Origin of the sequence: Streptomyces sp. NPDC005483, assembly GCF_040606035.1 — a bacterium.
Lineage (GTDB): Bacteria > Actinomycetota > Actinomycetes > Streptomycetales > Streptomycetaceae > Streptomyces.
The window spans coordinates 1-57,671 of sequence record NZ_JBEXEA010000043.1; the positions used below are offsets into that span (position 1 = coordinate 1).

The following is a 57,671-nucleotide window of genomic DNA, read 5'->3' on the forward strand; positions in this document are numbered from 1 at the left end:
TTGAGGCCTGTTGTTAGGGGCGGGGCGGGCCGGGGGCCGGGCACCCTCGGCTGGCGGGGGGGGTGGGGAGCGCTCCGCAGCCACGGCGCCTGCCGTTCCCTATGGGGTTGTATGTGCCCGAGCCGTCTCCCCGAGTGGACGGCGCCGGGCGGCTCTGTGCGTTGTCGCCCCTAACTTTCCGCCAGGATGTGGGAGAGCTCCTGATCCAGATCGAAGTGACGGTGTTCCGTGCCCGGCGGCACGGCGGCGTCCGTCCGCTTCAGGAAGGACTCCAGGGCCCGCGCCGGGGCCTCGAGCAGTGCCTCGCCCTCAGGGGAGCTCAGGGCGATGCAGACGACGCCCTGACCGTGACTGCGCGACGGCCAGACTCGGACGTCGCCGGTTCCGGTGGGCCGGTGGAGGCCCTCCGCGAGGAGGTCGCGGGCGAACACCCACTCGACGGTTTCCTCGGCTCCGGTGTGGAAGGTGGCGTGCACGGCGTAGGGGTCGGCCGTGTCGTACCGCAGGCCTGCGGGGACAGGCAGGGAGGACTCGCTCGACACAACGAGGCGCAGGTGCAGCTCGCAGCTGACCGTGGTGTTCATAAGCGCCAGGGCCTTTCGCTCAGTGTGCGCTCGGGGATTCGCACGTCGGCGAAATCGACATGCCACCTACGGTGCCGTTGTAAACCCCTCTGAGTGTTTTGCGTGCCTTTACGTAACTCATCCGGCCGAGAACCCCTTGGGGAGGTACGACCATTCCGGTGACCGGTTTCTCTCCGGTAGGGTTGGGCTGTATGAATACGGGGAGTGACGAGCCGCGCGAGGTCGCCGTGGCACCTGACGAGCAGGCCGGCGAGAAGTCGGACGAGGCGCGGGACGAGCAGGGGCTCGGCTCCAGGGCGCCGGAATTCATCAGGTCGCGGCGGCTGCTGCACCTGAGCTGGCAGGTCCTGGTCTTCGTCATCGGCCTGGCGGTCGTGGTGGCCGGCATCATCATGCTGCCGCTGCCCGGGCCCGGCTGGGTCGTGATCTTCGGCGGCATGGCGATCTGGGCGACCGAGTTCGTCTGGGCCCAGCTCGTGCTGCGCTGGACCAAACGCAAGGTGACCGAGGCGGCCCACCGCGCCCTCGATCCCCGGGTGCGCCGACGCAACATCATCCTGACCTCGATCGGCCTGGTGGTCATCGGCGCGATCCTCGGGGTCTACCTGTGGAAGTTCGGCTTCGAGATGCCCTGGAACATCAAGGACCAGTGAGCCGCGCGGGGGGTGCCGAGGCTGTCACCGCTGGTCACGGGCACCCCCTGACATGGGGTAATGTTCTTCCTGCGTCCGGGCGATTAGCTCAGTGGGAGAGCGCTTCGTTCACACCGAAGAGGTCACTGGTTCGAACCCAGTATCGCCCACCCGGACCGACGGCCCGTCTGCGAGATCGCGGACGGGCCGTCGGCGTGTGTGCGGCCCGGAGTGTGGGCCGAGGGCTGCCGACTCCGCTCGGCGTGAGGGGCCGCGGTGACCCTTACCGCCGCCCGGCCTTTTTCGGCCGCCCGACGACCTCCGCGTCGCCCTGCGTGCTGTTCGACCGGTCGATCCCGCGTCTCTCACCTGGGGCATCGTCAGCTTGCCCGTGCTGTACGCCGGTTGAAGGCGCTCCGGTCTCTCACCACACTCGCAAGAAATTCCTGTCCTAATCATTGACGCACCTCCGGGGTCTCCGTAGCTTGTGCCAGCAAGCGCTTACTTGAAACGATTCATGCAGGCGGCGACGCTGCGGGGAGGGGCTCGACTGTGGGAACCAGCAGGAATGTTGAGAGGCGAACGATCCTGAAGGCGGCCGGGGCTACGGCGGCGACGCTGGGGCTGGCCGCGACGACGGGTTGCGGTGGTGACAGTGACAGTTCCGCCGACGGAACGGTGACACTGCGTTACGCGTGGTGGGGTGGCGAGCCGCGTGCCATCGCCATCAAGAAGACGATCGCGCTCTTCGAGAAGAAGTATCCGAAGATCAAGATCAAGCCTGAATTCACTGACTACCAGGCGTTCTGGGAGAAGTTCCAGACCCAGGCCTCGGGCGGGAATCCGCCGGACGTTTTTCAGAATGCGGTCGGTTTCCTGCGCAAGTACGACAAGCGCGGTGTTCTGCTGGATCTCAAGTCGCAGGCGGACGCCGGGAATCTGAGCCTGGACAACTTCCGCAATGGCGTTCTGGCGAACGGTCAGGTCGGCGGCAAGCAGCTCGGTATCCCCGTCGGCGCCAACACCATGGCGCTCGTCATCGACCTCAAGGCATTCAAGAAGGCGGGTGTCGAGGCGAAGTTCGGCTGGACCTGGGACGAGTACTTCGCCGCGCTCCAGACGATCCAGGACAAGCTGAAGATCGCCGGTGACACCGGCTACCACGGCATCATGTACCTGTACGACCTGTATCTGCGTCAGAACGGCAAGGCATTCTTCACCGACTCCGATCTCGGTTTCACCGAGGACGATCTGACGCAGTGGTGGACGGACGCATACAAGCGAGTGAAGTCCGGGCTCGTCGCCGACCCCAAGAAGATCGAGCAGGTCCAGCCCAAGTCCGGCCTTTCGGCGGGACTCGCAGCGTCCGAGTTCACCTGGGACAACTTCTCCATCCGCTACGAGGGCGAGGGCGAGTCGGACTACGGGCTCGCGCCGATCCCCACCACGGACGGCAAGAACACCGGCCAGTACCTCGGTTCGCTGATGCTCAGCGGCTTCTCCGGGACCAAGCACCCCAAGGAAGTCGCCCAGTTCATCAGCTTCATGGTCCATGACCCCGAGGTCGGCAAGATCATGGGCTACGACCGCGGCATCCTGGCCACGACCGAGCAGTACGACGCCTTCAAGCCGGCCGATGCCCAGAACAAGGGTGTCGCGGCCTACGAGGACGAGGTAGCCAAGGCCGGCGTGCTGGGCAAGATCACCCCGCACCCGTCCGGCGCCGATGTCGTCGAGGCGGCGTTCCTGCGTATCGGCGGTGAGGTCTCCCAGGGCAAGACCAAGCCGGCCGACGCCGCCAAGGCGCTGTTCAGCGAGGCCAAGGCCGCTTTCGCGGGCTGAGGGGACGTACCACCATGACGCTCGTCAAGGAAGCGCCCGTGCGTCCGGCGAAGAAGCGGTCCGCCGCTCCTGTCGCCGGGCGGCGCGGGCGGCGCCGCGAGAACCTCGCCGGCTATCTCTTCATGTCGCCGTGGATCGCCGGGTTCCTGGTGCTCACGGCGGGGCCGATGATCGCGTCGCTGTACTACGCGTTCACCCGGTACAACCTGTTCACGCCGCCCGAGTGGGTGGGCTTCGACAACTTCACGACGATGTTCCAGGACCCGCGCTGGCAGAAGTCGGTGGAGGTCACGCTCAAGTACGTCGTCGTGGCCACCCCGCTGAAGCTGCTGCTCGCACTCGGCGTCGCGCTGCTGCTGGCGCAGAAGCGGCGCGGGCAGGGCCTGTACCGGGCCGCGTTCTACATGCCCTCCCTCATCGGCGCCAGCGTCTCCGTCGGCTTCGTGTGGCGGGCGCTGTTCTCCGACGACGCCATCGTGGACCGTACCCAGAAGATCTTCGGCGTCGACGTGGGCGGCTGGATCGGCAACCCCGATTACGTCCTCTACTCCCTGGTGGCGCTGAGCATCTGGCAGTTCGGTGCGCCGATGGTCATCTTCCTGGCCGGACTCAAGCAGGTCCCGCAGGAGCTGTACGAGGCCGCGGAGATGGACGGGGCCGGTCCCCTCCGCAGGTTCTGGAACATCACGCTGCCGATGATCTCGCCGGTGCTGTTCTTCAACGTGCTGCTGGAGTCCATTCACGCGTTCCAGGTGTTCGGCTCCGCGTACGTGGTCTCCAACACCCAGTGCGGGCCCGCCGACGCCACCCTCGTCTACACCTGTTACCTCTACCAGAAGGGCTTCAAGGAGGCCCAGATGGGCTTCGCCTCCGCGATGGCCTGGTCGCTGGTGGTCGCGGTGGCGCTCGTCACGGCGGTCCTGTTCTGGTCGCAGAAGAAGTGGGTGCACTACGAGGAGGCCGCCAAGTGACCACTGTCAGCACCCCTGTGGTGCGCACCTCGAACGAGCGGCGGCGCACCGGATCGATCGCCTGGCACGTGGGCGCGCTCGCCGTCCTCGCGGTCGTCCTGTACCCCGTGATCTGGGTCCTCGGGGCCTCGTTCAAGCCGAGCAAGGACATCATCGCCAGCATCGACCTGCTGCCGTCCAAGCCGGTCTGGGCAAACTTCTCGGGACTCGCCGACGGCATCTCCGGCATCTCCATCAGCAGCTTCTTCGTGAACTCGCTGATGTACGCGGGCCTGGCCGTGGCCGGTGTCGTGATCTCCAGCTCGCTGACCGCGTACGCCTTCGCCAAGATCCGGTTCGCCGGGCGGAACCTGCTGTTCACCCTGATGATCGGCACGCTGCTGCTGCCGTATCACGTGCTGCTCATCCCGCAGTACGTGATGTTCCGCAAGCTGGAACTCGTCGACACGCTGGTGCCGCTCGTGGCCGGCAAGTTCCTGGCGACGGAGGCGTTCTTCGTCTTCCTGATGGTGCAGTTCATGCGCGGGCTGCCGCGCGAGCTGGACGAGGCCGCGAAGCTCGACGGCTGCGGGCACCTGAGGACCTACTGGTCGATCGTGCTGCCGCTGTGCCGGCCGGCCCTCATCACCAGCGCGATCTTCACCTTCATCAACGCGTGGAACGACTTCATGGGGCCGTTGATCTACCTCAACAGCCCTGACAAGTACACCGTCTCGCTCGGCCTGATGATGTTCCGCGACCAGGAGGGCATCTCCAACTACGGCAGCATGATCGCGATGTCGCTGGTGGCTCTGGTGCCGGTCATCGCCTTCTTCATGGCCTTCCAGCGCTACCTCATCGACGGCATGGCGACGTCCGGACTGAAGTGAGGCGGTCAGCATGGCGCAAGCGCGTGTGAAGGCCCGCAGGGCGTCCATGTTCGGCGGCGAGCGCTTCGCGCTCTTCGCCGAGGCGCTCCTGACCGGCGTGTGGATCGCGGTGGCCTGTCTCGGGCTCGTCACCTTCCCGGCGGCGTTCGCCGCCGGGGCACGGCATCTGCGCCGCCGTGCGGGCCATGAGGGCGGTGGCTGGCGGGAGTTCGTCGCGGACTTCCGTGCGGCCGTGCGCCGCGGGTGGCTCGTCGGGGTCGCCGGGTGGGTCGCGGTGGCCGCGGTCTGGGTGGACGTGCAGGCCGCGCGGGCCGGGATCCCCGGCGGTCCGCTGGTCGGGGCCGTCGGACTGTTCGCGCTGATCGCTCTCGCGGTGGCCGGGCTGCGCGCGGCGGCGGTCTGGGCTCCGGGCGCCTCCTGGCGCGCGCTGCTCGCGGACGCGGTACGCCGGACCCTGCGCGATCCCGCCGGGTCCTTCCTGATCGTCGCCGGCCTGGCCGTCGTGGCCCTGTCCGCGGGGTTCGTCGCGCCGCTGGCGGTCCCCGTCCTCGGGGCCGTCGCGGCGGCGGCCGTCGCCGTGGAGGAACGCCACCGGCGCCGCTGACGGGCGGTGCCCCCGTAACAAGGTCGGCGCCCTGGCGTCGCACCTTTCTCTGTCATGCCCCTGACCAACTTGTTCCATGGAAAGGAATGGCCATGTCCCCCATCCCCCGCAGGTCCATCCTCAAGGCGGCCGCCGTCGCCGGTGCCGCCGCGCAGTTCAGCTGGGCGCTGGGAGCAAAGGACGCGCAGGCCGCGCCCAGAGCCGCCGAGGCCGACGACTCTCCCGTGACCCTGGACTGGCTCGAGGACGGCGGCCTCGGTGCCGCACCCGGCTCCACCGTCGGTGTCCCCTGGCCGAAGGGCACCTATCAGGAGGGCCAGAAGTTCGCGGTCACGGACGCCGACGGCAAGGCCGTACCGGTCCAGTCCTGGCCGATCGCCTACTGGCCCGACGGCTCGCTCAAGTGGACTGCCCACGCGGTCAGTTCGGGCAACGGCAAGCTGTCGCTGAGCGCCGGTGACTCGGCCGTACCCGACAAGAAGGTCACCGTCGACAAGAGCGGTGGCACGATCACCGTCTCCACCGGTGTCATCACGGCGAAGATCGGCAAGTCGGGCGCCACCCTCATCAAGTCGGTCACCCGCGGGTCGACGGAGATCGCCAAGAACGGCCGGCTCGTGCTGATCCGCCAGCCCGAGATCGAGGACGAGAACCAGGGCACGGTCAAGACCGAGCGCTTCGAGGGGGCCATCTCGGCGGTGACCGTCGAGCAGGAGGGCCCGGTCCGCGCCGTCGTCAAGATCGACGGCAAGCACCGCAAGGGCAGCCGGAGTTGGCTGCCGTTCTCGATCCGCCTCTACTTCTACGCGGGCGCCGACTCCTTCCGCATGGTGCACACCATCACCTACGACGGCACCCAGGAGCCGGGCAAGGCGAGCGGCGACTTCATCCGCGGTCTCGGCGTCCGCTTCACCGTGCCGATGCGGGACCAGGCCTACGACCGTCACATCCGCATCGGTGGCGAGGGCACCGGTCTGCTGCGCGAGGCCGTCAAGGGCATCACCGGGCTGCGCCGCGACCCCGGCATCGCCGTGCAGGAGGCCCAGTACGCGGGCAAGAAGCTGCCCGACCCCGCCACCTGGGACCAGCGGGTCACCACCCGGCTCCAGTACATCCCCGAGTGGGGCGACTACACGCTCTCCCAGCTCTCCGCCGACGGCTTCACCCTGCGCAAGCGCACCAAGAAGGGGCACGGCTGGGTCGGTGCCGGCGGCGGCAAGCGGGCCTCCGGGTTCGGTTACGTCGGTGGCGCGAGCGGCGGATTCTCCTTCGGCCTGCGGGACTTCTGGGAACGGCACCCCTCCCAGCTCGACATCCGCGACGCCCAGACCGACGAGGCCGAGGTCACCCTCTGGCTCTGGTCACCCGAGGCCCAGCCCATGGACCTGCGCTTCTACCACGACGGCATGGGCCAGGACACCTTCGCCGAACAGCTCGAAGGCCTCAACATCACCTACGAGGACTACGAGCCGGAGTTCGGCACGCCCTACGGCATCGCCCGCACCTCGGAACTGCTGTTCTGGGCCAACGAGTCGACGCCGTCGCCCGAGGTTCTGGCCGAACAGGTCGAGGCCGTACGGGTGTTGCCCCAGCTCGCCGCCCCGCCCAAGCAGCTCATCAAGGCGAAGGTGTTCGGTCCTGGCCTCTACTCCGAGCCCGACCGCTCGACCCCGGCCAAGGCGAAGATCGAGGACCACCTCGACTTCCTCTTCACCTACTACAAGGACCAGGTGGAGCAACGCCGTTGGTACGGGTTCTGGGACCACGGCGACATCATGCACACCTATGACACCGTCCGGCACCAGTGGCGGTACGACATCGGCGGCTACGCCTGGGACAACTCCGAGCTCTCGCCGGACATCTGGCTGTGGTTCGCGTACATCCGCAGCGGCCGCGCGGACATCTTCCGGTTCGCCGAGGCGATGACCCGGCACACCGGCGAGGTCGACGTCTACCACCTGGGGAAGTGGGCGGGCCTCGGCACCCGGCACGGTGTGCAGCACTACGCCGACAGCGCCAAGCAGCAGCGCATCGCCAACACGACGTACCGCCGCTACTACTACTTCCTCACCGCGGACGAGCGCGTCGGCGACCTCATGCACGCCAACGTCGACTCCGACGAGACGTTCCTCGTGCTCGACCCGCTGCGCAAGGTCCGCACCGACACCTACACGCCCGACCGGCACGCCCTGTCGGTCGGCTTCGGCACGGACTGGAGCGGGCTCGTGTCGGCCTGGCTGACGGAGTGGGAGCGCAAGGGTCCGAAGTGGGAGAAGGCCAAGGCGCGCGTGCTGTCGACGATGGAGGGCATCGCCGCCCAGCCCAACGGGTTCGTGCAGGGCAGTGGCCTGTACGACCTCGACACCGGCAAGTTCGCGGTGGCCTCGGCGCCGGTCGTCGGGGTCTCGCACCTCTCCGCCGTCTTCGGGCTCAACGAACTGTGCGCCGAGCTCATCGACCTCGTCGACATGCCGAAGTTCAACGAGGCGTACTTCGACTACTGCCGCTACTTCAACGCGACCAAGGCCGAGCAGGCGGCGCGTTACGGGTCCAACTTCGGCTCGCTGCTGCTGTTCCAGGGGCACTCGCGGCTGGACGCGTACGCGGCCGTGAAGACCGGGGACGCGAAGCTCGCGGCCCGCGCGTGGGACAAGTTCTACAACTCCGACGGGTACAAGGAGTCGGCGCCCTGGAAGACGGAGAAGCTGAGCGGGCCGGTCTCGTTGGTCGCGGGTAGTGAGGCGGCGTGGGTGTCGTCGAACGACACCGCGCTGTACGGGCTGGCAGCTATTGAGAACCTTGCGCTGCTTGGGGACAAGATGCCTTCGTAGGGGGTGAGGCGGTGGGGAACCGCGGGACCGTCGTGGCTGGTCGCGCAGTTCCCCGCGCCCCTGAGGTGGGATTCAGTGCAGGTTTCCGAGAAAGTCCCGCACCTTCCGGGCGTCCCGCAAGCGCCGCTCGTAGGTCGCACCGAGTGCCAGCAGTAGCAGGCCCGCCAGAGCCGGCGGAACCCAGCGCGGGAGGGCGTCCGTCACCTGGACGAGGTACGGGGCCAGCTCGTGCAGGGCGTCCAGGAGGAGGACCGCGCCGCCCACCAGCAGCGGGGCCTGGAGGTGGTGGCGGGCGCCTGCCAGGGTGACCAGCAGGGCTGCCGCGCCGAGCAGCAGGGGGCGCGTCCAGTGCGGGTCGACCCAGGCCGCGAAGAGGCTCGGCACGAGGGTGGCCGCCAGGCCGGGGGCGTACGTCGTCCAGGACGAGGTGCGCGGATCGCGGCGGTGGCGCAGGGCACCGACCAGCAGTGCCGGGACGGTGACCGGGAGTGTGTACGCCTCCGGGGTGTCGATGTCCCAGGCCGCCAGGCGGACCCAGGTGGCCGCGAGGAACAGGGCGGCGGCCGCGTAGCCGACAGGGCGGCGGTCCGTACGGATCGCCGTGCCCGCCGCGATCACTCCGCACAGGGCCAGCACCGTGGCGAGCAGGGGCGGGTCCGTGGCCGCCAGCGCGACGGCGAGCAGTCCGGCCGCCGCTCCGGCCGCCTCGACCGGCACGGTGGCCTTCGAGTCGCCGAGTCGATGGGCCAGGAGCGCCGCGGCCGCGGGAACCACCAGGACCAGCAGGGCGGTGTGCGCGGGTGACCAGTGCGCGGCCGCGCCGGTCGCGCAGGCCAGCGCGGCGCCGTAGACCAGGGCCGTCGGGGCAGTGAAGGGGGCGCGGCGCCAGGAAGCGGCCGCGAACAGGGCGATCAGGCCGCAGAGCGCGACGAGGGTAGCCGTCTGGGAGGCGAGGGCCAGGAAGGCGAGGCTCGCGGAGGTGAGGAGGGCGAGGAGGAGCGCCGGAAGGTGCTGCCGTAGGAACATCGCTGCGGTAAGGGTCGCGGCGGTTGCCGCACCGTAGATCAACAGGCTTGCGGAGTAGGGGAGTTCCAGCACGGCCGGGAGGGTGAGGACGGTCGCCCAGCCCAGGCCCAGCGCCCCTGCCAGGGCCCGCGGGCGCCAGGCCGCGTCCCGTACCACCAGGGCGAGCACGCCCGCGACGGCGGCCAGGACCAGGGGAGCGGCCTCCGCGTGCGGTGGCCAGGTCACGTCGACGGTCACCGCGGTACGGGCGTCCGGCGGGGTGCCGGTCCACGCCCGCGATGCCCAGGCGAGCGGGCCCAGCACGACGACACCGACGAGCGGCAGGGCCCACAGCAGGGCGATGGCCTGTACGGCCCCGGAGGCGCAGACCAGGCCCCGTCGTACCGCCTGAGGCAGCCGGTCGAGCCTGAGTGCCGCCAACAGGGCGATGCCGAAGGCCAGATGGGCCGGCACGGTCCACAGCTCGGGGAGGGCGGACCGGGCCACTCCGCCGAGCGCGGCGATCGCGAGCAGTCCGGAGGTGACGGCGAGACCGACGGAGCGACCTTCCGCGGGAGTGGCACGACCGGAGCCGTGGGTCTGCCACGCGGCGGTCAGCGCGATCGCGCTCGCCAGGAGCAGGAGCGCCGCCGCACGGGCGGCGGCGCTCGGACCGGAGGCTGTCCAGGTCAGCCAGCCGGCCGCCAGCACGCCCGAGGCGCCCACGCCGTACGCGCCGATCGCGGCGACCACGCGCAGGGACCTTGACGTCACCCGGAGGGCCACGACCGTGTCGAACCCGGCCGTCACCAGGAGCGCGGCCGTGAGCCCGTACGAGCCCGCGTCGGCCGCGATCGCCCAGAAGAAGAGCGGGAGTTGGGCCGCGACCAGGGCGGCCGGGTGGGGCAGGCGCAGCTCGGAGAGGCGCGGCAGGAGACCGTACGCCGCCCAGAGCCCCGCCAGCAGGGCAGAGACGACCGCCGTGTACGGCGCGCCCAGGCTCTCCGGGAACACGGCCCCGTGCAGCGCGACCGCGTCCAGGACCGTCAGAGCCAGCCCCAGGCCCGCCACCGACTCGGCCGTCGAGCGCAGCCCGCGCTTCAGCAGCGGAAGCGGCGCGGCGAGCGTGGCCACCGTGACCGCGCCGAGCACCAGGGCCCGGCCGGCGATCCCCAGGTGGCCCCAGCTGACCAGCGTGAACACCATCGCCGCGACGGTGAGCAGGACACCGCCGAGCACCAGGAGCACGTTCTGCACGCTCGGTGCGCTCGCCTCGGGGCGAGGGGGCGAGGCGGGCGTCGGACCGGTCGGCTGCGGTGCCGGCCACTTCGGCTGGAGCGCGGCGACCAGCCAGGCCCGACGGGTCAGCAACTGCGCTCGGCGGGCGTCCAGTTGCCACAGCTCGGCGTCGAGGAGCCGCAACTCCTCGGCCGGTGGCGGAATGTGCGTCATGCCTCGAAGTGTGGGCTGGGTCACGCCGCGCGACATGAGTACAGGTACTCAAAACCTACTCGGATCCGATGCCAGACTCTCCCCATGGACTGGACCCGATACCGCTTCCGCAGCCTGTGGTCCCTGCCCGCGAAGCCCGCCGCCGTCTACGACGCGCTGGAACGCGCCGACGAGTATCCCCGCTGGTGGCCCCAGGTGCGCGAGGTGCGTCGGCTCGACGACACCAGTGCCGTCATCACGATCCGCGCCGTGCTGCCGTACGACCTGGTCTTCGCCGCGCGCGAGGTGCGGAGCGACCCTGCTGCCGGAGTGCTGGAGATCGCGATGGACGGCGATCTGGAGGGCTGGGCGCGCTGGACGATCACCGCGGAAGGCGACGGCAGCCTCGCCCGCTACGACCAGTTCACCGAGGTGAGGAAACCGCTGCTCCGGCGCTTCGCCGTGCCCGGACGGCCGGTCTTCCTGGCCAACCACCGGTGGATGATGCGCGCCGGACGGCGGGGGCTCGTCGCGCACTTGGAAGCGGTTTGAAGGAAACCCGCGGGGACCTGTATTGTTCAGTGCGTTCCCGGGCGATTAGCTCAGTGGGAGAGCGCTTCGTTCACACCGAAGAGGTCACTGGTTCGAACCCAGTATCGCCCACCCGGAAAAGACCGGTCTGCACCAGCAGGCCGGTTTTTTGCGTCCAGTTGTACGTCTTGGGGGGCGGCATGAGCGGTGGGGACGGCAGACGAAGAAGGCCGCGCAAGGCGGTTTCGGTACGACGGCGCAGGGTGCGGTCGCTGATCGTCATGCTCGTCGTCCTGGCCGTGTTCGGCGGGGTCGCCGCTCTGGCGCAGACCCTCGCGAACAAGGAGCGGGTGACCTCGATGTGGGTCGGCGCCGAGATACGCGCCGACGGCAGTGCCCGGATCACCGAGGTCATCGACTACGACTTCGGGCACGCGGGGGACTCGCACGGCATCTACCGCGATGTGCCCGGTGATCCTTTCGAGGGCGACGACGTACGGGTCGGCCTGGACGGCCACACGGTCCCCTGGGAGGACACGTACGGCGACTACTACCGGGACGTGACCGGCGAGCGGCAACTCGCCGACCGGCTCAAGATCGGTGATCCGGACCGGCTGGTCAGCGGAGTGCACCGCTACCGCATCCAGTACACGCTCCCCGAGGTCGTCAAGGGCGGCAGGCTCGCGTGGGACGCGGTGGGCACGGGCTGGAAGGTCGACCGCTCCGCCGTGGAGATCCATGTCGTGGACGCGCACGGGTTCACCGGTCTGCGGTGCCGACACGGGAGTTGGGACAAGGGGAAGCCCTGCACGGCACGGCAGAGCGAGCCGGGGCATCTCGTCGTCCGGCTCGACAAGCTCGCGGGCAGTGAGGGGCTCACCCTGTACGCCACCGCCGCGAAGACCAAGCTCACCGCTGCGGACGGCCTTCCCGCGGCGCCGTCCGGCAAGGCCCTCGGTGAGACCCTGCCGCACCCGATGCGCAACGGCGGGATCTTTCTCGCTGTGGCGCTCGCCTGCGCGGCGCTGACGGTCTGCGCGTTCCGGTTCCTCGGACGTGACCGGGTCCTGGAGGACGGCGGACGCGAGCGGCGCGTCGAGATCGAGCGACTCGCCCGCAAGATGCCCCCGTCAGCCACCCCTCCCGGCGAGCTGACACCGGCCCAGGGCGGCATCCTGCTCACCGACCACGTGGATGAACGGCACAAGGTGGCCTGGCTGCTCACCGCCGCCGCGGACGGCCATCTCACCATCCAGGGGGACGACCGGCACCCGGTGATGCGGCGGCGCAACACCGGGGAGCGCATGGACCCGGAGGCCCGGGGCGTCCTGCGTGCGATGTTCTCCGGCCGCGGCAGCCTCGCCCTCGGATCGAGCGACCTCTGGTTCCGGCAGGGGTGGAACGACCTCTCGGGGAAGCTGGAGCACTGGCGATCGACGAGCGGTCTGTGGGACGTGTCCGCCAAACAGCGTCTTTTCGCGTGGGGACCGCTGGATGTGGCCGCGCTGGCGCTGGGCTTCGTCCTCGCGATCACCGGCGGCATCCTGAACGGCCACAGGTTCGCGGCCGGAATGCCCGTGATGCTCGCGGGCGCCGTCGTCACCGGCCTCGGCATCGCCGTCGCGGCACGCTCCTGGGAACTGGACCGGCGCACCCCGCGCGGCACCGAACTCTGGCTCCAGGTAGATGCGTTCCGGCGTTACCTCGCCCACCCGAGCAGCTTGCCCGACGCACTGCCCGTCGGGGAGCAGGCGGAGCGTTATGCGGCCTGGGCGGTCTCCCTGGGAGTCGAGTCCGCCTGGGAGCAAGCGGTCAGGGCCTCGACGGCGAGACCTGCCGGGGGGCGGCGCTTCTCCCTCGACCTCACCGACGTCCTGCTCGCCGCGGTCGTGCTGTCCGCCGCAAGTCCGGCCTCCAGCTCGAGCGGATCCAGCAGCTCGAGTGGCGGCGGCTCCACCTCCGGGGACGTCGGCGGTGGCGCGGGCGGCGGGGGCGGCGGCTCCTGGTGAGCCACGGGGCGCCGGTCTCCGGTGCCCCGCCGCCTCGGGCGACCGTCCTTCCGTGCCGCCCTCTCACGCCGCAGCGGGCAGGTCCGGTCGTAGCGGCCACGCCGGGTCCACCGACTCCTCCGTGCCGCTGCGCGCGAACCAGGCCTGCAGTCCACGTGCCTGGGCCGCGTGCCACACCGCCTGGAGGTTGTGCAGCTCCGGCGGTTCCAGCCGCTCCAGCCGGGTGGCGAAACGGCGCCCGACCGCCCGTACGACGTCCAGCGCGGCCTGCGCGTCGGCCGCCGCGTCGTGCGCGCCGTCCAGGGTGACGCCGTAGTGCTCGCACAGGTCGGTGAGGGTGCGGCGGCCCTTGCGGTAGCGGTCCAGGTGCTTGTCGAGGACCCGCGGATCCAGCACCAGCAGCGGCGCGGAATCCAGCCAGCGGTCCAGCGACGAGGCGCGGTGGCGGCGCAACTCCCGGTCCAGGATCGTCAGATCGAACGGCGCGTTCATCACCACCAGCGGGCGGTTCGCCGCCGCCTGCTCCGCCAGCGCCTCGGCTATCTCGAACATCACCGGCGCCGGCCAGCGGCCGGTGCGCTGGAGATGCTCGTCCGTCAGCCCGTGCACCGCCGTCGCCCCGGCGGGCACCGGCACACCCGGATTGACCAGCCACCGGCTCACCCGTGGCCGGGTGCCCGCCGCGTCCTGCACGACGACGGCGGCCGACACGATCCGGTCGGTCTCGACGTCCACGCCGGTGGTCTCGGTGTCGAAAGCGGCCAGGGGCCCTTCGTACCAGCACGTCATAGCTACACAACCCCTCGTTCACCCACGGCAGCTGACGTACCGTCTTCTGCCTGTTTGGTGATACCCGGGCTGTTTGCGACGTACGCCGGAAGGACACAACAGGAGTGCGGGTCTTTGCAGTTCAGCGGCCCGGAGTGAAATTCCTGTGGCCCTTGTGAGGGCATGTCACTTGGCTTGGAAGGCTGTTGGTCATGGCGATAGCGCAGCCCGAGCGGGGCGGGCTGCTGCCCGAACGCACGGGCCCCCTTCGCGGCACGCTCGCCACCACCGCCTGCATGGAGACACTGCAGGTGGGCTATCTGCACGCCGTAGCGGCGGCGGCCGGCTGCTCGTTGTCGCAACCCTTTCCGGACAACGGCATCGACTGGCACGTCAGTCACGGCTCGCCCGGACACACCGTCGACGACGAGGTCACCATCAAGGTGCAGCTCAAATGCACCTACCAGGTGGCCCCGAACCCGCCCGGCCGCTCCTTCTCCTTCACGCTCGACAACGACCATCTGCGCAAACTCGCCCGCACACCGGTGTCCGTGCACAAGATCCTCGTGGTCATGCTCGTCCCGAGAACCCAGGACGACTGGCTGCGCGCCGGCCACGACCGCCTCGACCTCAGACATTGCTGCTACTGGGTCAACCTGGCCGGCCACCCCATCACCGGCCGGACCCGGACCACCGTGCGGATCCCCACCAACCGCATCTTCGACGACCGGGCGCTGTGCGAGATCATGACGCGGGTCGGGACGGGAGGCAGACCATGACGCACCGCCCGCTGGAGGAGCCACTGCGCGCGGTACGCCCTCACCCGGAGGCGCACTGGGACCGTCCCCCGACCCCCGACGAGATCGACCCCGCCGTCCTGAGCGCCCTGCTCCAACGGCACGGCTGGCAGCGGCGCGGTGGCGCCCCCGGCCGCTACGGCCGCTGGACGCCACCAGGACCGGGCGGCGGCGGAACCAGCCTGCTCGTGCCCGAGAGCCGCGCCTTCCCCGACAGCGAGGACCTCCTCGGTGAAGCCCTCGTCGCCCTCTCCCGCAGCGGCACACCCGCCGCGCGCGAGGTACTGCTCGGCCTCGCCGTGCCCAGCGACGAGATCCGCTGGTGGCGGGACGTACCGACCGGCCCCGCCGACGCCACGCCCTGGACCGTCGAGGAGCAACTGCGCGCCGCCGCCCGCCAGACCCTCCTCGCCGCTGCCCTGGCCACACGCGCGCGTGCCGGCTACTACGGCGCCCGTCACCGCCGTACGGCGGCCGCGTCCCTCGACACCGTCCTGGTCGGCTCGGCCGCCGGGGGCCGCCGGCTCACCGCCTTCGTGCCCGTCGGCACCGGCCGCCCGCTCACCGTCCGCCTCCACCAGGCGCTCTATGCCACCCGTGAGGCCATCGACTACCGGCGGGCCACCGGCGGCATGGACGCCTTCGACGGCGCCGTGGAGGCGGGCGTCAGCCGTGAGCTCACCGAGGCGCTGATCGCCCTCGTGCGCGGCACGGAGGGCGCGCGCATCGCCGTCGAGTGGGCGCCCGCGGCCGGGGTCCCCGAAGGGTGCGCGGCATCCTCCGAGACCGTCGAGTTCTCACCCGGCGACCTGCCCGTGCTGCGCGAGGCCGGCGCCCGCTTCCTGCGCGAGGAGCCCTCCGTCGCGGTGCGGATCACCGGCACCGTGGTGCGGATGCGCAGGTCGGGGCCGCGCGGGGACGGGTCGATACGGCTGCGGGTGATCGCCGGCGCCGAGATACCGCACGTCCGGCTGACCCTGGACGAGGAGGCGTACCGGATCGCCGGGCACGCCCACCTCGTCGGGCTTCCGGTCCGGGTGCACGGCAGGCTGGAGAGCCGCGGCGGCTTCCGCAGGCTCACCGGGGCCACGGGCGTGGTGCCCGTGCAGGTGGACGAGGCGGAGCGGGACCGGCTGATGAAGTCACTCCAGGAGAATCTCGACTTCTTCGAGGAGGCCTGCGAAGGGTCCTACGAGGAATCCCGCGAGGAGCCCTACGAGGAGTCCTACGAAGGGGACTGATTTCGCGGAGGGGGGTGCCGGGTCGGTACGATCCCCTATTGCGCGCGCTCCCGGTATGGCGCCGCACCCCCCTTCAGTCAGGAGAGACCGGTGTCAGACGTCCGTGTGATCATCCAACGCGATTCCGAGCGGGAAGAGCGCGTGGTGACGACGGGCACTACGGCCGCCGAGCTCTTCGCCGGCGAGCGCTCGATCGTCGCCGCGCGCGTGGGAGGCGAGCTCAGGGACCTCGCGTACGTCCTGTCCGAGGGCGACGCCGTCGAGGGCGTCGAGATCTCCTCCGAGGACGGCCTCAACATCCTGCGCCACTCCACCGCGCACGTGATGGCGCAGGCCGTCCAGGAGCTCTTTCCCGAGGCCAAGCTGGGCATCGGCCCGCCGGTCAAGGACGGCTTCTACTACGACTTCGACGTCGAGAAGCCGTTCACGCCCGAGGATCTCAAGGCCATCGAGAAGAAGATGCAGGAGATCCAGAAGCGGGGGCAGAGGTTCTCCCGCCGCGTGGTGACCGACGAGGCGGCTCGTGAGGAGCTCGCTTCCGAGCCGTACAAGCTCGAACTGATCGGTATCAAGGGCTCGGCCTCCTCGGACGACGGCGCGGACGTCGAGGTCGGCTCCGGTGAGCTGACGATCTACGACAACCTCGACGCCAAGACCGGCGACCTGTGCTGGAAGGACCTCTGCCGCGGTCCCCACCTGCCGTCGACCCGGGCGATCCCGGCCTTCAAGCTGATGCGCAACGCGGCCGCCTACTGGCGCGGCAGCGAGAAGAACCCGATGCTCCAGCGCATCTACGGCACCGCGTGGCCGACCAAGGACGAGCTGAAGGCGCACCTCGACTTCCTCGCCGAGGCCGAGAAGCGCGACCACCGCAAGCTGGGCTCCGAGCTCGACCTGTTCTCCATCCCGGAGCAGATCGGTTCCGGCCTCGCCGTCTTCCACCCCAAGGGCGGCATCATCCGCCGGGTGATGGAGGACTACTCGCGCCGCCGTCACGAGGAGGAGGGCTACGAGTTCGTCTACACCCCGCACGCGACGAAGGGAAAGCTCTTCGAGCAGTCCGGGCACCTGGACTGGTACGCCGACGGCATGTACCCGCCCATGCAGCTCGACGAGGGCGTGGACTACTACCTCAAGCCCATGAACTGCCCGATGCACAACCTGATCTTCGACGCGCGCGGCCGCTCCTACCGCGAACTGCCGCTGCGGCTCTTCGAGTTCGGGACCGTGTACCGGTACGAGAAGTCGGGCGTCGTGCACGGCCTCACGCGTGCGCGTGGCTTCACGCAGGACGACGCGCACATCTACTGCACCCGTGAGCAGATGTCCGAGGAGCTGGACAAGACGCTCACCTTCGTCCTCGGGCTGCTGCGCGACTACGGCCTGACCGACTTCTACCTGGAGCTGTCCACCAAGGACCCGGAGAAGTTCGTCGGCTCGGACGAGGTCTGGGAGGAGGCGACCGAGACGCTGCGCCAGGTCGCCGAGAAGCAGGGCCTTCCGCTGGTTCCCGACCCCGGTGGCGCCGCCTTCTACGGGCCGAAGATCTCCGTCCAGACCAAGGACGCGATCGGCCGTACCTGGCAGATGTCGACGATCCAGCTGGACTTCAACCTGCCGGAGCGCTTCGAGCTGGAGTACACCTCGCCCGACGGCACCAAGCAGCGCCCGGTCATGATCCACCGCGCGCTGTTCGGTTCGATCGAGCGGTTCTTCGCGGTGCTCCTGGAGCACTACGCGGGTGCCTTCCCGGCGTGGCTGGCCCCCGTCCAGGCGGTCGGCATCCCGATCGGCGACGCGCACGTCGAGTACCTGGAGAAGTTCGCCGCGGCCGCCAAGAAGCAGGGGCTGCGGGTGGAGGTGGACTCCTCCTCGGACCGGATGCAGAAGAAGATCCGCAACGCCCAGAAGCAGAAGGTGCCCTTCATGGTCATCGCGGGCGACGAGGACATGGCGGGCGGCTCGGTCTCCTTCCGCTACCGCGACGGCTCGCAGGAGAACGGCATCCCCTTCGACGAGGCCCTCGCGAAGATCGCGAAGGTCGTGGAGGAGCGGGCGCAGGTCTGACGCCCGTACGGCAGGCCCCCGGGGAGTTCAGATCCCCGGGGGCCTTTCGTCGTCCTCACGGGAGAACACCTGGAGCAGCCAGGAGGCGAAGCTGCCGGTCACGGCTGCGAGCAGCGCCATGCCGATCATCATCACGCCGACCGCGATCAGGCGTCCGAGCGGAGTGACCGGGACGACGTCGCCGTAGCCGACGGTGGTGAGGGTCGTACAGGTCCACCAGACGGCGTCGCCGAAGTCGGGCATGGTCGTACCAGGGGCGTCACGTTCCTGCTGGAACACGGCGAGGGCACCGGTGAAGCCCAGCAGCAGGCTCGACAGACCGGAGTACGCGATCACACGCGCGTGCAGGGCGAGGCGGGGACGTCCGTGTCGGCGCTGCACGGCCTCGTACACCTTGACCACCCGGAGGGGCCGTAGCAGCGGCAGGACGAGCACCACGGTGTCCAGCAAGTGCTTCCGTACGAAGCCCAGCCGCTGCCCGCTGAGGCGCCAGCGCACCGCGTAGTCCACGGCGAACAGCGCCCAGGCGGCCAGCGTCACCGCCAGGCAGAGGTCGAGCGCGGCTTCCGGTAGACCGGTGGCCAGGACCCGGAGCGCGTAGGCGGCGAGAAAGGCCAGGGAGGCGAAGGCGAGGGGGATCTCGGTGCGCTGCTCCCAGCGGGTCCGGCGGTGGACGGCGTCGGCGGGCTGGGGGTCGCCGGCTCGGGGGTGGGTGGCCCGGTAGCGCCTTGGGTCGTGGGTGCCGTGGGTCCGGCGGTGGGCGGTGTGGTGGGGCGGGCGGGCCGGTGTGCCGGGGATCTGGTGACCTGCGGTGCTGTGGTCTTCCTGCTCGCCAGTGACATGGGCCTCGTGACCTGCCGTGCCGGGGACCTCGTGAGCCTCGTTGCCGTGGGCATCGCGGGCGTCGGTGCCATCCGTCCCGGGCCCGTCGCTGCCACGGGGGATGCCGCTGTCGTCGTCCACCCGCCCAGCTTGGCGCGGGCCGCTTTTCCCACAACCCCACCGACACGGCGCGAACGGGCGAAGTCATATGCTGCACTGCATGACGAGTGAGCCGGAGCAGCAGTTGGGAGTGGGGACGCAGGACGCGTTCCAGCGTCTGTGGACACCCCACCGGATGGCCTACATCCAGGGTGAGAACAAGCCGACCGGCCCGGGTGCCGACGACGGCTGTCCCTTCTGCTCGATTCCGGCCAAGTCCGACGAGGACGGCCTGGTCGTCCGGCGCGGCCGGCTGGTGTACGCGGTGCTCAACCTCTACCCCTACACGGGCGGCCACCTGATGGTCGTGCCCTACCGGCACGTGGCCGACTACACCGACCTCACCGAGCCGGAGACCGCCGAGCTCGCCGCGCTGACCAAGCAGGCGATGACGGCCCTGCGGACGGCCTCCGGGGCGCACGGCTTCAACATCGGCATGAACCAGGGGACGGTCGCCGGCGCCGGCATCGCCGCCCACCTCCACCAGCACATCGTCCCGCGCTGGGGCGGCGACACCAACTTCATGCCGGTCGTCGGCCACACGAAGGTGCTGCCGCAGCTGCTGGGCGACACCCGCAAGATGCTGGCGGAGGCCTGGCCGGCATCAACCAGCCCGTCCGGCGTTTGAGGACGAGGCCGTTCAGGCCGAAGGGGGGTCTGGGGGCGCAGCCCCCGGGGCCGGCACCCAGACCCACCGCAGCATGCCTCGGCCGAACCGCCGGAGGCCTACGCGTCGTAGACGTCCGCCTTGCGCGGCGAGACATCCTGCACCTGCGTGCTCAGGAAGCCCGCCCGGGTGCCGAACTTCTCGGTGTCCACGCCGTTCTCCGACAGGACCCGGATCGCCGCGGAGTGCACGACCCGCAGCACCGGAGTCGCGGCGCGCAGCGCGTCGTCGGCCATGAAGCGGTGCCGCCACGGCCTGTCCGCCCAGGCATGCCGCAGACCGAACGGCTCGGGCAGGGCGAGCGAGCCGCCGAGCCAGTTGAGCAGCGGGGGATACCGGGTCAGGGGCGCGCGGGCGGTGAGGCGGACCACCTCGTCGGCGTCGACCAGCGGCAGCTTTATCTTCTTGGTCTCCCAGAAGCGCAGCTGCTTGGCGACCTCCTTCTCCTTGGCCGCCGGCTTCGACGTGAACAGCCCGTGCACCGGCCCCAGCGCATGGCCGGTGACCTCGATGCGCAGTGTCTCGTGCAGCACCGTCACCGTGATCAGCATGGTCAGGACCAGCTGTCCCTCCCACAGCGTCCACTGGACGCCCAGGTAGTGCCGGTCACCGCCGCCGAACTGCTGCTTGTTGCAGATGTCCTGTATCGCGTGCGTCTTGACCTGGTACGCGTCCACGTCCGTGCCGCCTGGCCGGGACACCTCCTTCGCGCCCTCCGCGATCGGGGTGACGACCCAGTGCCGTACGGACGGCTTCGGGAAGCCGCCGGTGTTGATCGTGTTGCGTTCCAGCATGCGCAGCTGGTCGTGGATGGAGCGGATGACGTCCCAGCTGCGGAAGGGGTGGATCTCCCGGGTGGGGTCGGCGGACACCAGGTCCTCGGCCAGCTGCCAGCTGCCCCACCGGGTGCCCATGCCGAGTATTCCCTTGGGACCGGCGTAGAAGACCGAGTTGGACTGCTGCTCGGCGCTGAGCGTGGCCAGGGACTGGCGCAACTGCTCGGCCGCCGTCTCGCCGGGGTTGCTCGGCACCGCCTCGGGCACCTTGGCGCCGACGCTGCTGCCCGCCAGCAGACTGGCCCAGCGCTCCCGCAGATCCCTCGCGGTGCGCTCGCAGATCTGCTTGGCCCAGAACCAGCCGACCACGGGGAGGACGACGCACGCGCGTGCGTACAGGCCCCAGAACCCGCTGAACGGCATCTTGAGGAGGAAGAGCACGGCGAGCCCCGCCATCGCGACGAGGAGCACCGTGGAGATCGCCCCGGCCTGCTTGTCCTCGCGCCTGGCGACGGTGGTGCGCAGCGTGAACACCAGCAGCCAGACCAGGAGTCCGGGCAGGAACAGCACGCCGCACAGCACCATCACGGCGGTCAGCCAGTTGTCCCGGTCCCGGCGGATGTTGTTCGCCGCGAGGCAGTGCTCGACCACGACCTGCGGCTCGGCGCCGAAGGACTGGATGAGCGGCTTGCGGCCCACGCCGAGCATGCGGGTGATCACGGCCGTGGAGAACGCCTCACCCAGGTTGGGGCGGAAGATCTTCGCCCACCTGCGGCCGCCCTTGACCGCCGACTCGTGCCACTCGTTGTTGGCCTTGAGGATCTCCTCCACCGGATTGTCCCGATAGGCCGCCGAGGCCAGGGCGAACGTCGCCGTCTGCGCCTCGTCGCCCGTGCGCGGCACCTGCGGACCGAAGATGTCCGCGTAACCGCCGTCAACGGTCATTCCCGCCCCCGATCGCCGCCGGACTCACCCACTGCGGCTTTCCCGACTTCCGTGCTTCGCACACCTGTTGATCAGGTCATCAGCGTATCCGTACGCGCTGACATTAATCGGCGGACGGCCGAAGCCGCCCGCCGATTCGGAGGAGAGCGTTCCATAAACGTCACGCGCGGGACGGCGAACGCCACTTGTGCGGCGTCCGTTTCCAACTATGAGGCGGCACGCGCCTCTTCACGGATCCTCTCGGCGATCTGCGGCGGCATGGGTTCGTGCCGCGCGTAGGAGCGGTTGAAGCGCGCGGTGCCGTGCGACAGGGACCTGAGATCCACGGCGTACCGCCCGATCTCGATCTCGGGCACCTCGGCCTTGATCAGGGTGCGTGAGCCGTTGGTCTGCTCGGTGCCGAGCACCCGGCCGCGCCGCCCGGACAGGTCGCTCATCACGGCGCCCACGTAGTCGTCGCCGACCAGCACGGACACCTCGGCGACCGGCTCCAGCAGATGGATTCTCGCGTCCGCGGCCGCCTCCCTGAGGGCCAGCGCCCCGGCCGTCTGGAACGCGGCGTCCGAGGAGTCCACGGAGTGCGCCTTGCCGTCCAGCAGCGTGATCCGGACGTCGATGAGCTGATGGCCGGTGGCGACCCCCTTGGCAGCCTGCGCCCGTACGCCCTTCTCGACGGACGGGATGAACTGCCGCGGCACCGCGCCGCCGACGACCTTGTCCACGAACTCGATGCCCGAACCGCCGGGCAGCGGCTCCACCTCGATCTCGCAGATGGCGAACTGCCCGTGCCCACCGGACTGCTTCACATGCCGCCCGCGCCCCGCCGACCTGTCGGCGAACGTCTCCCGCAGCGACACCCGGTACGGTACGAGGTCCACCTGGACGCCGTAGCGGCTGCGCAGCCGCTCCAGGGCCACGTCGGCGTGCGCCTCGCCCAGGCACCACAGGACGACCTGATGGGTGTCCTGGTTCTGTTCGAGCCGCATGGTCGGGTCCTCGGCCACCAGCCGGGCCAGGCCCTGCGAGAGCTTGTCCTCGTCCGCCTTGCTGTGCGCCTCGATGGCCAGCGGCAGCAGCGGGTCGGGCATCTCCCACGGCTCCATGAGCAGCGGGTCGTCCTTGGCCGAGAGGGTGTCGCCGGTCTCCGCGCGGCTGAGCTTGGCCACGCACGCGAGGTCGCCCGCGATGCAGTGCGACAGCGAGCGCTGCTGCTTGCCGAAGGGGGCGGACAGCGCGCCGATACGCTCGTCGACGTCATGGTCCTCGTGCCCCCGGTCGGCGAGTCCGTGCCCGGAGACATGGACCGTCTCGTCGGGGCGCAGGGTGCCGGAGAAGACCCGCACCAGCGAGATCCGGCCGACATACGGGTCGGACGCGGTCTTCACGACCTCGGCGACCAGCGGCCCCTCGGTGTCGCACGCCTTGATCTCGCGCGGCTTGCCGTCGATGGTCGTGACGCCCGGCGTGGGGTGCTCGAACGGGGTCGGGAATCCGCCCGTGACCAGCTCCAGCAATTCGACCGTGCCGAGCCCCTGCCTCGCGCCCTCGGCCGCGGGGGCGGCGGCCAGGACCGGATGGAACACCCCGCGCGCCACGGCACGCTCCAGATCCTGCACGAGCGTCTTGAAGTCGATCTCCTCGCCGCCCAGATAGCGGTCCATGAGGGTCTCGTCCTCGCTCTCCGAGATGATCCCCTCGATCAGCCGGTTGCGGGCCTCCTCGATCCCCGGCAGCAGGTCCTCGCCCGGCTCCGACTCCTTGCGCTCCCCGGAGGAGTAGTCGAACAGCTTCTGCGACAGCAGTCCGGTCAGGCCGGTCACGGGCGCGTGCCCGTCGGGCCCCTGCGGGCCGCGCAGCGGGAGGTACAGCGGGAGTACGGCGTCGGGGTCGTCGCCGCCGAAGGCCTCCCCGCAGATCCGCGTCATCTCCTCGAAGTCCGCCCGCGCGGCCTCCAGATGCGTGATCACGATCGCGCGGGGCATGCCGACCGCCGCGCACTCCTCCCACACCATGCGCGTGGAGCCGTCCACCCCGTCCGAGGCCGAGACGACGAAAAGGGCCGCGTCCGCGGCTCGCAGACCGGCCCTGAGTTCCCCGACGAAGTCGGCGTATCCGGGGGTGTCCAGCAGGTTGATCTTGTACCCGTCCCATTCGACGGGCACCAGGGAGAGCTGTACCGAGCGTTGCTGCCGGTGCTCGATCTCGTCGTAGTCCGAGACGGTGCCGCCGTCCTCCACGCGGCCCGCCCGGTTCACTGCTCCCGCGGTGAGTGCGAGAGCTTCCACCAATGTCGTCTTGCCCGATCCGGAGTGGCCGACCAGCACCACATTCCGTACGGACGCGGGGTGGTCGGCCGCTGTTGCCCTGCCGGCGGCTCCGGGGTGTGCATTCGCCTTGTCGCCCATGGCCTTGCCTCCCGTGCACGGTGAGGTCTCTGTGGGCGCGGACGTGGAGGACCCGCGTGCGGTGCGGCTCCGGTGACGCCCGCGGTCCTTCGAGCTTTCCACTCCCGTCACGGCGCGTCCATACGACGGACGTGATCGCCCCGTGACCCCGACGCCGGGAGCCCGTCGCGACCGGCACCCAGCACGGCGTCCAGCCGCCGATGAGCAGCGCCGAGTACGCGGAGGCCGCGAGGGCTGGTGGCCTGGGCGCGGGGGCCCTTGCCGATGGGCCAGCCGCGGCCGTCGCCGGCGTGCCCGTGACACGGGCTCCCGGGTGCCCGTCCGCCGCCCACGCGCGCGCGTGGCTACGATGGGCCAGCCGGTGGCCAGCAGGGGCCGAGCCGGCCACACCGACCGTCGGGAAGGCCATGCTGAACAAGTACGCGCGTGCATTCTTCACGCGTGTTCTCACTCCGTTCGCCTCGTTTCTGATCAGGAGGGGCGTCAGCCCCGACACGGTCACGCTCCTCGGCACCGCCGGAGTGGTCGCGGGCGCGCTGGTCTTCTACCCCATGGGGGAGTTCTTCTGGGGCACGGTCGTGATCACGCTGTTCGTGTTCTCCGACCTCGTCGACGGCAACATGGCCCGTCAGCTCGGCCGTTCCAGCCGCTGGGGCGCCTTCCTGGACTCCACGCTCGACCGGGTCGCCGACGGCGCCATCTTCGGCGGCTTCGCCCTCTGGTACGCGGGCGGGGGCGACGACATCGCCCTGTGCGCGGTCTCCATCTTCTGCCTGGCCAGCGGCCAGGTGGTGTCGTACACGAAGGCCCGGGGCGAGTCGATCGGGCTGCCGGTCGCCGTCAACGGGCTCGTCGAGCGCGCCGAGCGCCTGGTGATCTCCCTGGTCGCGGCCGGCCTCGCGGGCCTGCACAAGTTCGGCGTGCCCGGCATCCAGTACCTGCTGCCGGTCGCCCTGTGGATCGTCGCCGTGGGAAGCCTGGTCACGCTCATCCAGCGGGTCGTCACGGTCCGCCGGGAGTCGGCCGAGGCCGAGGAGGCCGCGGCGGAGTCGGGTGCGGGCGAGTCGGGCGCCGTCGGGTCGGGTGACATCGGGTCGGCCGCCGCCGAGAAGGAGCCCCGGGAGCCCAAGACGTCCCAGGAGCAGGGGAGCGAGGCCGCGAAGTGAGCGTCCAGGAGCGGCTGACCGACTCGCTGTACGGCCTCGGCTGGGGCGCGGTGAAGAAGCTCCCCGAGCCGGTCGCCGTGCGTCTCGGCCAGAGCATCGCCGACCTGGCCTGGAAACGGCGCGGCAAGGGAGTGCTCCGGCTGGAGAGCAACTACGCGCGCGTGGTGCCCGACGCGAGCCCCGATCGCCTCGCCGAACTCTCGCGCGCGGGCATGCGGTCGTACCTGCGCTACTGGATGGAGTCCTTCCGGCTGCCGGCCTGGAGCAAGGACCGCATCAAGGCCGGCTTCGACCCCAAGGGCCTGCACCACCTCACCGACGGGCTCGCCGCCGGCAAGGGCGTCGTCCTCGCGCTGCCGCACATGGCCAACTGGGACCTCGCCGGCGCCTGGGTCACCACCAAGCTGGAGACGCCGTTCACGACGGTCGCCGAACGGCTGAAGCCGGAGACGCTCTACGACCGTTTCGTCGCCTACCGCGAGGGCCTCGGCATGGAGGTACTCCCGCACAGCGGCGGCACCGCGTTCGGCACGCTGGCCCGGCGGCTGCGGGACGGCGGCCTGGTCTGCCTGGTCGCCGAGCGCGACCTGTCGTCGTCCGGGGTCGAGGTGCAGTTCTTCGGCGAGGCGACCCGCATCCCCGCGGGCCCGGCCCTGCTGGCCCAGCAGACGGGCGCGCTGCTGCTGCCGGTGACACTCTGGTACGACGACTCGCCCGTCATGCAGGGAAGGGTGCACCCCCCGGTCGAGGTGCCCGAGACAGGTACACGGGCCGAAAAGACGTCTGTCATGGCACAGGCGCTGGCCGATGCCTTCGCCACCGGGATCGCCGACCATCCGGAGGACTGGCACATGCTGCAGCGTTTGTGGCTGAAGGACCTCGAACCCCGGCCGTCGGACGGGGCCCGCCCGTGAGAATCGGCATCGTCTGCCCGTACTCCTGGGACGTGCCGGGTGGCGTCCAGTTCCACATCCGCGATCTCGCCGAGTACTTCATCCGCCTCGGCCACGAGGTGTCCGTCCTCGCCCCGGCCGACGACGACACCCCGCTGCCCCCGTACGTCGTCTCGGCCGGCCGCGCGGTCCCGGTGCCGTACAACGGCTCGGTGGCCCGGCTGAGCTTCGGCTTCCTGTCGGCGGCACGGGTGCGCCGCTGGTTGCACGACGGCGAGTTCGACGTGGTCCACATCCACGAGCCGTCCTCGCCGTCGCTCGGCCTGCTGACCTGCTGGGCCGCGCAGGGCCCGATCGTCGCCACCTTCCACACCTCGAACCCGCGCTCCCGGGTCATGGTCGCCGCGTACTCGATCCTCCAGGCCGCCCTGGAGAAGATCAGCGCCCGGATCGCCGTCAGCGAGTACGCCCGCCGCACACTGGTCGAGCACCTCGGCGGCGACGCGGTGGTGATCCCCAACGGCGTCGACGTCGACTTCTTCGCCAAGGCCGAACCGAAGCCCGAGTGGCAGGGCGACACGATCGGCTTCATGGGGCGCATCGACGAGCCCCGCAAGGGCCTGCCGGTGCTGATGAAGGCCCTGCCCCGGATCCTCGCCGAGCGCCCGCAGACCCGGCTGCTGGTCGCCGGGCGCGGCGACGAGGAGGAGGCGGTGGAGTCCCTTCCCGAGGAACTGCGCGCGCGCGTGGAGTTCCTCGGCATGGTCAGCGACCGGGACAAGGCCCGCTTCCTGCGCAGCGTCGACCTGTACGTCGCCCCCAACACCGGCGGCGAGAGCTTCGGGATCATCCTGGTCGAGGCCATGTCGGCAGGGGCTCCGGTACTCGCGTCGGACCTCGACGCCTTCGCCCAGGTCCTCGACCACGGCGCGGCGGGCGAGCTCTTCGCCAACGAGGACGCGGACGCGCTCGCCGAGGCGGCGGTACGGCTGCTCGGCGACCCGGCGAGACTGGCCGAACTGCGCGAGCGAGGCAGCGCACACGTCCGCCGGTTCGACTGGTCGACCGTGGGGGCGGACATCCTGTCGGTCTACGAGACGGTGACATCGGGCGCGGCGGCGGTCGCGGCGGCGGACGACGACCGGGGGCCGGGGCTGCGGGCACGGCTGGGACTCGCCCGGGACTGACCGCCGCGGCGGCGACCGGGCCGGCGTGCGGTGGGCTGGGGTGATGACGGACCGGGTGAACCCGCGGACGGGCCGGTCGGTCGCCGGAGTGAGGATTGGTCGGCTTGCGGTGACTGTCAGGGCTGGGACCGGATGTGGTGAGCGGATCACGGGCGCCGGCACGCCGGCACGGAACCGGCTGACTCGCCCCGCGCTCGGTCACCCGGCGGCGGCACCCACGCCACGAGGGCGCGCCGGGGGAGTTCGGGCCGCGCATCCATCCCCGTGTCCGGCCCTTCCCCGTGTCCGGCCCACCCCTGTGCCGACCCACCCCGCCTCGACCCGCCCCGATAGCCTTGCTGCCCGTGACTCCCACCCTCATCTGGATTCTCGTCGCGCTCGTCGCGATCGGCCTTTATCTGAGCTGGACCGCGGGCCGTCTCGACCGGCTGCACGCCAGGATCGACGCCACGCGCGCGGGCTTGGACGCGCAGTTGCTCCGCCGGGCCTCCGTGGCCCAGGAGTTGGCCACCGCGAGCGTGCTCGACCCGGCCGCGTCGATCGTCCTGTACGAGGCCGCGCACGCCGCCCGGCAGGCCGAGGAGGAGCAGCGGGAGGTCGCCGAGAGCGAGCTGAGCCAGGCGTTGCGGGCCGTCTTCGCGGAGCCGGCCCAGGTGGAGGCGGTCCGCGAGGCGCCCGGGGGAGAGGCGGCCGCCCACGAGCTCACCGAGGCGGTACGCCGGGTTCCCATGGCCCGCCGCTTCCACAACGACGCCGTCGGCGCCGCCCGCCGACTGCGCCAGCACCGCAAGGTCCGCTGGTTCCGCCTGGCCGGCCACGCCCCCTTCCCGATGGCCTTCGAGATGGACGACGAGCCGCCCGCGGCCCTGGTGGACCGGGCCGCGTAGGACGATGACCGACGCGCGACGCCGGGTCTTCCTGGACCTGGAGGGCAACGGCAACGGCACCGTTTTCGTCGTCGTGGCGGCGCCGACCGGCGTCGTCTACGAGGTGCAGGGCGGCGGCCACGGCTGCGTCCCGTACGAGCAGGAGGGCTATCTGCTGCCCGTGCCGGGACGGGCCGTCGACGAGGAGCTGAGGGAGATCTTCTTCGGCGAGCTGAAAAGGGCCGGCTCCCGTGGCCTGACCTGGTCGCCCGAGTTGCTCGACCGGCTGAGGAGCGCCGTCGCGCTGCACGTCCACGGCTCCGCGAACCGCGACGACCTGTGGCCCGCGCCCCTGGTCCTCGACGAGTCCCGCCTGGCCGAGGCCGACGAGGCATGGGTGCCGGTGCTCACACCTGACGGCCCTGGCGTTCTGACCTGGGAGAACTCCGACTGACCCGGCCCTTGGAGGAGCAGAACGATCCACCGGCTCCCCATTGGCCCTTGCTGTGGCCTGGTCCCGTGACGTTTCCTCGGTGCTGCAGTAATCCCTTTCACTTCAGCGAGGTCAACCCGTGTCCAGCACCGAGAACCAGGCTCCCGAGATCGGCACCGCGCGCGTGAAGCGCGGTATGGCGGAGCAGCTCAAGGGCGGCGTGATCATGGACGTCGTCACGCCGGAGCAGGCGAAGATCGCGGAGGACGCGGGCGCCGTCGCCGTCATGGCGCTGGAGCGGGTCCCCGCCGACATCCGCAAGGACGGCGGCGTGGCCCGTATGTCCGACCCGGACATGATCGAGGGCATCATCGAGGCCGTCTCGATCCCGGTCATGGCCAAGTCCCGCATCGGCCACTTCGTCGAGGCCCAGGTCCTGCAGTCCCTCGGCGTCGACTACATCGACGAGTCCGAGGTCCTCACCCCGGCCGACGAGGTCAACCACAGCGACAAGTTCGCCTTCACGACCCCCTTCGTCTGCGGTGCCACCAACCTGGGCGAGGCCCTGCGCCGGATCGCCGAGGGCGCCGCCATGATCCGCTCCAAGGGCGAGGCCGGCACCGGCAACGTCGTCGAGGCCGTCCGCCACCTGCGCCAGATCAAGAACGAGATCGCCCGCCTGCGCGGCTACGACAACAACGAGCTGTACGCCGCCGCCAAGGACCTGCGCGCCCCGTACGAGCTCGTCAAGGAGGTCGCCGAGCTCGGCAAGCTGCCGGTCGTGCTGTTCTCCGCCGGCGGCGTCGCCACCCCCGCCGACGCCGCGCTGATGCGCCAGCTCGGCGCCGAGGGCGTCTTCGTCGGCTCCGGCATCTTCAAGTCCGGTGACCCGGCCAAGCGTGCCGCCGCCATTGTGAAGGCAACCACCTTCTACGACGACCCGAAGATCATCGCGGACGCGTCCCGCAACCTCGGCGAGGCCATGGTCGGCATCAACTGCGACACCCTCCCCGAGACCGAGCGCTACGCCAACCGCGGCTGGTAACCACTCATGAGCACTCCTGTCATAGGCGTCCTGGCCCTCCAGGGCGACGTCCGGGAGCACCTCGTGGCCCTGGCCGCGGCTGACGCCGTGGCCAGGCCGGTGCGGCGCCCGGAGGAACTCGCCGAGGTGGACGGCCTCGTCATCCCTGGCGGCGAGTCCACCACCATCTCCAAGCTGGCGGTCCTGTTCGGCGTGATGGAGCCGCTCCGCGCGCGGGTGCGGGACGGCATGCCCGTCTACGGCACCTGCGCGGGCCTGATCATGCTGGCCGACAAGATCCTCGACCCGCGCTCGGGCCAGGAGACCGTCGGCGGCATCGACATGATCGTGCGCCGCAACGCCTTCGGACGTCAGAACGAGTCCTTCGAGGCCGCGGTCGACGTCAGGGGAGTTCCGGGCGCCCCCGTGGAGGGCGTCTTCATCCGTGCCCCCTGGGTGGAGTCCGTCGGTGCCGAGGCCGAGGTGCTCGCCGAGCACGACGGCCACATCGTCGCGGTCCGCCAGGGCAACGCCCTCGCCACGTCGTTCCACCCGGAACTGACCGGCGACCATCGCGTGCACTCTCTCTTTGTCGACATGGTGCGCGCGTACCGGACGCGGGAGTCCTTGTAGGATCTCAGGCGTTGGTTGCAGAGATGGGTTACGCGAAGGAGACAGGCAGATGTCCGGCCACTCTAAATGGGCCACGACGAAGCACAAGAAGGCCGTGATCGACGCCAAGCGCGGCAAGCTCTTCGCGAAGCTGATCAAGAACATCGAGGTCGCGGCGCGCATGGGCGGCGTGGACCTCGACGGCAATCCGACGCTTTTCGACGCCGTGCAGAAGGCGAAGAAGTCGTCTGTTCCGAACAAGAACATCGACTCCGCGATCAAGCGTGGCGGCGGTCTCGAGGCCGGCGGCGCCGACTACGAGACGATCATGTACGAGGGCTACGGCCCCAACGGCGTCGCGGTGCTCATCGAGTGCCTGACCGACAACCGCAACCGCGCCGCCTCCGACGTGCGCGTCGCCATGACCCGCAACGGCGGCAACATGGCCGACCCCGGTTCGGTGTCGTACCTCTTCAACCGCAAGGGCGTCGTCATCGTCCCCAAGGGCGAGCTCTCCGAGGACGACGTGCTCGGCGCCGTCCTGGACGCGGGCGCCGAGGAGGTCAACGACCTGGGCGAGTCCTTCGAGGTGCTCAGCGAGGCCACCGACCTGGTCGCCGTCCGCACCGCCCTCCAGGACGCCGGGATCGACTACGACTCCGCCGACGCCAACTTCGTCCCGACCATGCAGGTCGAACTGGACGAGGACGGCGCCAGGAAGATCTTCAGGCTGATCGACGCGCTCGAGGACAGCGACGACGTGCAGAACGTCTTCGCCAACTTCGACGTGAGCGACGAGGTCATGGAGAAGGTCGACGCGTAACGCTGCCGCGAACTGAGCGGATCCGGCGGGCCGGTGGGACACACCCCACCGGCCCGCCGCCGTTGTCGGTGGCAGCAGATAGCCTGCACAAACAGGAGATCGAAGGAGGGGGCGCGGTGCGCGTACTCGGGGTGGACCCCGGACTGACGCGGTGCGGTGTCGGTGTGGTCGAGGGAGTTGCCGGCCGGCCGCTCACGATGGTCGGCGTCGGTGTCGTGCGCACGCCCGTGGACGCCGAGTTGGGGCAGCGCCTCGTCGCCGTCGAGCAGGGCATCGAACAGTGGCTGGACGAGCACCGGCCCGAATTCGTGGCCGTGGAGCGGGTGTTCAGCCAGCACAACGTCCGTACGGTGATGGGCACGGCCCAGGCAAGCGCCGTCGCCATGCTGTGTGCCGCCCGCCGCGGCATCCCCGTCGCCCTGCACACCCCGAGCGAGGTCAAGGCCGCCGTCACCGGCAGCGGGCGCGCCGACAAGGCCCAGGTCGGTGCCATGGTCACCCGCCTGCTGCGACTCGACGCGCCGCCCAAGCCGGCCGACGCCGCCGACGCCCTCGCCCTCGCCATCTGCCACATCTGGCGCGCGCCCGCCCAGAACCGGCTCCAGCAGGCCGTCGCCCTGCACACAGCCACAGCACGGACCACAGCACGGAAAGGCCGTACGGCATGATCGCCTTCGTGAGCGGCACAGTCGCCGCACTCGCTCCCGACGCCGCGGTGGTCGAGGTCGGCGGTGTCGGCATGGCGGTGCAATGCACGCCGAACACGCTGTCGACCCTGCGCCTCGGTCAGCTGGCCAAGCTCGCCACCTCCCTCGTCGTCCGCGAGGACTCCCTCACCCTCTACGGCTTCGTCGACGACGACGAACGCCAGGTCTTCGAACTGCTGCAGACCGCCAGCGGAGTCGGCCCCCGGCTGGCCCAGGCCATGCTGGCCGTGCACGCGCCGGACGCGCTGCGCCGCGCGGTGGCCACGGGTGACGAGAAGGCGCTCATCGCCGTGCCCGGCATCGGCAAGAAGGGCGCCCAGAAGCTGCTCCTGGAACTCAGGGACCGGCTCGGCGAACCGATCGGCGCCCCCGCGATCGGCGCCCCGGTCACCCAGGGCTGGCGCGATCAACTGCACGCCGCTCTGATCGGCCTCGGCTACGCCACGCGCGAGGCCGACGAGGCCGTCACCGCCGTGACCCCCCAGGCGGAGGCGGCCGAGGGCACGCCCCAGGTCGGCCAGCTGCTGAAGGCCGCCCTGCAAACCCTGAACCGCGCCCGCTAGGAGAACGTCAGTGAACTGGGACGACACCACCGACGAGACCGCCGCCGAGCGGCTCGTCGGTGCGTCCGCCGACCGTGAGGACCAGGCCGTCGAGGCCGCCCTGCGCCCCAAGGACCTGGACGAGTTCATCGGCCAGGAGAAGGTCCGCGAACAGCTCGACCTGGTCCTGCGGGCCGCCCGCGCGCGCGGCGCCACCGCCGACCACGTACTGCTCTCCGGCGCCCCCGGACTCGGCAAGACCACCCTTTCGATGATCATCGCGGCCGAGATGAACGCCCCGATCCGCATCACCAGCGGTCCCGCCATCCAGCACGCCGGCGACCTCGCCGCGATCCTCTCCTCCCTCCAGGAGGGCGAGGTCCTCTTCCTCGACGAGATCCACCGCATGTCGCGGCCCGCCGAGGAGATGCTCTACATGGCGATGGAGGACTTCCGCGTCGACGTCATCGTCGGCAAGGGCCCCGGCGCCACCGCCATCCCCCTGGACCTGCCGCCGTTCACCCTGGTCGGCGCCACCACGCGCGCGGGCCTGCTGCCGCCCCCGCTGCGCGACCGCTTCGGCTTCACCGCCCACATGGAGTTCTACGAGCCCGCCGAGCTGGAGCGCGTCATCCACCGCTCGGCCGACCTGCTCGACGTCGAGATCGGCTCCGACGGCGCCGCCGAGATCGCGGGACGCTCCCGCGGCACGCCCCGTATCGCCAACCGCCTGCTGCGCCGGGTGCGCGACTACGCCCAGGTCAAGGCCGACGGGATCATCACACGCGACATCGCCGCGGCGGCCCTCAAGGTCTACGAGGTCGACGCCCGCGGCCTCGACCGCCTCGACCGCGGCGTCCTGGTGGCCCTGCTCAAGCTCTTCGGCGGCGGCCCGGTCGGCCTGTCCACGCTCGCGGTCGCGGTGGGGGAGGAGCGCGAGACCGTCGAAGAGGTGGCCGAGCCCTTCCTGGTACGGGAGGGTCTGCTCGCCCGCACCCCGCGCGGACGGGTCGCCACACCCGCCGCATGGGCCCATCTCGGCCTCACCCCGCCCCGCTCGGCGTCCACAGGAAACGGACAACAGGACCTGTTCGGGACGTGATGCCTTTGTGACGGCGAAGCATTGGCCGGGTCCGGAACCCAGGTGCGATGCTGAGCGTTGTTCCCTGCGCGCGGACTCGCTTAGACTCCGCCGATGCCGCCCTTGCCGACGGCAGACATACCCCCAACCATCAGGCCGCTCACATCGCGGTCGCGTGAAGGAAGTACCGACCCGTGAGTCTCGTGACCCTCCTCCCGTTCATCGTGCTCATCGGGGCCATGTTCCTGATGACCCGCTCGGCCAAGAAGAAGCAGCAGCAGGCCGCGAGCATGCGGAACGACATGCAGCCCGGCAGCGGCGTCCGCACCATCGGGGGCATGTACGCCACGGTCAAGGAGGTCAACGAGGACACGGTCCTCCTCGACGCCGCTCCCGGCGTCGATCTTCTCTTCGCGAAGAACTCCATCGGTGCCGTCCTGACCGACGACGAGTACAACCGCATCGTCCACGGCATCGAGCACGACCTGAAGTCCGACTCCGACGTCGTCCCGGACGACGCCTCCTCCCTCACCGAGACCGACGAGTCCGCCGACGAAGCTGCCGCCGCCTCCGACGAGAAGTCCGTCGACCTCGGTAAGAAGGACACGGCCGAGGAGCCCGCCGACGACGCGCCCGCCGAGGCCGCCGAGGCGAAGTCGGACGACGAGCCGAAGAAGACCGACGGCGACTCCGACGCGAAGTAGTCGCACTCCGGGGCGCGCGGGCCAGCTCGGCGCGCCCCGGACCTGCGTGGCTCGCACGGGATCCCGACACCAGTCATGGCCGCCCGCCCGCCGATCCGGCGCGAGAGCGGCCCGAGAGGGAGTACGAGAAGGTGGCAGCACCCAAAAGGGGCCGGAGCGCGAGTGCCCAGAGCAAGCCAGGGCGCACGCTGGCCCTGATCCTGATCGCCATCGTGGCGCTCACCGGTGGAATGTTCCTCTCCGGACACACCACCCCGCGTCTCGGCATCGACCTTGCCGGAGGCACCAGCATCACGCTGGAGGCCAAGGCCGACCAGGGGTCCGCGATCAACAAGGCCAACATGGACACCGCGGTCGACATCATGAACCGCCGTGTCAACGGCCTGGGCGTCTCCGAGGCGGAGGTGCAGACCCAGGGTGATCGCAACATCATCGTGAACATCCCCAAGGGCACGAACTCCAAGGAGGCCAGCGACCAGGTCGGCACCACCGCCAAGCTGTACTTCCGTCCGGTCCTCGCGCAGGACGCCACCGGCCCCGCCGCCGCCTCGCCGAGCCCCTCCGCCAGCGGCTCCTCGACCGCGTCGCCGAGCCCCTCCGCGAGCAAGTCCGGCTCCACGGGTGAGAAGGCGACCTCGTCGTCCTCCCCGTCGGCCTCCGCCAGCTCGCAGGGCCGCGCCGTCACCGACGCGCTGAAGGCCGACGCCACGCCGTCGGCGTCCGCGAGCGCGTCGAGCTCCGCGTCCCCGTCGGCCCCCGCGAGCACCGCTCCCTCCGCCGCCGAGGCCAAGCTCCAGGCCCAGTACACCGCCCTGGACTGCTCCAAGAAGGCGCAGCGCACCACCGCGGGCGAAGGCGCCAAGCCGGGCGAGACCACCGTGGGCTGCGGCGAGAGCTCCGGCGTCTGGTACAAGTACCTGCTCGGCCCGGCCGCCGTCGACGGCACCGAGGTCAAGAAGGCCCAGGCGGTCTTCGACACCCAGAACGCCTCCGGCTGGCAGGTCACCATGACCTTCAACAGCAAGGGCGCCAAGAAGTTCGCGGACGTCACGGGCCAGCTCGCGAAGAACTCTTCGCCGCAGAACGAGTTCGGCATCGTCCTCGACGGCGACGTCGTCTCCAGCCCCTACGTCAGCTCCTCGATCACCGGCGGCAGCGCCCAGATCTCCGGCAGCTTCACGCAGAAGGAGGCCCAGAACCTCGCGAACATGCTGTCGTACGGTGCCCTCCCGCTCTCCTTCCAGGAGCAGAGCGTCACCACGGTGACCGCGGCGCTCGGCGGTGACCAGCTGCACGCCGGTCTCCTCGCGGGTGCCATCGGCCTCCTCCTGGTCGTCGTCTACCTGGTGGCCTACTACCGGGGTCTGTCTCTCGTCGCGATGGCCTCGCTGCTCGTCTCCGCCATCCTCACCTACGTGCTCATGGCGCTGCTCGGCCCGGCCATCGGCTTCGCGCTGAACCTGCCGGCCGTGTGCGGTGCCATCGTCGCGATCGGTATCACCGCGGACTCGTTCATCGTGTACTTCGAACGCATAAGGGACGAGATCCGCGAGGGCCGCTCGCTGCGCCCCGCCGTCGAACGGGCCTGGCCGCGTGCCCGGCGCACCATCCTGGTCTCCGACTTCGTGTCGTTCCTCGCCGCCGCGGTGCTGTTCATCGTGACGGTCGGCAAGGTGCAGGGCTTCGCGTTCACGCTCGGTCTGACCACCGTGCTCGACGTGGTCGTGGTCTTCTTCTTCACCAAGCCGCTGATGACGCTGCTGGCCCGCCGGAAGTTCTTCGCCAGCGGCAGCAAGTGGTCCGGGCTCGACCCGGAGAGCCTGGGTGCCAAGCCGCCGCTGCGCCGCACCCGCCGTCCAGCCGCCCCCGTTGAGACGAAGGAGGCGTGAGCATGTCGAAACTCGGCAACCTCGGCGCCCGACTGCACCGTGGCGAGATCAGCTACGACTTCATCGGTCACCGCAAGCTCTGGTACGGCATCTCGATCCTGATCACCATCACGGCGATCCTGGGCCTCGCGGTACGCGGCCTCAACATGGGCATCGACTTCCAGGGCGGCGCTGTCTTCACCACCCAGAAGACCAGCGTCTCGGTCTCCCAGGCAGAGGACTTCGCGAAGGAGGCCTCCGGCCACGACGCCGTCGTCCAGAAGCTCGGCAACGGCACGCTGCGCATCCAGATCGCCGACATGGACACCAAGCAGTCCGACCAGGTCAAGACCGATCTGGCCAAGGACTTCAAGGTGGACCCGGAGACTATCGCCGCCGACCTGGTCGGGCCCAGCTGGGGTGACCAGATCGCCAAGAAGGCCTGGCAGGGCCTGGTGATCTTCATGGTCCTCGTCGTGATCTATCTGGCGATCGCCTTCGAGTGGCGCATGGCCATCGCCGCCCTCGTCGCCCTGATCCACGACATCACCATCACCGTCGGCATCTACGCCCTCGTCGGCTTCGAGGTCACGCCGGGCACGGTGATCGGTCTGCTGACCATCCTCGGTTACTCGCTCTACGACACGGTGGTCGTCTTCGACTCCCTCAAGGAGCAGACCAAGGACATCACCAAGCAGAACCGCGAGACCTACAGCGACATCGCCAACCGCTCGATCAACAGCACCCTGGTGCGCTCGATCAACACCACGGTGGTCGCGCTGCTTCCGGTGGCGGGCCTGCTGTTCATCGGTGGCGGCTTCCTCGGCGCGGGCACGCTCAACGACATCTCGCTGTCGCTGTTCGTCGGCCTCGCCGCCGGTGCGTACTCCTCGATCTTCATCGCCACGCCGCTCGTCGCCGACCTCAAGGAGCGCGAGCCGGCGATGAAGGCCCTCAAGAAGCGGGTCCTGGCCAAGCGCGCCCAGGCGTCCGCCGAGGGGCAGCCGGCCGACACGCGTCCCGTCTCCGACGAGCCGGACGACGACGCCGCCCACGCAGTCGTCGGTCCCCGCACCCAGCCCGCGTCCCGTGGCCGCGGCCGTGGCCGTCCGTCGGGTAAGCGCCGATGACGGGCATCGAGGAGCTGCTGCTCAGCCGTATCCGTGATGTGGCCGACTACCCGGAGCCGGGCGTGATGTTCAAGGACATCACCCCGCTCCTGGCGGACCCGGCGGCGTTCACGGCGCTCACCGACGCGCTGGCCGTGGTCGCCGCGAACACCGGTGCCACGAAGATCGTCGGCCTGGAGGCCCGCGGCTTCATCCTCGGCGCCCCGGTCGCCGTCCGCGCGGGACTCGGCTTCATCCCCGTGCGCAAGGCGGGCAAGCTCCCCGGGGCGACCCTCAGCCAGGCGTACGACCTGGAGTACGGCTCGGCGGAGATCGAGGTGCACGCGGAGGACCTGTCCGCCGACGACCGCATCCTGATCGTCGACGACGTCCTGGCCACGGGCGGTACGGCCGAGGCCTCGATCGAGCTGATCCGCAGGGCGGGTGCCGAGGTCGCGGGCCTGGCGGTCCTGATGGAGCTGGGCTTCCTGGGCGGGCGGGCCCGCCTGGAGCCGGCCCTGGCGGGTGCTCCGCTGGAGGCACTGCTCGTGGTCTGACCCACCAGTACGCTACGGAAACGGCCGCCCCGGGCTCTCCGGGGCGGCCGTTTCGCGCTCGTGCGGCCGGGGGAACCGCGCGACCAGCCACGACGGCGCGTTCGCCGCCGACGGACCGAAGCCCCTGGGGGCCTCTGCACGCCCCACCGGCACCCGCGGGACACCGACCGGAATGCCGACTGCCGCGCCACGCGTTCCACCGGTAGACGTCCCTCACATCGGGCTGGTAGCGATCCCGGGGCGCAGGATCGCTACCATGGGTTCTCCGGAGCCTGACCGGGGGATTCGGATCGCGCACGAGGAGTCCTCTTGCCAGACGAGGCCCAGCCACTGACCGCCGCCAAGCCCGAGCCCGGCTCGGCGCCCGCGGCGAAGCCCGCGCCGGACGCGAAGAACGCGACGAACGACGCCCGCGGGCCGGTCGAGCACGCCCAGTCCGCGCCCGTCGACAAGCCGGCCGAGTCGGCCCGGCCCAAGCCGGCCCCGGCCGAGAGCTCCGCGCAGTCGGCCCCCGCGGTCCGCCCGAATACGGGCCAGCCCGCCCGCACCGGCTCCTCGAACCGCGTCCGCGCCCGTCTCGCCCGGCTCGGCGTGCAGCGCTCCAACCCGTACAACCCGGTCCTCGAGCCCCTGCTGCGGATAGTGCGCAGCAACGACCCGAAGATCGAGACCGCGACCCTGCGCCAGATCGAGCGCGCCTACCAGGTCGCCGAGCGCTGGCACCGCGGCCAGAAGCGCAAGAGCGGCGACCCGTACATCACCCACCCCCTCGCGGTGACCACGATCCTCGCCGAGCTCGGCATGGACCCGGCGACCTTGATGGCCGGCCTGCTGCACGACACGGTCGAGGACACCGAGTACGGCCTCGACCAGCTCCGCCGCGACTTCGGCGACTCGGTCGCGCTGCTCGTCGACGGCGTCACCAAGCTGGACAAGGTCAAGTTCGGCGAGGCCGCGCAGGCCGAGACCGTGCGCAAGATGGTCGTGGCCATGGCCAAGGACCCGCGCGTGCTGGTCATCAAGCTCGCCGACCGCCTGCACAACATGCGCACCATGCGCTACCTCAAGCGCGAGAAGCAGGAGAAGAAGGCGCGCGAGACGCTGGAGATCTACGCGCCGCTCGCCCACCGCCTCGGCATGAACACCATCAAGTGGGAGCTGGAGGACCTCGCGTTCGCGATCCTCTACCCCAAGATGTACGACGAGATCGTACGGCTGGTGGCCGAGCGGGCGCCCAAGCGTGACGAGTACCTGGCCATAGTGACCGACGAGGTGCAGTCCGACCTGCGCGCGGCCCGGATCAAGGCCACTGTCACCGGCCGCCCGAAGCACTACTACAGCGTCTACCAGAAGATGATCGTCCGCGGCCGCGACTTCGCGGAGATCTACGACCTGGTCGGCATCCGGGTCCTCGTGGACACCGTCCGCGACTGCTACGCCGCTCTCGGCACCGTGCACGCGCGATGGAACCCGGTCCCCGGCCGGTTCAAGGACTACATCGCGATGCCGAAGTTCAACATGTACCAGTCGCTGCACACCACGGTCATCGGCCCCAACGGCAAGCCCGTCGAACTCCAGATCCGCACGTTCGACATGCACCGCCGCGCCGAGTACGGCATCGCCGCGCACTGGAAGTACAAGCAGGAGGCCGTCGCCGGCACCTCCAAGGTCCGCTCGGACCAGCCGAGGACCACCGGCAAGGACGACCACCTCAACGACATGGCGTGGCTGCGCCAGCTCCTCGACTGGCAGAAGGAGACCGAGGACCCCGGTGAGTTCCTGGAGTCCCTGCGCTTCGACCTCTCGCGCAACGAGGTCTTCGTCTTCACCCCCAAGGGCGACGTCATAGCGCTGCCAGCCGGCGCCACCCCGGTGGACTTCTCGTACGCGGTGCACACCGAGGTGGGCCACCGCACCATAGGAGCCCGCGTCAACGGCCGTCTCGTGCCGCTGGAGTCGACCCTGGACAACGGCGACCTCGTCGAGGTCTTCACGTCCAAGGCGCCCGGGGCCGGGCCGTCCCGGGACTGGCTGAACTTCGTGAAGTCGCCGCGGGCCCGCAACAAGATCCGCGCCTGGTTCTCCAAGGAGCGCCGCGACGAGGCGATCGAGCAGGGTAAGGACGCCATCGTCCGCGCGATGCGCAAGCAGAACCTGCCGATCCAGCGCATCCTCACCGGCGACTCCCTCGTCACGCTCGCGCACGAGATGCGCTACTCCGACATCTCCGCCCTGTACGCGGCGATCGGCGAGGGCCATGTCTCCGCGCAGAACATCGTGCAGAAGCTGGTCCAGGCGCTCGGCGGCGAGGAGGCGGCCACCGAGGAGATGGACGAGGCGGTCCCGCCGTCCCGCACCCGCGGTCGCAAGCGGCGGAGCAACCAGGACCCCGGTGTCGTGGTCAAGGGCGTCGACGACGTGTGGGTCAAGCTGGCCCGCTGCTGCACCCCCGTCCCGGGCGACCCGATCATCGGCTTCGTCACCCGGGGTAGTGGTGTATCGGTTCACCGCAGCGACTGCGTCAACGTGGAGTCACTGTCCCGCGAGCCCGAGCGCATCCTCGAGGTCGAATGGGCGCCCACGCAGTCCTCGGTGTTCCTGGTCGCCATACAGGTCGAGGCCCTGGACCGCTCCCGGCTCCTGTCCGACGTCACCCGCGTCCTGTCCGACCAGCACGTCAACATCCTCTCCGCGGCCGTCCAGACCTCCCGCGACCGCGTCGCCACCTCCCGCTTCACCTTCGAGATGGGCGACCCGAAGCACCTCGGCCACGTCCTGAAGGCGGTCAGGGGCGTGGAGGGCGTGTACGACGTGTACCGCGTGACATCGGCGCGGAACCGGTCGTAGACGACATGCGAAAAGGGCCCCGGGAAACCGGGGCCCTTTCGTGTGTACGGCTTTCTCAGCCGCCGAACTCCTCGAGACCCTTGAGCGCCTGGTCGAGGAGCGCCTGGCGGCCCTCCAGCTCACGCTCCAGCTTGTCGGCCCTGGCGTTGTTGCCCTGGGCGCGCGCCTGGTCGATCTGGCCCCTGAGCTTGTCCACGGCAGCCTGGAGCTGACCGGTCAGACCCGCGGCACGCGCGCGTGCCTCCGGGTTGGTCCGGCGCCACTCGGTCTCCTCGGCCTCCTGGAGGGCGCGCTCCACGGCGTGCATCCGGCCCTCGACCTTCGGCCGGGCGTCCCGCGGGACGTGACCGATGGCCTCCCAGCGCTCGTTGAGGGTACGGAAGGCGGCGCGGGCGGTCTTCAGGTCGCCGATCGGCAGGAGCTTCTCGGCCTCCTCGGCCAGCTCCTCCTTCAGCTTGAGGTTCTCGGTCTGCTCCGCGTCACGCTCGGCGAAGACCGAGCTGCGGGCGGCGAAGAACACGTCCTGGGCGCCGCGGAAGCGGTTCCACAGGTCGTCCTCGTGCTCGCGCTGGGCGCGGCCCGCGGCCTTCCACTCGGCCATCAGCTCGCGGTAGCGGGCGGCCGTCGGACCCCAGTCCGTCGACCCGGACAGCGCCTCGGCCTCGCCGACCAGCCGCTCCTTGGTCCTGCGGGCATCCTCGCGCTGCGCGTCCAGCGACGCGAAGTGGGCCTTGCGGCGCTTGGAGAACGCCGAGCGGGCGTGCGAGAAGCGGTGCCAGAGCTCGTCGTCGGACTTGCGGTCCAGGCGCGGCAGCCCCTTCCAGGTGTCCACCAGCGCGCGCAACCGCTCACCGGCGGCCCGCCACTGGTCGGACTGGGCCAGTTCCTCCGCCTCGACGACCAGCGCCTCCTTGGCGTGCCGGGCCTCGTCGGACTGCTTCGCGCGCTGCTGCTTGCGCTCCTCGCGGCGCTTGTCGACGGTCTCCACGAGCTTGTCCAACCGCACCTTGAGCGCGTCCAGGTCGCCGACCGCGTGATGCGCGTCGACCTGCTCGCGGATGTGGTCGATGGCCGCAGAAGCGTCCTTCGCCGACAGGTCGGTGGTCTTCACTCGCTTCTCGAGGAGGCCGATCTCGACAACCAGGCCCTCGTACTTGCGCTCGAAGTAGGCCAGGGCTTCGTCGGGGGAGCCGGCCTGCCAGGAACCGACGACCTGCTCGCCGTCGGCCGTACGCACGTACACGGTCCCCGTCTCGTCGACGCGGCCCCACGGGTCGCTGCTCACAGCGCCTCCTCCACATGATGCCTGCGGGAGGCTCGCTCGCCCCCGGGCATCGTCCACAGTTTCGTCACGGCCAACATAGGCGACCGGCGGGTTGCCTGTCCGCATCCCGCGCGACCGAAATTCCGCAGTTGACGGTCAGGATTTGGTGACAGTCGCCTTGTTGATCACGACGGTCGCGTTCGGCGCGCCGTCGCCCGCGCCGGTGCTCTCACCGGCCGCGGCGATCTTCTTCAGCACCTTCATACCGGATTCCGAGATGGTCCCGAACGGGGTGTAGCTCGGGGGCAGCTGGCTGTCCTGGTAGACCAGGAAGAACTGGCTACCTCCAGTGTGCGCCTGCCCGGTGTTCGCCATCGCGACGGTGCCCGCCGGGTAGACGTTGGACTTGAGGCTCTTGTCCTTCAGATTCTCGTCCGGGATGGTGTAGCCCGGCCCGCCGCTGCCGGAGCCCGTCGGGTCGCCGCACTGCAGGACGTAGATGCCGTTGGTGGTGAGCCGGTGGCACTTGGTGTGGTCGAAGAAGCCCTTGTTCGCGAGGAAGTCGAACGAGTTCACGGTGTGCGGGGCCGCCGACGCCTTCAGCGCGATGTCGATCTTGCCGCAGGTCGTCGCGAGGTCCAGGGTGTACTTGGCCGACTCGTCGATGGACATCGCCGGCTCCTTCTTCCAGGTCTGCGTCTCGACCTTGCCGGCGGCGGGCTTGTCGCACGGGTCCGGCGCCTTGCTGGTGGCCGCCGCACTGGGGCTCGTCCGGGAGCTCGCGTTGGCCTTGTCGTCGCTCTTCATGACCCCGGAGGTGTAGAGCGCGAGGCTGCCCACCAGGACCACGCCGAGCACCGACGCGATCACAGAGTTGCGTACGCGGGCCTTGCGGCGCGCGGCCGTGCGCCGCTGCTGCTGCCGCAAGAACTTCTCCCGCGCGAGCTGCCGCTTCCGCTGTTCCTGGGTGACCACGGGGTTCTCTCCTCATGCGTCTCGTCCGCCGACCGGTACGCATGCGTCCTATGAACCGACCGCCTGCGTGTGCCCCGTACCGTATATGGGTTCGCTGAGGAATCGGCAGCGCCGGTAGGCTCTGACCACTGGGGCAGCTGCCCGGAAGACCGCCCGTACCGACACAAACCGAGGACGATCGTGCTCATTGCCGGGTTCCCCGCCGGGGCCTGGGGGACGAACTGTTATCTCGTCGCCCCCGCCGCCGGTGAGGAGTGCGTGATCATCGACCCCGGCCACCAGGCCGCCGAAGGCGTCGAGGAAGCGCTGAAGAAGCATCGGCTCAAGCCCGTCGCCGTCGTCCTCACCCACGGCCACATCGACCACGTGGCCTCGGTCGTCCCGGTCTGCGGCGCGCACGACGTGCCGGCCTGGATCCACCCCGAGGACCGGTACATGATGAACGACCCGTCGATGGGTCTCGGCCGGTCGATCGGCATGCCGCTGATGGGCGAGATCACCGTGGGCGAGCCGGACGACGTCAGGGTGCTGACCGACGGCGCGAAGCTGGAGCTGGCGGGGCTGGAACTGTCCGTCGCGCACGCGCCCGGCCATACCAAGGGGTCGGTGACCTTCCAGATGCCCGAGACCGCGGAGATCCCGTCCGTGTTCTTCTCAGGGGATCTGCTCTTCGCCGGCTCCATCGGACGCACCGACCTGCCCGGCGGTGACATGGCCGAGATGCTCGACTCGCTGGCGCGCGTGTGCCTGCCGCTCGACGACTCGACCGTGGTGCTGTCCGGCCACGGCCCCCAGACGACCATCGGCCAGGAGCGCGCCACCAACCCGTATCTGCGGGAAGTGGCCGCCGGCCAGGGAGCCTCCGAGGCTCCCCGACGAGGAATGTGACGAGAGACTTCGTGAGCACCTTTCAGGCCCCCAAGGGCACGTACGACCTGATCCCGCCGGACAGCGCCAAGTTCCTGGCCGTCCGCGACGCGATCGCCGCACCCCTGCGCACCTCCGGCTACGGCTACATCGAGACGCCCGGCTTCGAGAACGTGGAGCTGTTCGCGCGCGGGGTTGGCGAGTCCACCGACATCGTCACCAAGGAGATGTACGCCTTCGAGACCAAGGGCGGCACCAAGCTGGCCCTGCGCCCCGAGGGCACGGCGTCCGTGCTGCGCGCGGCGCTGGAGGCGAACCTGCACAAGCTCGGCAACCTGCCGGTCAAGCTCTGGTACTCCGGCTCGTACTACCGCTACGAGCGTCCGCAGAAGGGCCGGTACCGGCACTTCTCGCAGGTCGGCGCCGAGGCGATCGGCGCCGAGGACCCGGCGCTGGACGCCGAGCTGATCATCCTGGCCGACCAGGCGTACCGCTCGCTGGGCCTCAGGAACTTCCGCATCCTGCTCAACAGCCTGGGCGACAAGGAGTGCCGCCCGGTGTACCGGGAGGCGCTGCAGACCTTCCTCCGGGGCCTCGACCTCGACGAGGAGACCCTGCGCCGCGCGGAGATCAACCCGCTGCGCGTCCTCGACGACAAGCGCCCGGAGGTGCAGAAGCAGCTCGGAGACGCCCCGCTGCTGCGCGACTACCTCTGCGACGCCTGCAAGGCGTACCACGAGGAGGTCCGCGAGCTGATCACCGCGGCCGGGGTGGCCTTCGAGGACGACCCGAAGCTGGTGCGCGGCCTCGACTACTACACCCGTACGACCTTCGAGTTCGTCCACGACGGCCTGGGCTCCCAGTCCGCGGTGGGCGGCGGCGGCCGCTACGACGGTCTGTCGGAGATGATCGGCGGCCCCGCGCTCCCGTCCGTCGGCTGGGCGCTCGGCGTCGACCGTACGGTCCTCGCACTGGAGGCGGAGGGCGTCGAGCTCGAACTGCCCCCCACGACCAGCGTGTTCGCGGTCCCGCTGGGCGAGGAGGCGCGGCGGATTCTCTTCGCCAAGGTGATCGAGCTGCGCAAGCTCGGCATCGCCACCGGCTTCTCCTACGGCGTCAAGGGCCTCAAGAGCGCCATGAAGAACGCCAACCGCAGCGGCGCCCGCTACACGATCGTCGCCGGTGAGCGCGACCTCGCCGAGGGCGTCGTACAGCTCAAGGACATGGAGTCCGGGGAGCAGTCGGCGATCGGGGTCAACGAGATCGTGGCGGAGCTGGAGTCCAGGCTCGGTTAGCAGTACCGCGGGTGAAGGGCGCCGGGCATGTGGCCGGCGCCCTTCCCTCACTGGTCGAGGAGTCCGTACCGCATCGCGCTCGTCACGGCGGCCGTCCGGTCGGCGACTCCCAACTTGCCGAAGACGCGCAGGAGATGGGTCTTCACCGTCGACTCGCCGATGAACAGCCTGCGCCCGATCTCCGCGTTCGTGCAGCCCTCCGCCACCAGGCGCAGCACCGCCGTCTCGCGCTCCGAGAGCCGCGGACGTTCCGGTCTGGTGCGCAACTGGTCGACCAGGCGGGCGGCGACCGTGGGAGCCAGGACGGTCTCGCCGCGTGCGGCGGCCCGTACGGACTCGGCCAGTTCGGCCCGGGGCAGGTCCTTGAGGAGATAACCCGCCGCGCCCGCCTCCACGGCCCGCAGGATGTCCCCGTCCGTCTCGTACGTCGTCAGGACGATGATCCGGCAGGGCAGCCCCGCCTCCGTCATCCGCCCGATCGACTCCACGCCCGAGCCGCCCGGCATCCGCAGGTCCATCAGCACGATGTCGGGCCGGAGCGCCGCGGCCAGCGCCTCCGCCTGCGGCCCGCTGGACGCGTCCGCGATCACCTCCAGGTCCGGCTCCGCCGTCAGCATGGCCCGCAGGCCCTCCCGTACGACGGGGTGGTCGTCGGCCAGGATGATCCGGATCATGAACAGCTCCTCGGGGGTGGTACGGGCAGGCGGACGGTGACCGTGGTGCCGCCGCCGGGCGCGCTGTGCACCCCGACCGTCCCGCCGACCTCGGCGGCGCGGGCGCGGAGCCCCGCCAGACCGTAGCCGTCACAGACGGCCCCCGGGTCGAAGCCGTCGCCGTCGTCCCGCACGACGAGGGTGAGGCTGTCGTCGGCGTAGCCGAGTTCGATACCCACCGTCGCCGAACTTCCGGCGTGCTTACGGCAGTTCGTGAGCGCCTCCTGGCACGCGCGCAGGGCGACGACCTCGGGGCCCGCGGGCAGCGGACGGACCGGGCCGGTCACGTCGAGCTCGGCGGAGTGCCGGGTCGCCAGCCGGAACAGGGCGTCCGGCAGCGTCGCACCGTCCAGGTCGGCCGGAGTGCCGCCGGCGACCAGGGCCCGGGCCTCGGCGAGGTTCAGCCGGGCCGTCTCGTCCATCAGGGCCAGATGGCGGCGGGCCTGCGGCACGTCATGGTCGAGCTCGGCCTCGACGGCCTGGACCAGCATCAGCAGGCTGGTGAAGCCCTGCGCGAGGGTGTCGTGGATCTCCCGGGCCATCCGCTCCCGCTCGGCCAGCGCCCCGTGCGCCGCCGACAGCCGCGAGACCTCGTGCCGGCTGGAGTCCAACTCGGCGATCAGCGCCGCCCGTTCCTGGCTCTGCTCGATGATCCGGATGACATAGCTGCCGACGGCCACCGAGAAGACCAGGGTGACGACGGCGAACATGCCGTTGAAGAAGACGTCCTGGTCGCTCGGCCACCACAGCAGTGCCCAGCCCACCACGGGCGCGAGGTTGATCACGGCCACGGCGGTCAGCGCCCACCGCATCCGCAGCGTCATGAAGCACTGCGGGACGAGCGCGAAGGTCATCAGCCGGGTCTCGCCGACCAGGATCGCCGAGGGCAGGAACAGCGCCATCATCGCGCCGAGGTAGATGAGAGCCTCGCGCCCGAGGGGCGGATCCTGCTGGAGCAGGGGCCGCCCGACCCGTACGAAGAGCGGGACCAGCGGCACCAGCAGCGCCGCCGCGGTGACGCGGACCGGCCACCCCGGGTGTCCCGTGCCCAGCACGAACACCAGGGTGGCCAGCCAGATCAGCGCGAAGTAGGTGTCCCAGAGCCGGAAGGAGCGGTCCCAGGAGTACGCGCCCACGGCGTCCGCCGGACCGTTCACCCGTCGCGCCGGTTCTTCCACCGGAAGGTCAGCAGACACAGCAGCAATCCTCCGACGCACCACGCCCCCAGCACCAGGGCGGTGCGCCCGAACTCCCAGCCGCCGGCCTGCTCCAGGACCTGCGCCGAGTCCGGCAGGAACACCCCGCGCAGCCCCTGGCACATCCACTTCAGCGGGAACAGCGCGCCGATGTTCAGCATCCAGTCGGGGATCGTGTCGATCGCGATGTACACCCCGGAGATGAACTGCAGGACCAGGAAGGGCAGGACGACCACGGAACTCGCGCTCTTGGCGGACTTGGGCACCGAACTGATCGCGATGCCGAGCAGCGCGCACGCCGTGAGGCCGAGCACGAAGATCCAGCCGAAGGCGAACCACCGGCCGGCGTCCGACGGCAGGTCGACGTCGTACAGCGTGGTGCCGACGAGCAGCAGGATCGCCGTCTCCAGGACGCCGGTGACGAGAACCAGCCAGATCTTGCCGAGGAAGTACGCCGCCGGCGGCATCGGTGTCCCGCGCAGTCGGCGCAGCACCTTCTCGTCCCGCTCGACGGCGATCGAGACACCGAGCGACTGGAAGCTCGTCGACATGATGCCGGCGGCCATCATCGCCGGGACGTACAGCTGCGAGGCCTTGATGCCCGCCCCCTCCACGTCGTCGCTGAAGATCGACGCGAACAGGAACAGGAAGACCACCGGGAAGGCGAAGGTGAACACCACCTGGTCGCGCTGGCGGAAGAACTGCCTGATCTCGAGGGAGCCCCGCCGGAGCCCGAGCCCCCAGACGCCGGGCAGCCGCTCCGCGCGGGCGTCGGTCCGGGACCGTACCGCGGTCGTGGTCATCGCGCGTCCTCCTGTCCGGTGAGCCGGAGGTAGACGTCCTCCAGCGTGGGGCGGCTGACCTGGAGGCCCGGGATCTCGCCGTCGAAGCGGCGCATCAGCTCGGCGACCGTCCTGGTCGGGGTGTCGGTGTGCTCCGCGCGCGGGGCGCCGTCCGGCTCGGTCCACTCGACGGTGGCGCCGGAGCCGTACCGTTCCCGCAGAGCGGCCGGCTCGCCCTCGGCGACGACCTTGCCCCGGGAGACCACGGCCAGCCGGTCGGCGAGCGCCTCGGCCTCCTCCAGGTAGTGCGTGGTGAGCAGGATCGTCGTGCCCTCGCCGGACAGCCTGCGGATCAGGTCCCAGAACTGACGCCGGGCCGCCGGGTCGAAACCGGTCGTCGGCTCGTCCAGGAGCAGCAGCTCGGGGTCTCCGATCACCCCGAGCGCCACGTCGAGGCGCCGGCGCTGGCCGCCCGACAGGGCCTTGATCCGGCTGCCCGCCTTCGCCTCCAGACCGACCAGACCGATGACCTCCTCGGGGTCCCGCGGCCGCGGGTAGTAGCGGGCGAAATGCCGGACGGTTTCCGCGACCGTCAACTCGGCGGGCGCGGATTCGTCCTGCCAGACGATTCCCACACGGGATCGCCACGCGCGCGTGCCGTGCGCCGGGTCCACGCCGAGCACGGACACCTCACCCGCGTCCCGGCCACGGTTGCCCTGGAGGATCTCCACCGTGGTGCTCTTGCCCGCGCCGTTGGGCCCGAGCAGGCCGAAGACCTCGCCCCTGCGGATGCCCAGATCGATCCCGTCGACCGCGGTCACGTCGCCGTACCGCTTGCGCAACCCTCGAACGTCCACCGCGCGTTCGCTCGCCTGTGTGGTCATGCCCACGAGCCTCGGCCGGAACCGAACGCTCAGGGACGACCGTGCGTACTTCCTTATGTCCACCGAACGGTGGACAAGCCTCCGCGTGCGGCACAATGGCCCCTGCCCGAAGAAGGTCCAACTCTCAAGCAGACGGATCGGCGTGATGAGCAAGACCACAGTGAAAAACGTCTCCACGGAGCCCGAGCCCTCGTCGGCGAGCGCCGACGCCGCGCCCCGTACGGTGGGCGGCAGCCGTGCCTTCGCCCTGCTGCTGGTGATCACCGGCGCCGCCGGACTGCTCGCCGCGTGGGTCATCACGATCGACAAGTTCAAGATCCTCGAGGGCAAGGTCAGCGGCAAGACGTTCACGCCGAGCTGCTCCCTCAACCCGATCGTCTCCTGCGGCAGCGTGATGGAGAGCAAGCAGGCGGCCGCCTTCGGGTTCCCCAACCCGATGCTCGGCCTCGTCTGCTACGGCATCGTCATCTGCGTCGGCGTGAGCCTGCTGACGCGCGCCACCTTCCCGCGCTGGTACTGGCTCACCTTCAACTTCGGCACGCTCTTCGGCGTGGCCTTCGTCACCTGGCTGCAGTTCCAGTCGCTGTACCGGATCAACGCCCTGTGCCTGTGGTGCTCGCTGGCCTGGGTCGCGACGATCACGATGTTCTGGTACGTGACCTCGTTCAACGTCCGCAACGACCTGCTGCCGTCGCCGGGCTGGCTCAAGCGCTTCCTCTCCGAGTTCACCTGGGTCCTGCCGGTCACCCACTGCGGCATCATCGCGATGCTGATCCTGACCCGCTGGGGCGACAAGCTCTGGGCCTGAGCCTCAGGCGTTGTCAGTGGCGTGACATAGGGTTTTGAACGTGGAGCCCGATCTGTTCACCGCCGCGGCGGAAGAGCGCCAGGAGAAGGACCCGGCCGGCAGCCCCCTGGCGGTCCGGATGCGCCCGCGCACCCTCGACGAGGTGGTGGGCCAGCAGCACCTGCTCAAGCCGGGCTCGCCGCTGCGCAGACTGGTCGGCGAGGGCAGCGGTGGCCCCGCCGGACCCTCCTCGGTGATCCTCTGGGGCCCGCCCGGCACCGGCAAGACGACCCTGGCGTACGTCGTCTCCAAGGCCACCAACAAGCGTTTCGTGGAGCTCTCCGCGATCACCGCCGGCGTCAAGGAGGTCCGCGCGGTCATCGACGGCGCCCGCCGCGCCACCGGCGGCTTCGGCAAGGAGACCGTCCTCTTCCTCGACGAGATCCACCGCTTCAGCAAGGCCCAGCAGGACTCCCTGCTCCCCGCGGTCGAGAACCGCTGGGTGACCCTGATCGCGGCGACCACCGAGAACCCGTACTTCTCGATCATCTCCCCGCTGCTGTCCCGGTCCCTGCTGCTGACCCTCGAACCCCTCAGCGACGACGACGTCAGAGGACTGCTGAAGCGGGCGCTGAGCGACGAGCGCGGCCTGAAGGACGCCGTCGCCCTGCCCGTGGACACCGAGGACCACCTCCTGCGGATCGCCGGCGGCGACGCCCGCCGTGCCCTGACCGCCCTGGAGGCCGCCGCCGGGGCCGCGCTCGACAAGGGCGAGCCGGAGGTCTCCCTCACCACACTGGAGGAGACGGTCGACCGCGCGGCCGTGAAGTACGACCGCGACGGCGACCAGCACTACGACGTGGCCAGCGCCCTCATCAAGTCCATCAGGGGCTCCGACGTCGACGCGGCCCTGCACTACCTGGCCCGCATGATCGAGGCCGGCGAGGACCCCCGCTTCATCGCCCGCCGCCTCATGATCTCCGCCAGCGAGGACATCGGCCTGGCCGACCCGAACGCCTTGCCGACAGCCGTCGCCGCCGCCCAGGCCGTGGCGATGATCGGCTTCCCGGAGGCCGCGCTGACGTTGAGCCACGCCACCATCGCGCTCGCCCTGGCCCCGAAGTCCAACGCCGCGACCATGGCGATCGGCGCCGCCATGGAGGACGTACGCAAAGGGCTGGCCGGGCCGGTGCCACCGCATCTGCGCGACGGGCACTACAAGGGCGCCGCCAAGCTCGGGCACGCCCAGGGGTATGTCTACCCGCACGACCTGCCCGAGGGAATCGCCGAGCAGCAGTACGCGCCGGACGCCATCAAGGACCGCGAGTACTACGAACCCACCCGGCACGGCGCCGAGGCCCGGTACGCGGACGCCGTGGAGTGGACCCGCAAGCACCTCGGTCGCAAGCGGCCCTGAGCACCCTGTAGAATCCCTCGAAGTGCTGTGTCCCGTGCAGTCAGAACGGGACGGTCAGCCGGAGCCCCTAGTGGGTTCCAGGAGCGTCGCGCACCGTTCGAATGGTGTCGCGGGCAGCCCACCACCGCTCGTCGTACGACGGGAAAGGTCGGTGGGCCACTCGCGTGCTGCACGTATGTGCCCAGACCAGGGGAGCGGCTGCCCACCAGGTCCTTCGCGGACCCGGCGGGTTTCCCCGGCTGCGGATGCGACCTCCCATAACTCTGACGAGCCGAACACAAGAGATGAGAGATTGTGGCGAACCAGCCCCGCCCCAAGGTCAAGAAGTCGCGTGCCCTCGGCATCGCGCTGACCCCGAAGGCCGTCAAGTACTTCGAGGCCCGTCCCTACCCCCCGGGTGAGCACGGCCGTGGCCGCAAGCAGAACTCGGACTACAAGGTCCGTCTGCTCGAGAAGCAGCGTCTGCGTGCGCAGTACGACGTGTCCGAGCGTCAGCTCGTCCGCGCCTACGAGCGTGCCTCCAAGGTTCAGGGCAAGACCGGTGAGGCCCTGATCATCGAGCTCGAGCGTCGTCTCGACGCGCTGGTCCTGCGTTCGGGCATCGCCCGCACGATCTACCAGGCCCGCCAGATGGTCGTCCACGGCCACATCGAGGTCAACGGTCAGAAGGTCGACAAGCCGTCCTTCCGCGTCCGTCCCGACGACGTCGTGATGGTCCGCGAGCGCAGCCGCGAGAAGACCCTCTTCTCGATCGCCCGTGAGGGCGGCTTCGCCCCCGACGGCGAGACCCCGCGCTACCTCCAGGTGAACCTCCGCGCCCTGGCCTTCCGCCTGGACCGCGAGCCGAACCGCAAGGAGATCCCGGTGATCTGCGACGAGCAGCTCGTCGTCGAGTACTACGCCCGCTGATCACCGGCAGGCCGTAGGACACGCACCACTTCAGCCCGCCGTCTCCCCGCCCTTCCGGGTGGGCGAGGCGGCGGGTTGCTGCATGTCGAGGGTCGCTTCGGTGTACCGCACGGAGCCCCGCGGTGCCGGCAGCCCGTCGAGCTGACGGGCGCGGCCCAGTGCCCGGGACACCGCGGCCTCCCGGCCGAGCGCCCGGCCCTGTCGTACACACTCCTCGAACCGCTCGTCGCCCAGCCCTTCCCGGGCCGTCGCCTCGCACAGCTCGTGCGGGGCGTTGTAGCAGGCGGAGCCGAACAGGGGGAGGCCCACCGACGGCCACAGCGCGGCCGCCGCCCCCTGGAGCACGGCGGCCTCGGCCGCGTCGCCCTGTGTGACCGTGACCAGGGCGAGGAGCTCGATCGACAGCACTGAGCCCAGCAGGTCGTGGAAGGCGTACGCGCAGGCCAGACAGTCGGTGAGCAGCTCACGCGCGCGTGCCGCGTCGCCCCCGCTCCAGGCCGCGTAGGCCAGGACGTACAGCGCGTACGACCGCGCCCACCGCTCGCCGTGGTCCTCGCACACCCGGCGTACGTCCTCGCACAGCCGCACCGCGTCCGGCAGGTCGCCCAGGAAGGCGCGGGCCATCGCCAGCTCGACCTGGGCCATCAGCACGTTGCTGTTGAGCTCGCCGATCTCCTGGCAGCGCTCCAGCGAGGAGCGCAGGAGTGCCTCCGCGCGAGGCAGGTCGTCCGAGACGAGCGCCAGACAGCCCGTGCGGTGCTCGGCGTACGCCACCGCCGTCGGATTCGCGGACCGCGCCGCCTCCAGACGGCACTCCTGCAGCGCCGCCAGCGCCGGCACGGTGTCGCCCTGGAGGATCGCCACATAGCCGAGGACCCACAGGGCCTTCAGGCGGGCGTGCTCATGACCCGGCTCCAGTTCGAGGCTGCGCTCCAGCCAGTGCCGCCCCTCCGAGAGCCGGCCGCAACCCACCCAGCAGAACCAGAGGGAGCCCGCAAGATGCTGCCCAGCTCTGCCCCGTCCGGTTCACCCAGGCAGTACTCCAGGGCACAGCGCAGGTTCGGCAGCTCGGCCTCGATCCGCGCGGCCACCTCGTTCTGGCGCGGGGAGCACCAGTCCAGCTCGCACCAGGTGGCCAGGCCCACGTACCAGTCGCGGTGCCGTCGGCGCAGCCGGACCGCGTCGCCCGTCGCCTCCAGCCACTCGGCGCCGTACGCCCGGACCGTGTCGAGCATCCGGTAGCGCACGCCGGTCGCGGACTCCTCGCGGGCCACCACCGACTGGGCGAGCAGGGCGGACAGGACGTCGAGGACGTCGTCGGAGTGCAGACCGCCGCCGCTGCACACGTACTCGGCGGCCTCCAGGTCGAACTGCCCAGCGAACACCGACAGCCGCGACCACAGCAACCGCTCCTCGGGCGTGCACAGTTCATGGCTCCAGCCGATCGCCGTGCGCAGCGTCCGATGGCGGGGCAGCGCGTCCCGGCCGCCGCCCGTCAGCAGCCGGAACCGGTCGTCGAGCCGCTCCAGCAACTGCCCGGGAACAGCGCCCCCAGCCGGCCCGCGGCCAGCTCGATCGCCAGGGGAATGCCGTCCAGGCGCCGGCACAGCTCCCGTACGTGCGGATCGCCGGCGGCTCTCACCCCCTGCCGCCCGGCCCGCTCCGCGAACAGTTCCACGGCCTCGTCGTCGCCCAGCGGGCCCAGCGCGAAGACCTGCTCGCCGGAGACGGCCAGCGGCCGACGTCCCGCGGCGAGGACGGCCAGACCCGGCAGCTGCCCCAGCAGGTCGACGACGAGGGCCGCGCACGCGTCCACCAGGTGCTCGAAACCGTCGAGCACCAGCAGTGGTTGACGCCCCGCCAGGTGGGCCAGGAGCGTCTCGCGCGGCAGCCGCGTGGTGTGGTCCGTCAGACCCGGCGACTCCACGACGGCGTGGTCGACGAACTCCGGATCGCGTACGGCGGCCGGCTCGATCCGCCACACACCGTCCGGCGGGGCGCACCGGCCGCCCGCCACCCGTGCCGCGAGCCGGGACTTGCCGATCCCGCCGGGGCCCGTCACCGTGACCAGCCGCGAGGTGTCGAGGGCCCGTGCCAGCCCCGGGAGTTCCGCGCGCCGGCCCACGAAGCCGTCGAGCTCCAGCGGGAGATTGCCGTTCACCTCGGTGTCGTCGGGCCGATGACTGCGCATGGGGCACGGAGCGTACTGAAGCGGGTGCACTGCGTACAATCGCCCAGAGCAACTCGCCTGCGTGCGCGGGGTGATCCGGTGCGGACCGCCGTCCGAGGCGCGATAGGCTCGGCGGAGACTTTTTCCATAGACAGCACGTATTCAGGGAGCGGGTGCACACAGTGTCCGGTGGAGAGGTTGCCGGGATCCTGGTGGCCGTCTTCTGGGCGATCCTGGTCTCCTTCCTCGCCGTCGCGCTGGCGAGGCTGGCCCAGACGCTCAAGGCGACCACCAAGCTCGTGGCGGACGTGACCGACCAGGCCGTCCCGCTGCTGGCCGAGGCCTCCACGGCGGTGCGCTCCGCGCAGACCCAGATCGAGCGGGTCGACGCGATCGCCTCGGACGTCCAGGAGGTCACGTCGAACGCCTCCGCGCTGTCCACCACCGTGGCCTCCACCTTCGGCGGCCCCCTGGTCAAGGTCGCGGCCTTCGGCTACGGCGTGCGCCGGGCCCTCGGTGGCCGCAAGGATGATGTGCCCGTGAAGGCCTCCCGGCGTACCGTGATCGTGGGTCGGGCGGTTTCCCGGGGCCGTGGGAAGAGGGACTGAGGTTCAGGATGTTCCGCCGCACTTTCTGGTTCAGCTCGGGCGTGGCCGCCGGTGTCTGGGCCACCACCAAGGTCAATCGCAGGCTGAAGCAGCTGACCCCCGAGAACCTCGCCGTCACGGCGGCCAACAAGGCGATCGAGACGGGCGCCCGCCTCAAGGACCGCGCGGTCGGCTTCGCGCTCGACGTCCGCGACAACATGGCCCAGCGGGAGGCCGAGCTGACGGACGCGCTCGGCATCCGCGAGAGTCCCGAACTGCCCGCACCCAGGCGCGTCGCCGCCATCGAGAACACGACGTACACCACGAACTCGCACAACCGGAATGAGGACCACTGATGGAGTCGGCCGAGATTCGCCGCCGCTGGCTGAGCTTCTTCGAGGAGCGCGGGCACACCGTCGTCCCTTCGGCGTCGCTCATCGCGGACGACCCGACTCTGCTCCTCGTCCCGGCCGGCATGGTGCCCTTCAAGCCCTACTTCCTGGGTGAGGTCAAGCCGCCCTTCGCGCGCGCCACCAGCGTGCAGAAGTGCGTGCGCACGCCCGACATCGAAGAGGTCGGCAAGACCACCCGGCACGGCACGTTCTTCCAGATGTGCGGCAACTTCTCCTTCGGCGACTACTTCAAGGAAGGCGCCATCAAGCACGCCTGGGAGCTGCTCACCAGCCCCCAGGACAAGGGTGGTTACGGCCTGGAGCCGGAGAAGCTCTGGATCACCGTCTACAAGGACGACGACGAGGCCGAGCGCATCTGGCACGAGGTCGTCGGCGTGCCGAAGGAGCGCATCCAGCGCCTCGGCATGAAGGACAACTACTGGTCCATGGGCGTCCCCGGACCCTGCGGCCCCTGTTCCGAGATCAACTACGACCGCGGCCCCGAGTTCGGCGTCGAGGGCGGCCCCGCCGTCAACGACGAGCGGTACGTGGAGATCTGGAACCTCGTCTTCATGCAGTACGAGCGTGGCGAGGGCATCGGCAAGGACAACTTCGAGATCCTCGGCGAGCTCCCCAGCAAGAACATCGACACCGGCCTCGGACTCGAGCGCCTCGCGATGATCCTGCAGGGCGTGCAGAACATGTACGAGATCGACACGTCCATGGCCGTCATCGACAAGGCCACCGAGCTGACCGGCGTGGCCTATGGCGACGCCCACGACTCGGACGTGTCCCTGCGCGTGGTCACCGACCACATGCGCACGTCCGTCATGCTCATCGGCGACGGAGTCACCCCCGGCAACGAGGGCCGCGGTTACGTCCTGCGCCGCATCATGCGCCGGGCCATCCGCAACATGCGCCTGCTCGGTGCCACCGGTCCGGTCGTGCTCGACCTGGTCGACACCGTGATCGCCATGATGGGCCAGCAGTACCCGGAGCTCGTCACCGACCGCGAGCGCATCGAGAAGGTCGCCGTCGCCGAGGAGAACGCCTTCCTCAAGACGCTGAAGGCCGGCACCAACATCCTCGACACCGCGGTCACCGAGACCAAGCAGGCCGGTGGCAAGGTCCTCGCCGGGGACAAGGCGTTCCTGCTCCACGACACCTGGGGCTTCCCGATCGACCTCACCCTGGAGATGGCCGCCGAGCAGGGGCTCTCCGTGGACGAGGACGGCTTCCGCCGCCTGATGAAGGAGCAGCGGGAGCGCGCCAAGGCCGACGCCCAGGGCAAGAAGACCGGCCACGCCGGCGCGGGCGCCTACCGTGCGATCGCCGACCAGGCCGGTGAGACCGAGTTCCTCGGCTACTCGGACACCGAGAGCGAGTCCACGATCGTCGGCATCCTCGTCGACGGCGCCTCCTCCCCGGCCGCCACCGAGGGCGACGAGGTCGAGATCGTCCTCGACCGCACCCCGTTCTACGCCGAGGGCGGCGGCCAGATCGGCGACACCGGCCGCATCAAGGTCGACTCCGGTGCCGTCATCGAGGTCCGGGACTGCCAGAAGCCGGTCCCGGGCGTCTACGTCCACAAGGGCGTCGTCCAGTTCGGCGAGGTGACCGTCGGAGCCAAGGCCCACGCCTCCATCGACAACCGTCGGCGTACGGCCATCGCCCGCGCCCACTCGGCCACCCACCTCACCCACCAGGCGCTGCGGGACGCGCTCGGCCCGACGGCCGCCCAGGCCGGTTCCGAGAACCAGCCCGGCCGCTTCCGCTTCGACTTCGGTTCCCCGTCCGCCGTGCCCACGGCCGTGATGACCGACGTCGAGCAGAAGATCAACGAGGTGCTCGCCCGTGACCTCGACGTGCACGCCGAGATCCTGAGCCTGGACGAGGCCAAGAAGCAGGGCGCCATCGCCGAGTTCGGCGAGAAGTACGGCGAGCGGGTCCGCGTGGTGACCATCGGCGACTTCTCCAAGGAGCTGTGCGGCGGTACCCATGTGCACAACACCTCGCAGCTCGGCCTGGTCAAGCTGCTCGGTGAGTCGTCCATCGGCTCCGGCGTCCGGCGTATCGAGGCCCTCGTCGGTGTCGATGCCTACAACTTCCTCGCCCGTGAGCACACCGTCGTCGCCCAGCTTCAGGAGCTGATCAAGGGCCGCCCGGAGGAGCTTCCGGAGAAGGTCTCCGCCATGCTCGGCAAGCTGAAGGACGCCGAGAAGGAGATCGAGAAGTTCCGCGCGGAGAAGGTGCTCCAGGCCGCCGCCGGTCTCGCCGAGTCCGCCAAGGACGTCCGCGGGATCGCGGTCGTGACCGGTCAGGTCCCGGACGGCACCACCCCCGACGACCTGCGCAAGCTGGTCCTCGACGTGCGTGGCCGCATCCAGGGCGGCCGGGCCGCCGTGGTCGCCCTCTTCACCGTCAACAACGGCAAGCCGCTGACGGTCATCGCCACCAACGAACCCGCCCGCGAGCGTGGTCTGAAGGCCGGTGACCTGGTCCGCACGGCCGCCAAGACCCTCGGCGGCGGCGGTGGCGGCAAGCCGGACGTCGCCCAGGGCGGCGGCCAGAACCCGGCCGCGATCGGTGAGGCCGTGGACGCCGTGGAGCGCACGGTCGGGGAGACGGCCAAGTAATGCGCCGAGGCCGCAGGCTCGCGATCGACGTCGGGGACGCCCGTATCGGGGTCGCCTCGTGCGACCCCGACGGGATCCTCGCCACCCCGGTGGAGACGGTCCCGGGCCGGGACGTCCCGGCGGCCCACCGCCGGCTGAAGCAGCTGGTCGAGGAGTACGAACCGATCGAGGTCGTCGTCGGTCTCCCTCGCTCCCTCAAAGGGGGCGAGGGCCCGGCCGCCGTGAAGGTCCGCGGCTTCGTCCAGGAGCTCGCCCAGGGGATCACACCCGTACCGGTCAGGCTCGTCGACGAGCGGATGACCACCGTGACGGCAAGCCAGGGACTGCGCGCATCCGGAGTGAAATCCAAAAAGGGCAGATCGGTCATCGACCAGGCAGCGGCCGTGATCATTCTTCAGCAGGCCCTGGAATCCGAACGGGTG

Annotated in this window: 49 protein-coding genes, 2 tRNA genes and 1 pseudogene (1 of these 52 running past the window's edge); 39 read left to right on the plus strand and 13 right to left on the minus strand. The window is 70.3% G+C overall.

The window, feature by feature from the left end:
• Positions 1–170: 170 nt before the first annotated feature.
• Positions 171–584 (minus strand): SsgA family sporulation/cell division regulator, encoded by a 414-nt coding sequence (locus ABZT06_RS43475; protein WP_004002642.1) that lies wholly within the window; start codon positions 582–584, stop codon positions 171–173.
• Positions 585–775: 191 nt separating this feature from the next.
• Here ABZT06_RS43475 and ABZT06_RS43480 point away from each other — a divergent pair, with 191 nt between their 5' ends.
• From ABZT06_RS43480 to ABZT06_RS43510, 7 genes are all read left to right on the plus strand, one after another.
• Entirely contained in the window at positions 776–1,237 is a 462-nt protein-coding gene (locus ABZT06_RS43480; protein WP_355753815.1) for a TIGR02611 family protein, read from the plus strand.
• A gap of 77 nt (positions 1,238–1,314) precedes the next feature.
• Positions 1,315–1,386 (plus strand) — tRNA-Val (locus ABZT06_RS43485).
• Between the two features lie 382 nt (positions 1,387–1,768).
• Positions 1,769–3,058, plus strand: a complete 1,290-nt coding sequence (locus ABZT06_RS43490) for an extracellular solute-binding protein (protein ID WP_355753817.1) — start codon at positions 1,769–1,771, stop codon at positions 3,056–3,058.
• A 14-nt stretch (positions 3,059–3,072) separates the two neighbouring features.
• Entirely contained in the window at positions 3,073–4,029 is a 957-nt protein-coding gene (locus ABZT06_RS43495) for a sugar ABC transporter permease (protein WP_355753820.1), read from the plus strand.
• Positions 4,026–4,898 carry a carbohydrate ABC transporter permease gene (locus ABZT06_RS43500; RefSeq protein WP_355753823.1) on the plus strand — a complete coding sequence of 291 codons (873 nt, stop codon included), beginning with the start codon at positions 4,026–4,028 and terminating at the stop codon, positions 4,896–4,898. The genes ABZT06_RS43495 and ABZT06_RS43500 overlap by 4 nt, the downstream gene beginning before the upstream one ends.
• A 10-nt stretch (positions 4,899–4,908) precedes the next feature.
• Positions 4,909–5,502, plus strand: coding sequence for a hypothetical protein (locus ABZT06_RS43505; RefSeq protein ID WP_355753825.1), 594 nt, complete (start codon positions 4,909–4,911; stop codon positions 5,500–5,502).
• 92 nt (positions 5,503–5,594) lie between these two features.
• On the plus strand, positions 5,595–8,333 hold the full coding sequence (locus tag ABZT06_RS43510) for a Tat pathway signal sequence domain protein (RefSeq protein ID WP_355753827.1): 2,739 nt from the start codon (positions 5,595–5,597) through the stop codon (positions 8,331–8,333).
• A 72-nt stretch (positions 8,334–8,405) separates the two neighbouring features.
• Here the strand turns inward: ABZT06_RS43510 and ABZT06_RS43515 are convergent, their stop codons facing one another.
• Positions 8,406–10,790 (minus strand): hypothetical protein, encoded by a 2,385-nt coding sequence (locus tag ABZT06_RS43515; protein ID WP_355753829.1) that lies wholly within the window; start codon positions 10,788–10,790, stop codon positions 8,406–8,408.
• Positions 10,791–10,874: 84 nt separating this feature from the next.
• Here ABZT06_RS43515 and ABZT06_RS43520 point away from each other — a divergent pair, with 84 nt between their 5' ends.
• The 3 genes from ABZT06_RS43520 to ABZT06_RS43530 all read left to right on the plus strand — a co-directional run bounded on the left by ABZT06_RS43520 (position 10,875) and on the right by ABZT06_RS43530 (position 13,309).
• A complete protein-coding gene (locus ABZT06_RS43520; protein WP_355753831.1) occupies positions 10,875–11,321 on the plus strand; it encodes an SRPBCC family protein in 447 nt (148 codons plus the stop codon).
• A 39-nt stretch (positions 11,322–11,360) separates the two neighbouring features.
• Positions 11,361–11,432, plus strand: a tRNA-Val gene (locus tag ABZT06_RS43525).
• 131 nt (positions 11,433–11,563) lie between these two features.
• On the plus strand, positions 11,564–13,309 hold the full coding sequence (locus tag ABZT06_RS43530) for a DUF2207 domain-containing protein (protein ID WP_355753833.1): 1,746 nt from the start codon (positions 11,564–11,566) through the stop codon (positions 13,307–13,309).
• 63 nt (positions 13,310–13,372) lie between these two features.
• On the opposite strand, the gene ABZT06_RS43535 is transcribed toward ABZT06_RS43530, so the two are convergent.
• The gene (locus ABZT06_RS43535; protein WP_355753835.1) at positions 13,373–14,098 is read right to left on the minus strand and encodes an exonuclease domain-containing protein; all 726 of its coding nucleotides are present in this window, start codon (positions 14,096–14,098) and stop codon (positions 13,373–13,375) included.
• A gap of 191 nt (positions 14,099–14,289) precedes the next feature.
• Here ABZT06_RS43535 and ABZT06_RS43540 point away from each other — a divergent pair, with 191 nt between their 5' ends.
• From ABZT06_RS43540 to thrS, 3 genes are all read left to right on the plus strand, one after another.
• Positions 14,290–14,856, plus strand: a complete 567-nt coding sequence (locus tag ABZT06_RS43540) for a DUF4365 domain-containing protein (RefSeq protein WP_328637254.1) — start codon at positions 14,290–14,292, stop codon at positions 14,854–14,856.
• A complete protein-coding gene (locus ABZT06_RS43545) occupies positions 14,853–16,115 on the plus strand; it encodes a hypothetical protein (RefSeq protein WP_355753839.1) in 1,263 nt (420 codons plus the stop codon). Before ABZT06_RS43540 ends, ABZT06_RS43545 begins: the two co-directional genes overlap by 4 nt.
• Positions 16,116–16,205: 90 nt before the next feature.
• Positions 16,206–18,182 carry a threonine--tRNA ligase gene (thrS, locus tag ABZT06_RS43550; RefSeq protein WP_355753841.1) on the plus strand — a complete coding sequence of 659 codons (1,977 nt, stop codon included), beginning with the start codon at positions 16,206–16,208 and terminating at the stop codon, positions 18,180–18,182.
• A 27-nt stretch (positions 18,183–18,209) separates the two neighbouring features.
• On the opposite strand, the gene ABZT06_RS43555 is transcribed toward thrS, so the two are convergent.
• Entirely contained in the window at positions 18,210–18,821 is a 612-nt protein-coding gene (locus ABZT06_RS43555; RefSeq protein ID WP_355753922.1) for a potassium channel family protein, read from the minus strand.
• Between the two features lie 391 nt (positions 18,822–19,212).
• Here ABZT06_RS43555 and ABZT06_RS43560 point away from each other — a divergent pair, with 391 nt between their 5' ends.
• Positions 19,213–19,791 (plus strand): HIT domain-containing protein, encoded by a 579-nt coding sequence (locus ABZT06_RS43560; protein ID WP_355753843.1) that lies wholly within the window; start codon positions 19,213–19,215, stop codon positions 19,789–19,791.
• Between the two features lie 98 nt (positions 19,792–19,889).
• On the opposite strand, the gene ABZT06_RS43565 is transcribed toward ABZT06_RS43560, so the two are convergent.
• Together ABZT06_RS43565 and ABZT06_RS43570 are read right to left on the minus strand one after the other, a co-directional pair.
• A complete protein-coding gene (locus tag ABZT06_RS43565; RefSeq protein ID WP_355753845.1) occupies positions 19,890–21,551 on the minus strand; it encodes a hypothetical protein in 1,662 nt (553 codons plus the stop codon).
• A 206-nt stretch (positions 21,552–21,757) separates the two neighbouring features.
• The gene (locus ABZT06_RS43570; RefSeq protein WP_355753847.1) at positions 21,758–23,956 is read right to left on the minus strand and encodes an elongation factor G-like protein EF-G2; all 2,199 of its coding nucleotides are present in this window, start codon (positions 23,954–23,956) and stop codon (positions 21,758–21,760) included.
• A 407-nt stretch (positions 23,957–24,363) separates the two neighbouring features.
• On the opposite strand from ABZT06_RS43570, the gene pgsA reads away from it, so the two are divergent.
• From pgsA to ABZT06_RS43650, 16 genes are all read left to right on the plus strand, one after another.
• A complete protein-coding gene (gene pgsA / locus ABZT06_RS43575) occupies positions 24,364–25,122 on the plus strand; it encodes a phosphatidylinositol phosphate synthase (RefSeq protein WP_355753849.1) in 759 nt (252 codons plus the stop codon).
• On the plus strand, positions 25,119–26,036 hold the full coding sequence (locus tag ABZT06_RS43580; protein WP_355753851.1) for a phosphatidylinositol mannoside acyltransferase: 918 nt from the start codon (positions 25,119–25,121) through the stop codon (positions 26,034–26,036). Before pgsA ends, ABZT06_RS43580 begins: the two co-directional genes overlap by 4 nt.
• Positions 26,033–27,202 carry a glycosyltransferase family 4 protein gene (locus tag ABZT06_RS43585; RefSeq protein WP_355753853.1) on the plus strand — a complete coding sequence of 390 codons (1,170 nt, stop codon included), beginning with the start codon at positions 26,033–26,035 and terminating at the stop codon, positions 27,200–27,202. Before ABZT06_RS43580 ends, ABZT06_RS43585 begins: the two co-directional genes overlap by 4 nt.
• A 344-nt stretch (positions 27,203–27,546) precedes the next feature.
• Entirely contained in the window at positions 27,547–28,089 is a 543-nt protein-coding gene (locus tag ABZT06_RS43590) for a hypothetical protein (protein ID WP_355753855.1), read from the plus strand.
• 4 nt (positions 28,090–28,093) lie between these two features.
• Positions 28,094–28,522 carry a DUF6210 family protein gene (locus ABZT06_RS43595; RefSeq protein WP_355753858.1) on the plus strand — a complete coding sequence of 143 codons (429 nt, stop codon included), beginning with the start codon at positions 28,094–28,096 and terminating at the stop codon, positions 28,520–28,522.
• A 118-nt stretch (positions 28,523–28,640) separates the two neighbouring features.
• Positions 28,641–29,546, plus strand: a complete 906-nt coding sequence (gene pdxS, locus ABZT06_RS43600; protein ID WP_355753860.1) for a pyridoxal 5'-phosphate synthase lyase subunit PdxS — start codon at positions 28,641–28,643, stop codon at positions 29,544–29,546.
• Positions 29,547–29,552: 6 nt separating this feature from the next.
• Entirely contained in the window at positions 29,553–30,158 is a 606-nt protein-coding gene (gene pdxT / locus ABZT06_RS43605; RefSeq protein WP_355753862.1) for a pyridoxal 5'-phosphate synthase glutaminase subunit PdxT, read from the plus strand.
• Positions 30,159–30,207: 49 nt separating this feature from the next.
• The gene (locus ABZT06_RS43610) at positions 30,208–30,960 is read left to right on the plus strand and encodes a YebC/PmpR family DNA-binding transcriptional regulator (protein ID WP_355753864.1); all 753 of its coding nucleotides are present in this window, start codon (positions 30,208–30,210) and stop codon (positions 30,958–30,960) included.
• Positions 30,961–31,076: 116 nt separating this feature from the next.
• On the plus strand, positions 31,077–31,628 hold the full coding sequence (gene ruvC, locus ABZT06_RS43615; protein ID WP_355753865.1) for a crossover junction endodeoxyribonuclease RuvC: 552 nt from the start codon (positions 31,077–31,079) through the stop codon (positions 31,626–31,628).
• Entirely contained in the window at positions 31,625–32,230 is a 606-nt protein-coding gene (gene ruvA, locus ABZT06_RS43620) for a Holliday junction branch migration protein RuvA (protein WP_355753867.1), read from the plus strand. The genes ruvC and ruvA overlap by 4 nt, the downstream gene beginning before the upstream one ends.
• 10 nt (positions 32,231–32,240) lie before the next feature.
• Positions 32,241–33,311, plus strand: a complete 1,071-nt coding sequence (ruvB, locus tag ABZT06_RS43625) for a Holliday junction branch migration DNA helicase RuvB (protein ID WP_355753869.1) — start codon at positions 32,241–32,243, stop codon at positions 33,309–33,311.
• 173 nt (positions 33,312–33,484) lie between these two features.
• Positions 33,485–33,994, plus strand: a complete 510-nt coding sequence (gene yajC, locus ABZT06_RS43630; protein ID WP_020117481.1) for a preprotein translocase subunit YajC — start codon at positions 33,485–33,487, stop codon at positions 33,992–33,994.
• 131 nt (positions 33,995–34,125) lie between these two features.
• Complete coding sequence (gene secD, locus ABZT06_RS43635) at positions 34,126–35,883, plus strand: protein translocase subunit SecD (protein ID WP_355753873.1); 1,758 nt, start codon at positions 34,126–34,128, stop codon at positions 35,881–35,883.
• A 2-nt stretch (positions 35,884–35,885) separates the two neighbouring features.
• Positions 35,886–36,992: a protein translocase subunit SecF gene (secF, locus tag ABZT06_RS43640; RefSeq protein ID WP_355753924.1), complete on the plus strand. Its 1,107-nt coding sequence runs from the start codon at positions 35,886–35,888 to the stop codon at positions 36,990–36,992.
• Positions 36,989–37,528 (plus strand): adenine phosphoribosyltransferase, encoded by a 540-nt coding sequence (locus ABZT06_RS43645; protein WP_355753874.1) that lies wholly within the window; start codon positions 36,989–36,991, stop codon positions 37,526–37,528. Before secF ends, ABZT06_RS43645 begins: the two co-directional genes overlap by 4 nt.
• 309 nt (positions 37,529–37,837) lie before the next feature.
• Positions 37,838–40,375 (plus strand): bifunctional (p)ppGpp synthetase/guanosine-3',5'-bis(diphosphate) 3'-pyrophosphohydrolase, encoded by a 2,538-nt coding sequence (locus tag ABZT06_RS43650; RefSeq protein ID WP_355753876.1) that lies wholly within the window; start codon positions 37,838–37,840, stop codon positions 40,373–40,375.
• Between the two features lie 55 nt (positions 40,376–40,430).
• On the opposite strand, the gene ABZT06_RS43655 is transcribed toward ABZT06_RS43650, so the two are convergent.
• On the minus strand, positions 40,431–41,660 hold the full coding sequence (locus ABZT06_RS43655) for a DUF349 domain-containing protein (protein WP_355753879.1): 1,230 nt from the start codon (positions 41,658–41,660) through the stop codon (positions 40,431–40,433).
• 135 nt (positions 41,661–41,795) lie between these two features.
• Positions 41,796–42,614, minus strand: coding sequence for a peptidylprolyl isomerase (locus ABZT06_RS43660; protein ID WP_355753881.1), 819 nt, complete (start codon positions 42,612–42,614; stop codon positions 41,796–41,798).
• Positions 42,615–42,794: 180 nt separating this feature from the next.
• On the opposite strand from ABZT06_RS43660, the gene ABZT06_RS43665 reads away from it, so the two are divergent.
• Positions 42,795–43,502 carry an MBL fold metallo-hydrolase gene (locus ABZT06_RS43665; protein WP_355753884.1) on the plus strand — a complete coding sequence of 236 codons (708 nt, stop codon included), beginning with the start codon at positions 42,795–42,797 and terminating at the stop codon, positions 43,500–43,502.
• Positions 43,503–43,513: 11 nt separating this feature from the next.
• On the plus strand, positions 43,514–44,776 hold the full coding sequence (hisS, locus tag ABZT06_RS43670; RefSeq protein ID WP_355753887.1) for a histidine--tRNA ligase: 1,263 nt from the start codon (positions 43,514–43,516) through the stop codon (positions 44,774–44,776).
• A gap of 47 nt (positions 44,777–44,823) precedes the next feature.
• Here the strand turns inward: hisS and ABZT06_RS43675 are convergent, their stop codons facing one another.
• Genes ABZT06_RS43675 through ABZT06_RS43690 form a run of 4 tightly spaced genes read right to left on the minus strand, consistent with a single transcriptional unit; the run spans position 44,824 to position 48,351 of the window.
• The gene (locus tag ABZT06_RS43675) at positions 44,824–45,450 is read right to left on the minus strand and encodes a response regulator transcription factor (RefSeq protein ID WP_355753890.1); all 627 of its coding nucleotides are present in this window, start codon (positions 45,448–45,450) and stop codon (positions 44,824–44,826) included.
• Positions 45,447–46,685, minus strand: a complete 1,239-nt coding sequence (locus tag ABZT06_RS43680; RefSeq protein WP_355753893.1) for a sensor histidine kinase — start codon at positions 46,683–46,685, stop codon at positions 45,447–45,449. The genes ABZT06_RS43675 and ABZT06_RS43680 overlap by 4 nt, the downstream gene beginning before the upstream one ends.
• Positions 46,643–47,488, minus strand: coding sequence for an ABC transporter permease (locus ABZT06_RS43685; RefSeq protein WP_355753896.1), 846 nt, complete (start codon positions 47,486–47,488; stop codon positions 46,643–46,645). Before ABZT06_RS43685 ends, ABZT06_RS43680 begins: the two co-directional genes overlap by 43 nt.
• Positions 47,485–48,351, minus strand: a complete 867-nt coding sequence (locus ABZT06_RS43690) for an ABC transporter ATP-binding protein (RefSeq protein ID WP_355753898.1) — start codon at positions 48,349–48,351, stop codon at positions 47,485–47,487. Before ABZT06_RS43690 ends, ABZT06_RS43685 begins: the two co-directional genes overlap by 4 nt.
• Before the next feature lie 145 nt (positions 48,352–48,496).
• Here ABZT06_RS43690 and ABZT06_RS43695 point away from each other — a divergent pair, with 145 nt between their 5' ends.
• From ABZT06_RS43695 to rpsD, 3 genes are all read left to right on the plus strand, one after another.
• Positions 48,497–49,159, plus strand: a complete 663-nt coding sequence (locus tag ABZT06_RS43695) for a vitamin K epoxide reductase family protein (RefSeq protein ID WP_355753901.1) — start codon at positions 48,497–48,499, stop codon at positions 49,157–49,159.
• Between the two features lie 40 nt (positions 49,160–49,199).
• Positions 49,200–50,555, plus strand: coding sequence for a replication-associated recombination protein A (locus ABZT06_RS43700; RefSeq protein WP_355753904.1), 1,356 nt, complete (start codon positions 49,200–49,202; stop codon positions 50,553–50,555).
• Between the two features lie 294 nt (positions 50,556–50,849).
• Positions 50,850–51,464, plus strand: coding sequence for a 30S ribosomal protein S4 (gene rpsD / locus ABZT06_RS43705; RefSeq protein ID WP_250076706.1), 615 nt, complete (start codon positions 50,850–50,852; stop codon positions 51,462–51,464).
• A 30-nt stretch (positions 51,465–51,494) separates the two neighbouring features.
• Here the strand turns inward: rpsD and ABZT06_RS43710 are convergent.
• Positions 51,495–53,655, minus strand: a pseudogene (locus ABZT06_RS43710) (regulator).
• A gap of 152 nt (positions 53,656–53,807) precedes the next feature.
• Between ABZT06_RS43710 and ABZT06_RS43715 the strand changes: the two are divergent.
• The 4 genes in view from ABZT06_RS43715 to ruvX are tightly spaced (at most 8 nt apart) and all read left to right on the plus strand, a layout consistent with a single transcriptional unit that may run on beyond the window.
• Entirely contained in the window at positions 53,808–54,242 is a 435-nt protein-coding gene (locus ABZT06_RS43715; RefSeq protein WP_355753907.1) for a DUF948 domain-containing protein, read from the plus strand.
• A gap of 8 nt (positions 54,243–54,250) precedes the next feature.
• A complete protein-coding gene (locus ABZT06_RS43720; protein WP_355753910.1) occupies positions 54,251–54,577 on the plus strand; it encodes a hypothetical protein in 327 nt (108 codons plus the stop codon).
• Positions 54,577–57,249: an alanine--tRNA ligase gene (gene alaS / locus ABZT06_RS43725; RefSeq protein WP_355753912.1), complete on the plus strand. Its 2,673-nt coding sequence runs from the start codon at positions 54,577–54,579 to the stop codon at positions 57,247–57,249. The genes ABZT06_RS43720 and alaS overlap by 1 nt, the downstream gene beginning before the upstream one ends.
• Positions 57,249–57,671, plus strand: partial view of a Holliday junction resolvase RuvX gene (ruvX, locus tag ABZT06_RS43730; protein ID WP_355753914.1) — the 5' portion only. 42 nt of this gene lie beyond the right edge of the window; 423 of the gene's 465 nt are visible here — the first part of the coding sequence; it begins with the start codon at positions 57,249–57,251; its stop codon lies beyond the right edge, outside the window. Before alaS ends, ruvX begins: the two co-directional genes overlap by 1 nt.

Coding starts and splice junctions, on each gene's coding strand:
- ABZT06_RS43475 (WP_004002642.1), bottom strand. CDS start 584: ATGAACACCACGGTCAGCTGCGAGCTGCACCTGCGCCTCGTTGTGTCG.
- ABZT06_RS43480 (WP_355753815.1), top strand. CDS start 776: ATGAATACGGGGAGTGACGAGCCGCGCGAGGTCGCCGTGGCACCTGAC.
- ABZT06_RS43495 (WP_355753820.1), top strand. CDS start 3,073: ATGACGCTCGTCAAGGAAGCGCCCGTGCGTCCGGCGAAGAAGCGGTCC.
- ABZT06_RS43505 (WP_355753825.1), top strand. CDS start 4,909: ATGGCGCAAGCGCGTGTGAAGGCCCGCAGGGCGTCCATGTTCGGCGGC.
- ABZT06_RS43510 (WP_355753827.1), top strand. CDS start 5,595: ATGTCCCCCATCCCCCGCAGGTCCATCCTCAAGGCGGCCGCCGTCGCC.
- ABZT06_RS43515 (WP_355753829.1), bottom strand. CDS start 10,790: ATGACGCACATTCCGCCACCGGCCGAGGAGTTGCGGCTCCTCGACGCC.
- ABZT06_RS43520 (WP_355753831.1), top strand. CDS start 10,875: ATGGACTGGACCCGATACCGCTTCCGCAGCCTGTGGTCCCTGCCCGCG.
- ABZT06_RS43535 (WP_355753835.1), bottom strand. CDS start 14,098: ATGACGTGCTGGTACGAAGGGCCCCTGGCCGCTTTCGACACCGAGACC.
- ABZT06_RS43540 (WP_328637254.1), top strand. CDS start 14,290: ATGGCGATAGCGCAGCCCGAGCGGGGCGGGCTGCTGCCCGAACGCACG.
- ABZT06_RS43545 (WP_355753839.1), top strand. CDS start 14,853: ATGACGCACCGCCCGCTGGAGGAGCCACTGCGCGCGGTACGCCCTCAC.
- ABZT06_RS43560 (WP_355753843.1), top strand. CDS start 19,213: ATGCTGCACTGCATGACGAGTGAGCCGGAGCAGCAGTTGGGAGTGGGG.
- ABZT06_RS43565 (WP_355753845.1), bottom strand. CDS start 21,551: ATGACCGTTGACGGCGGTTACGCGGACATCTTCGGTCCGCAGGTGCCG.
- ABZT06_RS43570 (WP_355753847.1), bottom strand. CDS start 23,956: ATGGGCGACAAGGCGAATGCACACCCCGGAGCCGCCGGCAGGGCAACA.
- pgsA (WP_355753849.1), top strand. CDS start 24,364: ATGCTGAACAAGTACGCGCGTGCATTCTTCACGCGTGTTCTCACTCCG.
- ABZT06_RS43595 (WP_355753858.1), top strand. CDS start 28,094: ATGACCGACGCGCGACGCCGGGTCTTCCTGGACCTGGAGGGCAACGGC.
- pdxT (WP_355753862.1), top strand. CDS start 29,553: ATGAGCACTCCTGTCATAGGCGTCCTGGCCCTCCAGGGCGACGTCCGG.
- ABZT06_RS43610 (WP_355753864.1), top strand. CDS start 30,208: ATGTCCGGCCACTCTAAATGGGCCACGACGAAGCACAAGAAGGCCGTG.
- ruvA (WP_355753867.1), top strand. CDS start 31,625: ATGATCGCCTTCGTGAGCGGCACAGTCGCCGCACTCGCTCCCGACGCC.
- secF (WP_355753924.1), top strand. CDS start 35,886: ATGTCGAAACTCGGCAACCTCGGCGCCCGACTGCACCGTGGCGAGATC.
- ABZT06_RS43645 (WP_355753874.1), top strand. CDS start 36,989: ATGACGGGCATCGAGGAGCTGCTGCTCAGCCGTATCCGTGATGTGGCC.
- ABZT06_RS43675 (WP_355753890.1), bottom strand. CDS start 45,450: ATGATCCGGATCATCCTGGCCGACGACCACCCCGTCGTACGGGAGGGC.
- ABZT06_RS43685 (WP_355753896.1), bottom strand. CDS start 47,488: ATGACCACGACCGCGGTACGGTCCCGGACCGACGCCCGCGCGGAGCGG.
- ABZT06_RS43690 (WP_355753898.1), bottom strand. CDS start 48,351: ATGACCACACAGGCGAGCGAACGCGCGGTGGACGTTCGAGGGTTGCGC.
- ABZT06_RS43695 (WP_355753901.1), top strand. CDS start 48,497: ATGAGCAAGACCACAGTGAAAAACGTCTCCACGGAGCCCGAGCCCTCG.
- ABZT06_RS43720 (WP_355753910.1), top strand. CDS start 54,251: ATGTTCCGCCGCACTTTCTGGTTCAGCTCGGGCGTGGCCGCCGGTGTC.
- alaS (WP_355753912.1), top strand. CDS start 54,577: ATGGAGTCGGCCGAGATTCGCCGCCGCTGGCTGAGCTTCTTCGAGGAG.